We start from the raw sequence: 57,671 nt of genomic DNA, 5'->3' as shown, positions 1-57,671 counted from the left end.
GCGACAAACGCCACCGCAATGCCGGAACCCAGCTCGGCGGGGTCGTCGAGATTGCTCATTACGTGAATCAGGCCCATGACCGCGCCGATAATACCAATCGTGGGTGCATAACCGCCCATGCTGTCATAAAAGCGCACCGCATCGAGGTCACGCTGCTCCTCGAGAATCAACTCGTTTTCCATAATGCGTCGAATCACTTCCGGCTCACTGCCATCGACCATCAGTTGCAGCCCTTTGCGCGCAAAAACATCCGGTTCGGTCTCGGCATTGTGTTCCAGGCCCAGCAGTCCCTTTTGCCGAGTCAAGATCGACCAGCGCACCAGTGTGTCGATGCCTGTCTTGAAGGCATTCGCGGGCGGCCGAAATATCCAGACAAACAGGCTCAACGCCCGGCGCAGGCTGGTCATCGGTGTTTGCAACATCGCCGCACCCAAAGTACCGCCAATAACAATCAGCGCCGCCGGGCCATTGAGCAACGAATAGATCGACCCGCCCTCGAGAAAATTGCCACCCAAGAGCGCGCCAAAACCAATAATGACCCCGAGTATGCTGAGCTTGTCCACTACATGACCTCGCGCGTGAGCATCGGTCCGATATCAGGCAGAGCCAGGACCTGATCAGTCAGGTTTGCCCGTGCCACCGCCATCGGCATACCGTAGATGATGCTGGTGGCCTCATCCTGGGACCAGATCACCGAACCGGCCTTTTTCAGCATCTCGGCACCCTTACAGCCATCAGAACCCATGCCTGTCAGCACCACACCCAGCACCTTGTCGGCGTAGGCATTCGCGGCCGAACCAAAGGTGATATCAAGGCTGGGTTTGTAATTGACCCGGGCATCATCGGGCAGCACCTTGACCACGCCCTGGGCACGACGCTCGACCATCAACTGTTTGCCCCCGGGCGCCAAAAGCGCCAACCCGGGTTCAAGCCGATCGCCATCCACAGCCTCGCGCACCTGAATCTCGGATTGGCGATTCAGACGTTCGGCAAAGGCCTTGGTGAAGTTCTCAGGCATGTGCTGCACCAGCACAATGGGCAGCGGAAAGTTGCGTGGGAGCTTGGTGAGCACCTCAGTCAGTGCCACTGGACCACCGGTAGATGCACCGATGACCAACAGCTGAAAACGTCGACGCAAGGCGCCCGGGCGATCGCTCGCCGCGGGGCGAGGACTCGCTGTCGGCGCAGGCCGAGCGGGGGTGGCAGATGTTGACGGTGCGGCGCTGCTCACGCGCGAGGCCGAGGCGCGAGCGCCCCTGCCCAGGGTCAACAAGCGGTCGTGCAATTTGGCTGACAGCGAATTCGCACTGCGGGATATTTCGGCAAAATCCTTGGCCATAAAATCGGTGGCGCCGGCGGCCAGCGCATCCAGCGTTACCCGTGCCCCCTCATAGGTGAGCGAGGACAACATCAGAATGGGTGTGGGCCGGTCGCGCATAATGTGGCGCACGGCGGTGACGCCGTCCATCACCGGCATCTCGAAGTCCATAGTGATGATATCGGGTTTGAGGCGAGTCGCCATCTCTACCGCGTCGCGCCCATTGCTGGCAACGCCGATAACCTCAAGTTCCGGGTGCTGATTGATAATTTCCTTCAGGCGTTGCTGAAAAAAATTGGAATCATCGACAACTAACACCCTAAATGGCATTGAACCTTTCTCCAAAGTTACATCGGTAGCATGCCCGCATGGGCGTCAGAACTCAGACGGTCGGCTAGCGGTGTCCCCAGGAACTGCCTGCACCGCGGGCATAGCGCTTGAGCAGCCCGGGCACATCCAGAATCAGCGCAATGGTGCCGTCACCGGTAATGGTAGCACCCGCCATGCCCGGTGTCCCCTGCAGCATTTTGCCCAGAGGTTTGATGACCACCTCTTCCTGACCAACGAGCTGATCGACCACAAAGCCGATCGTCAGCGTGCCCACAGCCACAATCACAATGTGCGCTTCCTCTTGCCGGTCGGCTCGGGTGGCCGGGGTCAGCCATTCCTTGAGGTGAAAAACAGGAATCGCGCGATCGCGAATGGTGACGCACTCCTGGCCGTCAACTACATGGGTTTTGCGCAGGTCCATGTAGAAGATTTCGTTGACGCTCGACAGCGGTAGCGCGAATGCCTGATCGGCAAGCATGATCATCAGCGTCGGCATGATCGCGAGCGTCAGGGGCACCTTGATATTCAGGCGCGAACCTTCGCCGAGGGTCGATTGAATTTCCAGGGTGCCATTGAGCTGAGTGATTTTGGTCTTCACCACATCCATACCGACACCGCGACCGGAGACATCGGAAATCTCTTTTTTGGTGGAAAAGCCCGGGGCAAAAATCAGGTTGTAGGCCTCACTGTCGCTCAGACGCGCCGCCGCATCCGCATCCATCAACCCCTTTTCAACGGCAATTGCGCGCAGTTTGTGCGCATCCATTCCCGCGCCGTCATCGGTGATCGACAGGAGAATATGGTCCCCTTCCTGCTCGGCCGCAAGCACCACCCGGCCGGTGCGTGGCTTGCCTTTGGCTTCGCGCTCTTCCGGAGTTTCGATACCGTGGTCAACCGCATTGCGCACCAAGTGGACCAAAGGGTCGGCCAGCGCCTCGACCAGATTTTTATCCAGGTCGGTCTCTTCACCCACCAGTTCCAGATTGATCTCTTTGTTGAGCTTGCGCGCCAGGTCGCGCACCACACGCGGAAAGCGACCAAACACTTTCTTGATGGGCTGCATACGGGTCTTCATCACCGACGTCTGAAGATCTCCCGTCACCACATCCAGGTTGGCCACGGCTTTGGAAAGCGCTTCATCCTGCGAATCCAGACCCAGGCGCACCAGGCGGTTGCGCACCAGTACCAGCTCGCCCACCATATTCATAATGTCGTCGAGACGCTGGGTGTCGACACGCACGGTGGTTTCAACCGGTGCTTCGCGCTCGGGCGCCTTCGCGGGCGCAGCTTTGGGCGCAGGCACAGGCGCAGAGGCCGGCTCGGGCTTGGCGGCCTGGGGCTCCGCCGCCGGCGCCTTGGGCGCCTCGGGTTCAACCGCCCCGCCTTCGGGCGCCGATGAGGCACTCGGGCCTTTGCCCTTGCCGTGCAGCTGATCCAGCAAGTGTTCGAACTCGTCGTCGCTGATCCCATCACCGGCGCTACTCGATGAACTCTCGGCTTTTGTGTTCGCTACACCTGGCGCCTTGCCTTTGCCGTGCAGCTCGTCCAGCAGTGCCTCAAACTCATCGTCGGAAATATCTCCGCTGGTACTGTCAGTATCGGCAGCCGCCGACGGAGTCGATGCACCTGGGCCTTTGCCCTTGCCGTGCAGCTCGTCGAGCAGTGCTTCAAACTCATCGTCACTGATATCATCGCCACTGCTGCCGGCAGGGGGCTGAGCCGGCTTGTTGGGCGCGGGGGAGGACTGCGGGTCGGCATCGACGCCGATCGCATCGAGCAGTTGCTCAAATTCATCGTCGGTAATGTCACCGCCACCGATAGTACCCCCTCCGGCGCTGGAGGGGGGGGAGGCGCTCGGCCCTGGCGCTTGCTCGGCCACAGGGGTCACCGAACCGCCCGCCACCAGGCGCTCGAGGCTGGCAATCAACTCGGGATCGGCGGGTTCCGGCTCAACGCGCTGGGACAGGGCGTCAAATTGCTGGTTTACCGCGTCGAGCGCGCTGAGGACCACGTCCGTCATCGCCGGGGAGACTTTCAGCTCCCCATTGCGCAACTTGTCGAACAGGTTCTCGGTGACATGGCAACATTCCACCATAGGCGTGACCTGGAGAAAACCAGCGCCGCCTTTAACGGTGTGAAACCCCCGGAAAATCGCATTCAACAGGTCGGCGTCATCCGGGCGCTGCTCGAGGTCGACCAGCTGCTCAGAGAGCTTTTCGAGAATCTCCCCCGCTTCAACCAGAAAATCCTGGAGGATGTCTTCGTCGTCACCGAAACCCATTCACGCTACCCCTAAAACCCGAGACTCGACAGCAAGTCGTCCACTTCATCCTGGCCAGAGACCACATCGGAACGCGCTTCAGCGTTCATCAACGGGCCTTCCGCCTCTGTTTTTCTGCGCTCGTTCAGCGCCTCAGTGTCTTTATCGGCACCGCTGCTCAAACCTGTAATCTCTTCCACCTGGCTGGCAATGCGTACCAGGCTTACCAGGTCCTCCTCAACATCGCTGATCAGGCCGATCACCCGCTTGAGAACCTGGCCGGTCAAATCCTGAAAACCCTGCTCGAGAATGATGCCCTGCAGGTTTTGATTGAGCTGCTCGGTGCCGGTGACCATCTGACCCAAAAAGTCATCCATACGGTCATAGAGTCCACGAAACTCGTCGGCGCTCATTTCCCGGCGCTTGAGCCTGCCCCACTCCTCGTGCAGGGACGCGGCCTCCTGGCCCAGGTTCATGGCGATCGGCGCCGACTCGTCCACCATATCCATGGTCTTTTCGGCGGCTTGCTGGGTGAGATCAATGACGTAGTTGAGGCGATTGGAGGCGTCACGGATGCCGGAATCGTTGATTTGAGGCGGATTTCCATTCAAATCGCCATCGACGTGAAAATTGACGATGGCATTGTGTAGCCCGCGTGTCAGACGCCCGACAGACTGGAAAATATGGTTATTGCGCGCTTCGATCATCGCGTTGATAAGCTGGGAGGCTTCTTCGTAGTGATCGCCCTGCAGCTTGTCGACCAGGACCTGGGCAACCTCTTTGAGTTCTTCGACAAACTCATGGTTGTGCAAGCGCTGAGTTTCTGAAGTCATTGCCATGCCTTGTGTGCTGTAGCGGATCGGCACCTGTCAACAACAGATGACGCGCCGGTTTGTTATTCAGACCCGCTCGAAAATCTTTTCGATTTTTTCCTTGAGCGCCTGGGCGGTGAAGGGCTTGACCACATAACCGTTGACCCCGGCCTGAGCCGCTTCGATAATCTGGTCACGCTTGGCCTCGGCGGTGACCATCAAAACCGGCAGCGTCGCCAGCTTTTCGTCGGCCCGCACGGCGCGGAGCAGATCAATCCCGGTCATCCCCGGCATGTTCCAGTCGGTAATCAGAAAATCGAAATTACCGCTTTTGAGCATCGGCATTGCCGTCACGCCATCGTCGGCCTCATGGGTATTGGAAAAGCCCAAGTCGCGCAACAGGTTTTTGATAATCCGTCGCATTGTCGAGAAATCATCGACAATGAGGATCTTCATGTTCTTATCCAATGCAACCTCCGTCTACCCTAGGCGGGCATTCTCTAACGTGTCTTAGTAATCGTCTCAATCGATGCCAACCCGGGTTGGCCAGCCCCGCAAAGTACCACAATTGCGCGCCGCGTCAATCCTGCTGACGCCCCTGGAGGGGCTTTTGAGGTTATTGGTTGCCGCGCCAATCGGCGAGCCGGGTGCGCAGGCGTGCGGCCGCCTGGCTGTGAATCTGGCTGACGCGGGACTCACTGACCCCCAGAACCTGTCCGATTTCCTTGAGGTTGAGCTCTTCGTCGTAGTAGAGGGCCAACACCAAGCGCTCCCGCTCCGGTAATTGGGTTATCGCCTGCGCGAGCGATTGCTTTAGGGCATCGCGCTGGATTCCCTCAAAAGGGTTGGCGTGCTGCGTGAGAGTTTCGCCACGGTCGACGTGGCTGGCATCGTCGCCGAAGGTTTCTTCATAGCTGAACAGGCGGCTGGCATTGGCATCCTGAATCATGGAGAAATACTCGTCCAGCGCCACACCCAGCTCGTCAGCCACCTCGGCATCCTGGGCGTCGCGCCCCGAGCGGGCCTCGACCGTATTGATGGCCTTGGCAATACGCCGGGCGTTGCGATGCACTGAACGCGGGGCCCAATCTCCCCGACGCATCTCATCGACGATGGCGCCGCGAATACGGATACCGGCGTAAGTCTCAAAGCTGGCGCCGCGGGAGGCATCGTACTTTTGAGCGGCTTCCAGCAGGCCGATCATCCCGGCCTGGATCAGGTCATCGACCTGCACACAGGCCGGCATACGCAACATCATGTGGTGAGCGATACGCTTCACCAGCGGTGCGTAGTCCTCGACCCGAATACCCGGGCTTGACTGTTGTGTTTTGTCGTACATGGCTAACCTATCTGCTGCGGCCATTGTCAACACACCTGCCTGTTATTGCTGTCAGTATAGACGCTCCCCAAAACCGATCAGGCCTTGGGGGCGTTGGCCACATCCAGTAGGCGCTCGACAAAAAATTCCAATCGTCCCGAGGGCCCTGCCGGCAGTGGCCAACGCACCACCTCTTCGGCCAGCGCACGCATGGCCTGTGCGGCCTTGCTCTGGGGGGCATAATCAATCAGCGCTCGCTGGCGCTGTACAGCTTTGCGCACATTCTCGTCAAAGGGCACACCGCCGACGTACTGCAGGGTCACATCCAGAAAACGGTCACAGACACTGCTCAACTTGTTAAACAGCGCCTGGCCTTCATTTTTCGTGCGGGTCATGTTGGCCACGACGCGAAAGCGCTGCATACCGTGCTCAGTGCTGAGCACCTTGATCAGGGCGTAGGCATCGGTAATGGAGGAGGGTTCGTCGCACACCACTACAATCACTTCGTTGGAGGCGCGCACAAAGCTGATGACGGTCTCGGATATCCCGGCGGCCGTATCGATGACCAGCACATCCATCTGGTCGCTCAGGTCATTGAAGGCGTTGATCAGCCCCGCATGCTCACGGTTGCTCAGGGCCGATAGCCGCTGCACACCGGAGGCCGCCGGGACAATCCGAATGCCACCTGGGCCGGGGACCAGAATCTCACTCAGGCTCATCCCGTGCTCAAGGACGTCCATGATATTATGGCGCGCCTTGACCCCCAGAAGAACATCAACATTGGCCAAGCCCAAGTCGGCGTCCATCAGTACAACCCGACGGCGTAGTCCCGCCAGAGCAATGCTGAGGTTGACCGAAATGTTGCTTTTTCCCACACCGCCCTTGCCACCGGACACGGCTATTACTTGTATCGGACGTACTTGGCTCATTGATGGTTATACTCCACTGCCAATAAATGCCGTTAGCGGACCAGACCGCGCTCGGCGCCCGCCTCTCGGAGCGGTACCTGCTGCTGACTGAGCAGCGCTGCAGCGCGTGCCACCAGGGTGTGCGCACGCGCCACTTCAATATCTTGCGGGATGTCCTGCCCGTCGGTGGTATAAGCGATCGGCAGGTCACTGTGCATGACCACACCGAGCGCCTCACCCAGACTGGCGGTTTCATCCAGCTTGGTCAGAATACAGCCACGCAGGCTGGCACTGGCGTAAGCGTGAATCGCCGCCTTGAGCATCTGGGCCTGACTGTTACTGGCCATCACCAGGTAACTGCGTACCTGAGTCTGTTCCGCCAGCTCACTCAACTGTGCCTTGAGCTTGGGGTCACCGTGGCGAAAGCCCGCCGTGTCGATGAGTACCAATTCGCACCGGCGCAGGCTGTGCAACACCCCGGCCAGACTGTTGTGTTCGTCGACCACCCGCACCGGCACTTTCAGAATACGTGCCATGGAGCGCAGCTGATCATGACCGGCGATACGGTAGTTGTCCATGGTCACCAACGCGACTTTGTCAGCACCGTGTTCCAGGACATAGCGAGCCGCCAGTTTCCCAATAGTAGTAGTTTTACCGGCGCCTGTCGCCCCGACAAAGGCGAAAACGCCGCCATTGGCGGTAACATCCCGGCCGGCCACCGGCAGCTCGCGCGACCACTGCGCGAGCGCCTCTGGCCAGGCTGATGCCAGCGTACGACTGGGTTTGCAGCCACCCAAAACCGCGGCAATCGCCTCGGTTGGCAGGCCGACCCGCTCGAGCCGACGGCCAACGCTGTCCAGCACCGGCGAGCCAGTCAGCTTGCGGTCACCGGCCAAATGGTGCAATTGTTGCTCGAGCAGCAGGCGCATGTCCGCCAACTCGGCCTGCAGCTCATTCAGCTGTGCGTTGTTCTGATTCGCAGGCTCCGCCGCGTAGCGTACCGGCGTCGGGTCCACAGGCGCCCTGCGCGCAGGTTCAGCGCGCCCGGGGCCCTGCCCCAGCAAATGCTCGCGCGCTGACGCTTCCGCAGCGCGCGTCGCGGCCAGGCGCTGACTCGCCTGTTCAATATCGTCGGCTATTTGACGCCCGGTTTTGCCACCAGGCAAACCCGTGCCAGACCCAGCGCGGGGCTCGGCCTCAGGAACCGGCGCGCGCGCGCCAATACCCAGGGGATCATGGTCGGTGTCGGCCGCCAAAGTGGTGACCAACTCGACCCCCTCGGGCGTGCGTTTGCTCGACAGGATAATGGCGTCTGAGCCCAGTTCCTGACGCACCAGTTCCAGGGCCCGGCGCATATCGGCAGCGACAAAACGTTTAACCTGCATAGTCATTCTCCTCAAGGCCCGGCCTCTGGGGCCTCTCAGCTGTTATCAGCGCCCACAGTGGCGTCGATGGTGATCTGTTTGCTATCCGGAATTTCGTTGTATCCCAGCACCCGCATATCCGGTGCGCTGTGGCGGGCAAAGCGCGCGAGCATCATGCGCAGTGGGCCCGCGACCAAGAGCACCTGGGGCTTGCCCGCCAATTCCTGTTTCTGGGCCGCTTCCGCCAGGGATTTCTGCAGGCGTTCGGCCAAACCGGGCTCGATAAAGGCGCTGTCTTCCGCGCCAGATTTTTGTGCCTGCTGAACACTACCCAGCAATATCTGTTCCAGTTTCGGATCCAGGGTGATCACGGGGATATTCGGGTCGGAACCCACGATGTTCTGGACAATTTGGCGAGCCAACCCCTGGCGCGCCAGGGCCGTGAGAGTGGCAATATCTTGACTCTTGCCAGCGCCGGCCGCCAAGGCTTCCGCGATCGAGCGCATATCGCGCACCGGCACCTGCTCTTGCAGAAGATTCTGCAATACCTTGAGAAGCTGGTTCAGAGTCAGCGTATTGGGCACCAGCTCTTCGACCAGTTTGGGGGAGTTCTTGGCCAACATATCCAGCAACTTTTGAACATCCTCATGACCGAGCAACTCGTGCGTATGCTGCTGGAGTATCTGGTTCAGGTGCGTGGCCACCACGGTGCTGGGGTCGACCACGGTGTAACCAAGGGTCTGCGCCTGCTCTTTGTCACCCGCCGTGATCCAGACCGCGTCCAGGCCAAATGCCGGGTCTTTGGTTTTGATGCCATCGAGCTCGCCAAACACCTGCCCCGGGTTAATGGCCAGATCCCGGTCCGGGTAGACCTCAGCTTCGCCCACGGCAACACCCATCAGGCTGATCCGGTAACCGTTGGGCAGCAATTCCAGGTTGTCCCGAATATGGACCGAGGGCACCAGAAAACCCATCTCCTGAGACAGCTTCTTGCGCACACCTTTGATCCGCCCCAACAACTCCCCACCTTGAGACCGGTCCACCATCGGTATCAGGCGGTATCCCACTTCCAGCCCGATCACATCCACTGGCTGAACATCGTCCCAACCCAGCTCCCGACTCTCTTCGGCCGGGGGCAACGACGGGCGCGGTCGGCTCGGCGGTGGGCTGTCGCCACCGGCCGTTGGTGCTGGCTCCGGGGCTACGCCTGAGGACCGCCCACTCGAGGGGATATAGTCGCGCTCATCGTCCACCAGCAAGGGCTGCTGCTTGCGCCAATAAATGTAGTAAGCCAAAGCACCGCACAAAGCGCCGAGCCCCAGGAACGCCAAGTGTGGCATTCCGGGAATGGTGCCCGTGACGAAGAGGATGCCCGCGGCCACAGCCAGGGCCCGGGGGGAATCAAACATCTGGGTCATGACCTGCTGGCGCATGTCCTGCTTGGTATTGACCCGGGTAACCAGAATCGCGGCCGAGGTCGACAACAGCAGTGATGGCACCTGCGCTACCAAGCCGTCACCGATAGTCAGCAGAATATAGTTTTGCATGGCGACCGCAAATTCCAGATCGTGCTGGATCATGCCGATCCCGAGCCCGCCGAGAATATTGATGGCGAGAATCAGGATCCCGGCCACTGCATCGCCGCGCACAAATTTACTGGCACCGTCCATCGCCCCGTAAAAATCCGCCTCACTGGCCACGTCCTTGCGCCGAGTACGCGCTTCGTCCTGGTCGATCAGGCCGGCATTGAGGTCGGCATCAATGGCCATCTGTTTACCGGGCATGGCGTCCAGGGTAAAGCGCGCACTGACTTCAGCAATACGCCCGGCGCCCTTGGTAACCACCACGAAGTTGATGATCATCAGAATCAGAAAGACGATAAAACCCACGGCGTAGTTGCCGCCGATGACCACCTCGCCAAAAGCCTGAATCACCTTCCCGGCTGCCGCCCCCCCCTCATGGCCATTGAGCAATACCACCCGGGTCGAAGCGACGTTGAGCGCCAGGCGCAAAAGGGTCGCAATCAACAGGATGGTCGGAAAGGACGCGAAGTCCAGGGGGCGCATGGAGTAGACGCCCACCAGCAGCACGACAATGGCGAGTGCGATGTTGAAGGTGAAAAAGACATCAAGCAGAAACGGCGGGATGGGCAGAATCACCATCGCCAGCAACATCAGCAGCAGCGCCGGAATACCCAGGTTGCCACGCCCCGCATTGCGGAGTTTGAGCCACACCATCTTGGGATCGGTCGAGGCCAGGCTGCTGAAGGACGGTAGTGGCATAGTCGATTCTTTGTCGGTACAGTTTTTTTGACGGTTTCAGGGTCTTTTGCCTGATATCGCAAAAACCGTACCTACTTGCCTTCTGACACCCGGTTATTTTTTCGAGCCGCGGAATCATTAGCAGTACGTCGAGGTCGAGCCTTCTGAGTTTGGGTGCCAGTAAGTTAGTCGGCCAGTGAAGTCAGGAGCGTCTTTGGCAAACGCGGTAAATACTTCCCTGTAGCTCCCACGCGTCATCCCTGACGCGAGGGTTGCCAAAGACGCTCCCGACTCCCCTGTCCTAGCGGCTGACCAAACCTTCGCACTCTGTTCTCAGAGGAGGTTCTAATAAAATTAGATATTTTGAGGCTCAAATGTCCAAGAGTGGCACAAGTCGAGTCTGGGTATCCCTTTCCGGGACCGTCTGCCGCCCGGACGGCGGCAGTCGAGCCCCCATGGACGACCCACAGGGATGTGGGAAGTGTCCCGAAGCGCCGGGAGCGCGTAGGGACCGGGTTCACGGCGTGTCCCGGAAAGGGATACCCAGACTCGACGCCTACAATAGGCCGCCGGAGAATGCTGCTCGATAACGTCAATCGAGGTGTTAGGGGTCGAATTGCATATCCCGGGGGACGTTGAGGTTGCGGGGGTAATTGGGCTTGTCGCCGCGGCCGCGGCGGAAGTTGCGTAGCTGGAAGACGTAGGCCAGCACCTGCGCCACAGCCATATAGAGCGCCGACGGAATAGGCTGATCCACCTCGGTGGTGTGGTAGATCGCCCGCGCCAGCACCGGCGACTCAACCCGCTCGATATTGTGCTCGCGCGCAATCTCCCGAATCTTCATGGCCATGTGGTCGCCCCCCTTGGCAAGCAGAATCGGCGTTTCCATGGTGTCCGGATCATACTTCAGCGCGACCGCGTAGTGAGTCGGGTTGGTAATAACCACATCCGCCTCGGGTACTTTGGCCATCATCTGACGCTGGGCAATCTCGCGCTGCAACTGGCGAATACGGCTTTTGACCTCCGGCTTGCCCTCGGTGTTCTTCATCTCATCCTTGACTTCCTGCCGGGTCATGCGCAGCTTCTTCTTGTTGTCCCATATCTGAAAAGGGACATCGATGATAGCGATCAAGACCGTAACAGCGGCAAGCGCAATGGCACCGACAATCCCCAGGTACAGGGAGTGAATCACGGCGACATCGGTTTCCTGGTCAGACAACCGGTACATGTCCTGCTGCTGCACCATCAGGACAACAATGGCCGCCCCCAGAATCACCAGCACTTTGCCGAGCGACTTGCCCAACTCGACCAGCGCTTTGAGGGAAAACATCCGCTTGAGGCCGGAGATGGGGTTCAGGCGACTGGCCTTGGGAGCCATGGCCTTGGCGCTGAGCATCCAGCCTCCAAGCGCAATGGGGCCGACAATCGAGGCCACAAACAACAAGCCAAACAGCGGCAGAATACTGAGCACGCCGTGGTACAGAGAAATCGAGAAGTGTTGCAACATCGTGGTGGTATCGAAGATCACTTCGCGCTCGAGGATAAAGTTATAGCGCACAATGGCGATCATTTTCTGGCCCATGTAACTGCCAAAAATCAGAAAACCCAGAGTCCCCGCAAGCAGAATGAACGTGGTGGTCAAATCCCGGGATCGGGGAATCTGCCCATCCTCCTTGGCCTTCTCAAGCTTTCGGGTCGTGGGCTCTTCTGTCTTTTCCTGACTGCTGTCGTTCTCTTCTGCCATCAGGGAGCTCCAATCAGCACACGCAGGTAGCGCACGCCCTCTTGCATAAACAGATCAAAGTTCGGCAGTATCGCCGCCAGCCCCACCCACATCAAAAACAGCCCGAAGATCAACGTAAGCGGGAAGCCCACCGTGAAGACGTTCATCTGCGGCGCTGAACGGTTCATGGCCCCAAAGGCCATATTGACCACCAGGAGCGAAGTGAACAGCGGCAAGGCAATCACCAGGGCACAGGTGAACATCCACGAGCCCATACTCGCCACCAACAGAAAGCCGTCCGGCCCCAGGCCACCGCCCCCCACCGGCAGCGTGGTGAAGCTGGTCACCATCAGCTCAATCACGATGATATGACCATTGACTGCCAGAAACAGCAGGGTCGCCAGCAGCAAATAGAACTGTGAAAGCACGGTGACGCTGACCCCGCTGGGATCGTTCATGGCCGCAAAGCCGAGCCCCATTTTCATGGCGATAAATTGTCCTGCCAGGATGAACACGTGCAGGAAGACCTGGAGCACAAAGCCCATCGCCATCCCGATCAGAACCTCGCGCATGATCATCAGCATCGCCGACAGGGATACCAGGTCGACAGCCGGCGGCGCCGGCAGTACCGGCGCCACGACCAGGGTGGTGACAAAAGCCAGCGCGACCCGGGTGCGGGCCGGAACGGTGGCGGCGCCGATTACCGGCATGGCAAAAAAGAAGGCGCCGATACGCACAAAAGGCCACAGGTACTGGCCGATAAACTGGACCAGCAGCGCGTCGCTGACAACTAGGGCTTCGGCACCGTTCACATTGACCTCACGTGTCGGCCCTACCCTATGAGGTAGGGTACGCCGGTAAACAGACGATTGAACAGATCCATCAGCTCCGACACCAGCCAAGGCCCGGCAATCATGATGGTCACCAGAGTCACGATCAGGCGCGGCAGAAAACTCAGCGTCTGTTCGTTAATCTGGGTCGCGGCCTGGAACATGCTCACAACCAGGCCCACAAGCAGAGCCGGGCCCACAATGATCATCACCATCACGACCGTGAGCCAAAGCGCATCGGCAAAAAGGCCCTGTGCAATTTCCGGAGTCATGGCTTTCCTCCGCTAAACACCAAAACTGGCCGCGAGCGTCCCGACAATCATCGCCCAGCCATCGACCAGCACGAACAGCATGATCTTGAAGGGCAACGAAATAATCAGGGGCGAAAGCATCATCATACCCATGGCCATCAATACACTGGCGACCACAATATCGATGACAAGAAAGGGAATGAAAATGATAAAACCGATCTGGAAGGCGGTCTTCAGCTCACTGATGATGAATGCCGGCACCAGAATGGAAAAAGGCGTGTCCTGAGCCGTCGCGATTTCGGTATTGCCGGCAATGCCCGCAAACAACGCGATATCCGATTCCCGGGTCTGCGCCAGCATAAACCCGTGTACCGGCTCGGAGGTGCGCACCAGTGCTTCCTGCGCGCCGATTTCTTCATTGATGTAGGGCTGCAAAGCATTCTCGTTGATGGCACTGAACACCGGCTGCATGATAAAGATCGTCAAGAATAGGGCCAAGCCCAAGAGTATCTGATTGGACGGTGACTGCTGCAAACCCAGGGCCTGGCGCAATATCGAGAATACAATGATGATACGGGTAAAGGAGGTCATCATTAACAGCAACGACGGCAACAACGTCAGCGCCGTCATGATCGCCAAAATTTGTAAGGTAACCGTGTACTCTTGGGTGCCGTCAGGGCCGGTGGTGACGGTCAGTGCCGGCAACCCCGGAATGGCCGGCAGGGCTCCGCCGGCCTGTTCATTGGTGGTCTGCGCAGGTGTCAGCTCCTCTTCTTGAGCAAACCCTTGAGGTGCCAGCACCAGCAGGAAAAGCAGTGTCAAAAGATAGCGTTTGAACACGAGTGGCCTCAGCGGGGTTGAGAGTCGTCTGATGACGAGCTGGTTTTTTGCTGGAGCAAGGCTTTGAGCTTGCGTCCAAATTCGGAACTGTAAGCGGACTCGCCCGGTGCTATTACCGGTTCATCGAAGGTGTGCAGTAAGGTAATTTGCGTAGCCGTCACGCCCAACAACAATTGCTGACCCGCTACATCCACCACCATCAAACGCTCGCGGGTGCCCATTGGCATGGTCGCCAGCACCTTCATATGGGGGTTGTGCATCAAGCCGCCCTGCCCCAGGCGGCGCACCAGCCAGGCCAGCCCCAAAATCAGCAGTACGATCGCACCGAGCCCGAGCGTGACATTGAGCAAGTGCGTACCGCTGCCGATGGCGACGGTGTCGGCACGTGTGCCTTCCGCCACCAGAAGCGGTGCCCAGGCCCCGGCGATCAGCGTCGACACCCCGACAATGGCTTTGCGGACCATCATCAGCGCAGCTTTTTGATACGTTCGGAGGGACTGATCACGTCGGTCATGCGGATACCGAACTTTTCGTTCACCACGACCACTTCACCGTGGGCGATCAAGGTCCCATTCACCAGCACATCGAGCGGTTCACCGGCGAGCCGATCAAGCTCAATGACCGAGCCCTGGTTGAGTTGCAACAGGTTACGGATGGTAATTGAGGTGCGGCCCACCTCCATGGAGATGGACACTGGGATGTCCAGAATGACATCCAGCTCTGGGCTCGTATTGGGCTGCTCAGTGCCGCGAGTAAACTCGTCAAGCTCGACTGTGCCGAGATCATCAGTGAGGTCACTGGCAGGCGCAGCGTCGTCCTGCTCCTGCATGGCCGCCGCCCACTCTTCAGCCATCGCGTCCTGATCGACATCGTCTTCGGGCGGGTTGTTATTGTCATCATTTGCCACGGGGGCCTCCTTCAATCAAGGTCGCGTTGTGGGCGTTGCTGTGGTCGATAAATTCAAGAATCTTGAGCGCCAGATTTTTCCGGTGCTGGCCGAGCTTGGTGCGGAAAATCGGTACCCCGTTGGCGGTCACTACATGCTGATCCGGCATTTCTACCGGTATGATATCGCCTTCTTTCAGGTTGACGATGTCGCGCAGGGTAATATCCCGGCGTACCACATCACACTCCAGGTCGACTTTGGCCATGAGCACGTCTTCCTTCAGCGCGCGCTCCCAACGTTCGTCGTGTTCGTCGCTGTCGCTCTGAAAGCCCGCATCCAGCACCTCACGGATCGGTTCGATCATCGAGTAAGGCAGCGTGATGTGCATCTCGCCTCCGCCACCGTCGAGCTCGATGTGGAAGGTACTGACCACCACCACTTCACTGGGGCTGACAATATTGGCCAGTGAGGGGTTAACTTCGGAATTGATATATTCAAAGGTGATGGGTATGACCGCTTTCCAGGCTTCTGCCAAATCGATAAAGGCCTGGTCGAGCACCATCTGCACCACGCGTAACTCGGTGGGGGTAAACTCCCGCCCCTCAATTTTTGCGTGGCGACCATCACCGCCAAAGAAATTATCCACCAACTTGAACACCAGCCGGGCGTCGAGAATCACCAGAGCAGTACCTCGCAGCGGGCGGAACTTGACCATATTCAGACTGGTGGGCACGTACAGGGTGTGTACATATTCGCCGAACTTCTGGATTTGCATGCCGCCCACAGACACATCGGCGGTACGCCGCAGCATGTTGAACATACTGATGCGGGTGTAACGGGCGAAGCGTTCGTTGATCATCTCCAGGGTGGGCATACGCCCGCGCACGATACGATCTTGCGTGGTCAGGTCGTAGGCTTTAATACCGCTGGGTTCAAGATCGGTTTCGGTTTCGATATCGCCGTCATCAACGCCGTGAAGAAGCGCATCGATTTCATCTTGTGAGAGTAAGTCCTGCACCTAGATCTTCCCCACCGCTATTGCATCACAAACCCGGTGAACAATACTTGCTCCACCACCGGTTCACCCAATTCTCGTGTCAGAATGTCGCGAATTTCCTGCAACAACTCCTGGCGCAACAACTCCTTGCCCTCCGGGGTACGCAGCTCCTCGTAGACTTGCCCGGACAGTACCATCAAGACATTATTGCGTAAGCTCGGCATGTGCTGCTCGATTCGAGCGATCTTGCTCTCATCACGCAGCATAAGTGCCAGCTCCACTTGCAACTGACGCTGACGCCCACGGATCTGGTAACTGCTGACAAACGCGGGCCGCAGGGTATAGTAAACGGCAGCATACCCGGTCTCCTCGCGCGCCGAAAGCTCGGCATCAGGGTCATCCTCAAGCATTTTCAACAGTGCCAAAGTGCCGCCAATGGACGCAACTATCAATACCGACAGCGCTGCCGCAAGCGCGATCAGGCGCTTGCGCTTGCGTGCCTGGGCGATCTCCTTGCGCTGCTCCAGCTCTTCGGGAGTCAGCTCATCGTCATCTTGTTCTGCCATGTCAAAAGTCCGTCAATTCGCAGGTCTGTCAGGGTACAGGCAATCGCCGTGCCATATGCACCGTCATTGTAGCAGCAGAATCCCATCGGGCGGCACAATTGACCGTCGAACGATCAAACGTAATAGTCCACCAGTGACAACGAACCCCGCACCCAGGACTCGGGCTCTCCATCATCATTGGCCGAGTCGCCGCCTGCACCCGCCTGGCCGCCGCCAGCCTGCCCGGCATCCCCTTCCCCGGCCCCCTGATCGGCGATATCGACATTGACCAGATCCAGGCCCTGCTCTTCAAACATTTCCCGCAGGCGCGCCGCACCCTGATCCAACGCTTCGCGCACACCGACATGAGGACTGGTAAAGGTAATATTGGCTTGGTCCTGGTTAATGGCGATACGTACATGCACGGGCCCCAGGTCTGGCGGGTCCAGACGCAGTTCGGCACTGGAGACCCGCTGTGAAGCCAACCACAGAATTCGATCGCCGACCGCCTGGTTCCAGTTGTTTTGGCCCACGGGGACCCGCACCTCGGTTTGTACGACAAACCCGCGTTCGCCGGGCAGAAGCGCCCGCTCGGCGCGCTCGCCTTCCTGCCCGGCAGGTCCATGGACGCCGCCGCGTTCAAGTGTGACACTCGCATCAGACGTATTTTGTGCTTGCAGTACCTGCTGAAAAAGGCCTCGCGCCGGCGGGTTTGCGTCCGCCTTTGCCAATTCCGTCAACCTGGCCAGAGTGTCTGAGGGCGCTTCCGGTACCCATTGAGTCACAGCCGCACCACTCTCGGCCGCACCGGTCGTCGTCAGTCGAAAAGCCGGCGGCGGTGCCAGAGCCAAGGATTTGAGTAATTGCTGGCGCTGCTCGCCCTCGGCCCGCGTCACTTGCCAACCCTGCTCCGGGTGCCACTGAGCGATCAGCAACTCGCCCGCATCCGACAGAAGCACCAGGGCCTCCGGGTCGTCTTCAGTGCCTTCAAATAGTCGCCACTGATCGAGTCCTTCCAGGTCTTCCAGTCCCTCGATACCCTCCAGCGCCTCAAGATCAATACCCAGAATCGCCAGCAGCGCCTCCAGGCGGGTCTCGCTGCCCTCCGACTCGATGGGGGCCAGCGCCGTCTCGTCGCCCGTTACCGAGGCGGGAGCGGGAGTCCGGGACTCGGTTCGAGCCCTGGCTGCAGTGTCCGCGCGCTCCGCCGTCCCCGGCCTCCCGCCCGTTTTCTCTGCCGGGGCCTCCGTTTTTGAGCGCGGGTCCGGAGACGAAGTCCCATTCGGCGAACGACGGCTGGCTTGGGCACGATCAAGTTGGGCGCCAAACGCTTGACCGCTGTCGTTTTGTTGCCGTCCGGCAGGCTTGACCAGCTCATCGGAGCGAGCGCGACCGCCGGACGAAGACAGCAACTGGAACAAAGAGGATTGACCGTTCATTGCGAGGAATCTCCTGACTTGGAAGCGGCAAACCCTTGCCGCTTCCGGGGCTAAAACATCTCAGTACAGGAGGTATTGCAAAAACAGCGCCAACTGACGCGCGGAGAAGAAAAAAGGACGCGGGTTTATACCAGGGCTTGCAGGAGCAGCTTGACCTGCGAAAATTCCTGTTGGATATCCACCAGGGTATTCTCCTGCCCATTGAGTTGGCCTTGCGCGCTCTGGTGTTCCATCCCCTGGCAAAGATCGGCCAGTCGAATAGCACCCAGGTTGCGACAACTGCCTTTGAAACTGTGCGCTGCCCGGCGCACGGCCTCGGCATCACGACTGGCCAAGGCCTTCTGCAGGGCGGCGATACGCTCCGCGGAATCCCTGATAAAGGTATCAATCAGAGTAGCGAACTCCCCCTCCATAACCTCTTCCAACTCTTCCAGTAGTTGCCGATCCAGATGCTCGGAGCTCATGGGCCCACCCTTGTCAAACAGCTGGCAGCGCAGCCGGTGTTAGTCATCGTCGTGATTCCAAGTGTATACCGCTTCCACCTGATTGCCTTTTCCCAAGTAATGAACAGCATCGCACATCCGCTCTACCAGGGCGAGCCCCCGACCGTGATAGGCGCGGACATTGGGCACCTGCCGCGGGGGCTGCGCATCAAAGCCAGAGCCGCTGTCCTCGACCCGGATACGCAGCTTGCCACCCTCACCCTGCCCAGTGTGACAAACATGAATACGAATAAAACCCTCGTCAACGTCATCCAGGCGCTGGTCGCGTTGCTCGTAATAGTCGGCGAAACCCTCAGCGGTATTTTTCAGCGTCGAGTCCAGCTTGAGTACGCCGTGCTCCAGGGCATTGCTGTATAGCTCTGCCAAAATGCCATAAAGCGTATTGCTATGGCTGCGCAACCCAGGCACCTCAGCCAGGACATTGAGCACCAGTGGCAAAGGATCGAAACTGCGGAAGCTGCGTGATTGCACCTCAAAGCTCATCGCCCACTCGCCCGTGCGCGACGGTGTCTGCAATGTGCGCACCGGCGCGCCGGCCGTCTCTGTGGGCAGCTGCGGCGGCTCCATTCGGATTTCTACCAAAGATAGATCGTCGTGCTTCTCTTCCTCACCCACGAAGGACTGAACGTTCCCCAAGATCGAGTTGAACAACTGCTCCGGGTCATCGTTGGCCCGGAACACATCGCGCAAGCGCTCCTCACCGTACATCTCGCCGTCGCTGTTGCGCGCTTCGTGAATACCGTCAGACCACATATAAAACCGGTCATCAGAGGCTAGCTCATACACCAGGCAGTCGTCTTTGAAGGCTTTACTTTTAAGCACCCCAAGGGGTAAATGAATCGATTGTACGGCCTCGATTTGCTGGGTACTGCGGCGGAAGATAAAGCTTTCCGGGAGGCCGCCATTCCAAACTTTGATTCGCTGCTTTCGAAAACTGATATCCACCATGGTGGCGCAGCAGAAAATACCCACGGGCAAGATCGTGTTGAGCTTGGCATTGATCTCACGCAGGATATCGGTCATGGAGAAACCCTTGTATACCATGCCGTAAAAGGTCGAAGCGAGCGGGATACCGCCAATGGCTGCAGGTAAACCATGGCCAGTGAAATCCCCAAGCAATACCATCATATTGCCGTTGGGACGCATACCGGCAACCAGAACATCGCCGTTAAAGGCCGCCAGCGAAGACAAAAAATAACGGATATTGCTGGCACCGAGGCAACCGCTGTGAGCAATATTGTCAAAAACCTGCTTCGCCACCGCCTGCTCTTGCAGGAGATGCTCGTTGTGGTGAGCAATCTCATCGCGCTGGCTCAGCATTGTGGCGTGCATATGCCGCATGCGATTAAAAGCCCTGATCTTGGCCTGAATCACAACCCGGTTATAAGGCTTGGACAGAAAGTCATCGCCCCCGGCTTCAAGGCAGCGCACCAACGATTCGGTATCGGTCAAAGACGTGAGGAAAATAATCGGCACCAATCGCTCACCGGCAATGGCCTTAATCTGCCGCGCGGCATCGAAACCATCCTGCTCAGGCATCAGCACATCGAGCAAGACCAGGTCAGGCTGCTCGCGCTCGAACAACGTCACCGCCTCTACGCCGTCGCCAGCACAGACAACCCGGTGCCCCTCCGCGCGCACGATGCGCTCCAGGATCAAGCGATCCGTCGGGGTATCGTCGGCAACCAATATCGTCAGTGACGCCATATCCTGTGCTACCGGTTAGTGGGGTCTGATGGCAAACAGCTGATCGAAATTAGAGATGGTCAGCACTTTCCGTACATCATCGGTACAGTTCACAATTTCGATATCAGCCCGGTCACCACCGGCATGATCGCGCAGCAACAGCAGCATACCCAGCGCTGAGCTGTCGAGGTAGGTTGTGCCCTCAAGATCGATACAATAATGCTCCGGACGGTCGGGAAGCGTTTCATAGGCGGCTCTGAAGGCCTGATGCGCGCTAAAATCAAAGCGCCCGTCAATCACGATGTTGAGCGTGCTGCCATCCGCAGTCAGATGTGAAGTTATAGCCATGTTATCTCTCTCAATCTCGCTCTGGGGCAAGTGTATATTCCCTTTAGCATATCGTTTGATCGCCGCAGCGCCAAGCGCACGGACCCGTCCAAGACTTGAATCATCCCAAGAATAGCTGATTTCAGGCAGCTTGCCAGCATTCAGCCCGGTTGGCGCCCACAATCGCCCGAGTACCGGTCAGTCCCGGCGGCGTATCTGCTGGGCCGAGAACTCATCCAGCTCCTTCTGCAGCCGGCGCTCATCGGCCTGATTCTCTTCCTTGAGCAGGCGCTCTATCAGCCGGGCGACCGATTGGCGGTGCTGATACTTCTCCTGCCAATCGGTCTGCAACCGGGCAAGGGTCTGGGCCATGGCGTCAAGTTTACGCCGCTGCTCGTCCTGGGCCTCCATCAAGCGACGGATGAACCCGCTGTAAGCGATCATATCCGCACCGCGTAACCCGGTCCGTCGCTGACCGTAGTCATCCAGGTAACCTTCCGCATACTGTTGCAGCTGTTCAAGCTGGGCCTGCTCGCCAGTGACCTGGGCGCGATAATCCGCCAAGCGCTGGGCCGAGGCCTGCTCCTGTTGCTCGGCCAGGCGCAGTACCACTGCCAACCGCTTCGATCGCCGCTCAGCCATGACTTACCGCCTAACCGGGGGGGTGCTGAGCCGCGAGAGGACTGGCCCCGGTACTGCCCTCCACCGGCTTGAGCAGCGCTTCCAGGTTGGCCAGGCTCTCGGCGAAGTGGACGGACTGATTGAGGCCCTGCTGAATGAACGCGCGCAACATCGGGTAGCGCTCAATGGCGGTATCCGTGTCCGGGTCGCTGCCTTTGCTATAGGCACCGATACTGATCAGGTCCCGATTTTGCTGATAGCGCGCCAGCAGCTGCTTGAAGCGCTGCATCCGCTTGAGGTGGCGGTCATCGACGATGTTGGCCATTGCCCGGCTGATTGACGACTCCACATCAATGGCCGGGTAGATCCCCTCTTCCGCCAGACGCCGGGACAGTACAATGTGACCATCGAGAATGGCGCGGGCCGCATCGGCAATGGGATCTTGCAAATCATCGCCCTCGGTCAGCACCGTGTAGAAGGCGGTAATGGAGCCCTCGCCCTCGGCGGCATTGCCCGCGCGTTCGACCAGCTCCGGTACTTTGGCGAATACCGATGGCGGGTAGCCCTTGGTGGCTGGCGGCTCGCCCACGGCCAAGGCGATCTCCCGCTGAGCCTGGGCAAAGCGGGTGAGCGAGTCCATCAGCAGCAGTACATTCTTGCCCTGATCCCGGTAGTACTCAGCAATGCGACTGGCGAGCTGAGAAGCACGCAGGCGCATCAGCGGCGCATCGTCGGCCGGTGACGCTACCACCACGGCGCGCCTGAGCCCTTCGTCTCCGAGAATATGGTCAATAAACTCTTTGACCTCGCGTCCGCGCTCCCCCACCAGCCCCACCACCACCACATCCGCGGTGGTGAACTTGGTCATCATTCCCATGAGCACACTTTTACCGACGCCACTGCCGGCAAACAACCCCAAACGCTGGCCGCGCCCGACGGTGATCAACGCATTGATCGCACGAATCCCGACGTCCAGCGGCTCGCTGATCGGGTGGCGTTTCAATGGGTTAATTTCATGGGGGGCAAAATCCAGAAACTCATCGCCCGCCAGCGGGCCGTGGCCATCGATGGGCTGGCCCAGGCCGTTGACAACACGCCCGAGCAACTGCGGGCCAATACGCATACCGGCGGCGTGTGCCAAAGGAACGACCCGCGCGCCAGGCTGAAGGCCCTCCACCCGCTTGACCGGCATCAGGTAGACGGTATCACCGGAGAAACCGACCACTTCCGCCTCGATCCGGCGCCGCTCGTCGGTAATGATTTCGCACTGGCGTCCGACCGACACATTGAGGCCCACAGCCTCGATGGTCAGGCCCACCGAACGGGTGATACGCCCCTCGGCGAGCGCCTCGATACGCACCGGATGTTCGGGTGCGTAGGCCTTCAGGCGCTCAGATAGAGGCCGCCGGTTCACGGGTTCTCCTCGGCATCCGATTCAGCGTCCTGCGTATCCGACTCGGGCAGGGAAAACTGTTTGTTGGCAAACTGCTCCAGGACTTCCGCCAGGCGTCGCTCGGCCGAGTAATCCACCCGGCTGATCGCACTGCGTACCTCGCAGCCACCGGGAAGCATGTCCGCATTGGCACTGAAGCGCCACTCGAGCTTGTGCTCCTCGGCATAATCTTCCACCGAGGCCAGATCATCCGGGTTAAGGGTAATCTGCAGGTTGTCTGCTCCCGCGGGCAAGGCGTCAATCGCGTGACGCACGAGGCTGACAATCTCACCGGAATCGGTTTGCAGTTCACGTTGAACCACTGAGCGGGTCAAAGTGCAAAGAGTATCGACGAGCACTTTCTCCAGGTCGTCATCCTGTTCTTGCAGGGGTTTAAGGAGCGCCTCCGCAAGTTGGGCAAAGCGCTGTTGCTCGGCCACCAACTGCTGACGCATTTCCATCAGGCCCTGTTGCTGGCCCGCTTCGTAGCCCTCGGCCTGGCCTTTCTCAAACCCGGCCTCTCGGCCCTGTTCAAAACCTTCCTTCTCGGCCTGCTCGACAATCGCCCCCAGCTCCTGAGCAGAGATACCGGCTGAGGAGCCCTGATCCAGCTCCGCTTCTTCCACTTTTTCTGCCTGTTGGCGGACCTTGGCTTGGGCGCGGTCGCGCGCTTCTTTCTCGGCGCTGGAGAGCACCTTGCCGTTGTCGTCGATCAACGGCAAATGCCAGGACCGGTAGTCGGCGGCATCCTCGGCGGGAATGCGATTGGCGGGTTTGTAGTCGGTCATCAATGGCGATCCTCAGGCTGACAGGCCCATTAAACCATCTTCTCGCCACTGCCGCCCAACACGATCTCGCCGGCGTCGGCCATACGCCGGGCGATGGTGAGAATTTCCTTCTGCGCCGACTCGACTTCGGACAGGCGTACCGGCCCCTTGACTTCGAGATCGTCACGCAGCAGCTCGGCGGCGCGCTTGGACATATTCTTGAAGATTTTCTCCTGCAGCTCTTCGTCGGCGCCTTTGAGCGCAACGATAAGCACTTCCGAAGACACCTCGCGCAGCAGCATCTGAATGCCGCGATCGTCCACTTCCTTGAGATTGTCGAACACGAACATGAGGTCCTGAATCTGGTTGCCCATCTCTTCGTCGATATCCTTGATCGAGTCCATCAGCTCGGCCTCGATCATGCCATCGAGTTGGTTCATGATTTCTGCTGCGACCTTGTAGCCGCCCATAGCCTTGGTTTGCGAACCGGCGCTGCCCGAGAACTGCTTCTCAAGAATGGTATTGAGCTCCTGCAAGGCGCTGGGCTGTACAGTATCGAGCGAAGCCACTCGCATCATCACGTCCAGGCGGGTCTTTTCGGTAAAATAGCTCAGAATTTCAGACGCCTGATCCGGATCCAGATAGGCAATGACAATGGCTTGAATTTGCGGATGCTCGTTGCGAATCACATCGGCCACCGAGCGTGGCTCCATCCACTTGAGTGTATCCAGGCCGGTGGTATTACCGCCGAGCAGAATCCGGTCGATCAAACCGCCCGCCTTTTCTTCGCCCAGGGCGGTGACCAGCATATTGCGGATATAGCTGTCCGAGCCCATACCGAGACCGGTCAGGGTACGGACCTCCTCGAGAAAATTAGACAATACCGCCTGTACTTCCTGCTGCTGCACATTGGTAACATGAGACATGGCGGCACCCAGCCGCTGAACCTCCTTGGGGCCCATGTGCTTGAGCACCTCTGCTGCGTCTCCCTCACCGAGCGACATCAGCAGTACCGCCGCCTGATTCAGGCGGTTCATCTTCAACTCCGGCTTTTCGGCACCGGGGTTTTGGGCGGCAGGCTTGTTTGTGGCCATAGCTATCAGTTATCCGTTGCGCTTAGTCTTCGCGGTTGACCCAGCTTTTTACCACCTGGGCAACCCGCGCGGGGTCATCAGCGATCAAACCTTTAATCGCGTTGAGTTGCTGCTCGTAACTCTCTTCCGGTCCCGGCAGTGCCAACGCGCCGCCGGTGAGAGTGACAGTTTCATCACTCATGCCATCGTAACCGTCCAGGCCCGCCGCTTCCAGTGCTGCCAGCTCGCGCGCCTCATCGTCGTCGGACGAACTTTTACCCGCACTCGCCAGACTGCGCATCACCGGACGCAACAGCCCGAAGATCAACGCGGCAATCACCAACACGGCGGCGGCCTGCTTGATGTAGCCCTGAATCCAGTCCTGCTGCCACCAGGGCACTTCGAGATCCTCGACGGCCCAATCATCACGGGCCACAAAGGCCGAGTTGATCACATTAACGCTGTCACCACGGAGTGCGGAAAAGCCCACGGCGTCGCGCACAAGCACCGCCAGGCGCTCCAGTTCGTTCTCGGTCCAGGGTTCCCGTACCTCGGCGCCGTCGGGCCCGCGCACGCGCTTATCATCAACCACCACGGCCACCGACACCCGGTTGATCTTACCCTGCTGGTGACGGGTATAACTGATGGTGCGGTCGAGCTCGTAGTTGCGGGTGGCCTGCTCGCGGCGGTTTTGAGGCTGCGCGGCGACCGGTTCACCGGTCTCCGGGTCAATCTGTTCAGGAGCCTGCGCAGCCCCCGGGGGCTGATTGGTCAATGCACCGGGAATACCGCCGAGAAAGTCATTTCCCAGGCGCAGCTCGTTCAAGGTCTGCTCGCTACGCACGGCAGCCAAATCCGGGTTGAAGGTTTCCGCGGCCTGTTCGATGGCGGTAAAATCAATATCGGCACTGACCTCGGCGCGATAACGGCCGTCGCCCACAACCGGCTCCAGTATGCGCTGAACACGCCGCGACAGGTCGTCTTCCACCCGGCGAGCGTAGTCGTGCTGGCGCGTCGCCATCGTCAACTCTTCGTTGTCCCGGCCCATATCCGACAGCAGGTTGCCCCGCTGATCGACTACAGTAACGTTTTCCGGACGCAACTCGGAAATACTGGAGGCCACCAGATTGATAATCGCTTTGACCTGGGCCGGCTCAACGGTGCGGCCGGGGAACACATCGAGGAATACCGAGCCGGTGGGATCGCGGGCTTCGCGCACAAACACCGAGCGCTTGGGAATAGCCAGATGTACGCGCGTATGGCGCACACTGTTGATGCTGGAAATGGTGCGTGCCAGCTCACCCTCAAGGCTCCGGTGATAACGGGTGCTCTCCATAAACTGGCTGGTGCCCAGGGGCTGTTCCTGATCGAGCAATTCGAAGCCGACGGTGTCCTGCCCAGGCACACCCACTTCGGCCAGTTTCAGGCGCGCGGTATGGATGTCACGACTGGATACCAGAAGTACCCCACTGCTCGGCTCTACGCGGTAGCTAATCCCGTTCTGCTCAAGAATGCCTACCACTTCGCGGGTATCGACCCGGTCGAGACTGCTATAGAGGGGCCGGTACTCCTCGCCCTGACTCCACAGAACAATCGCAAACCCAATGGCCACGCTCGCGGCCAGCCCGACCATAAGGCCGCCCTGGCGCAGTAGATTGAGGCTGCTGAAGCCTTCGATCAAGTCGCTGGGCGAGCGCTTTTTAGCACTGCCTCCAGAAAGATCGCTGGTGTTGGTGTCTGTTGCCGCCATAGCCCTGTTTACCTGTGGGGGTCAGCTGCCATTAAATCGGCATATTCATTACGTCGCGATAGGCTTCCACGAGCTTGTTACGTACCTGCACAGCCGCCTGGAAAGACACACTGGCTTTTTGCGAGGCGACCATCACATCAGTGATATCGACCCCTGGCTCGCCCCGCTCGTAGGCAGCTGCCAGCGCGCCGGAGGCCCGTTGGGTATCGTTAACCTTGTTGACGGCTTGGGCCATCACGTCACCAAAACCCGGGACTTTCTGGCTGCCATCAACCTTCAGGCCCTCGCCGGTGCCGACGCGACCCACGCGATTGACATCCTGGGGGCCCAGCCCTTCCGGGCGCTGAAAGGTCTGCACCTGACTTTTCAGTGAGCGCATATCGGTCAGTAGTCGATTGATATCCACGCGATCAGTCATGGGGTCTTCTCTCGCTGCTTGGTCGTTGGCGGACGGGCCACCGACAAGAATTTGTCACTGCGGCGGCTTTTTGCCGGTTGCGGCGTTATCTTGCAGGAAACAGGCCAACAATTTCCGCCGGGTGGCGAGGCCCCATTCAGTTTTTGGTAGGTGTCGTGGCGAGCGCTTTTTCCACCCGTGCCACCAGGGTTTTACGGTCAAAAGGTTTGAGCATAAAACTGCTGGCACCGGCGGCCATGCAGTCCTCGACCGCGTTTTTGACGTTGGCCCCGGAGACAATAACCACGGGCGTGTGTCGGAATGCCGACGTTCCGCGCAACCGACGCAGAACCTCCAGGCCACTGACCTCGGGCATGTCCAAGTCCATCAGGATGACGTGTGGGCGCAGGCTGCGCAACAGCTGCAGCGCCTCCCGGCCATTGCCGGCGGTGACGGCGTGGTAACCTTCGTCACGCAAAATCCGGCTCTGTACCTTGCGCTGAAAGTCATTGTCCTCAACCACCAGTACGGTCGCCTTGGCGCCGCCGGGGGCCTTGGACGCACCCGGGCTTTCGAGCTCAGGAGGCATCAACTCGCGGCGCACACGCTGGTGCCAGCTGTCGGCCCAGGCGACGACCTCCTCCGCAAGCATGGGCTTGGCGATAAAGTAGCCCTGGGCCCAGTCACAGGGGCTGGCACGGACAAAGTCCCAGTCCTCCCGATGCTCCACTCCCTCGGCAACCACAACCATGTCCATCTGTTTGGCCAGACTGAGGCTGGTGTCGAACATGGCTTTGACATCCCGCTCGAACCAGCCGCGATGGACAAAGCTGCGGTCGAGCTTAAATTGGTCAAAGGGAATGTCGCGCAATTGCGCCAGTGACGCATGCCCGGTGCCAAAGTCGTCAATGGCCAGCGGAAAACGCTTCAGGCGCAGCCGCGTCAGGGTATCGAGCACCCGCGCAGGTTCGGTCATGGGGCGGGTTTCGGTGACTTCGAGGGTCACATCCTTGGGCAGAAAGCCACGCTCGAGCACCGCCTGCTCAAAACGGTCAGGCAGCTCGATGGTGACCAGGTTCTGCATGGAAAGATTGACTGCCAGAGCCACCCTCAGGTCCGCCTCGCGCCACTGGGCCGCGGCGTCCAGCGCCCGGGTCAGCACATCGTAAGCAAGGGCATCAATCAAATAGCTGTCTTCAAGGTCAGGCACAAAGGTGTCGGGCATGACCAGGCCGTCCTCAGGATGCTGCCAACGAGCCAGCACTTCAAACTTGAGCAACGCCCCGGTACGCAAGTCCACAATCGGCTGATACACATTCACCAGTTCGCCCTGGGCCAGCGCCTGCTCCAGGCGAGCCCCCGAATAGCGCTTGATTCCCGCTGGGCGCGGCTGAAACTCCGTAGAGGCTTTCATCAATTTGACCAGGAGCAGGGCAAGCTCCTTCGGGACGATCGGCTTCTGCAACCGACCGAGCAAATTGAGTCCGTGCGCCAGCACCAGCTTTTCCGCACTGCGCAAGGCGCGCTCATCGACCCCGCTGATCAGTATCAACTGTCCCCGATAGTCCTGTTCGGTGAGCTTGCGGATAAATTCCACGCCATCCATGCGCGGCATACTCAAATCGAGAATGATCAAATCCGGCGCGCTTGAAGCGCGCGCCATCAGTGCGAGCGCCTGCTCACCATCACCACTGGCCGCGAAGCGACTGAAACCCAGGCGTTTCAATGCCTGCTGCAACAATTTGATGATAAAGGTATCATCATCAACGGCGAGAATACTCACCTCACTTTTTACCAATCCCATGCACTCTGCCCCGGATCTCAATGGTCGCTATCGGTGTTTAGCGTCGCCTGCACCCATTGCTCGACGCGCTGACACTCTGTCATTACATTCTTCACTGCTATTGCTCTGTCATCTTCACTTGTCTCTGCGGCTACCTGTTCCAGGCGCGCACAGTAATCCCCCAAAACACGGGCCCCCACTGAACGCGCCGAGGATTTGAGTGAATGACAGGCCCACTCTACACCGGCCCAATCGCATTCACGCACCGCCTCCGCTATCTGCTTTTCGAGCGCTGCCAGATTGTCCCCAAAGCTTTGCAAGAATTCCTGAACCACGCCAGGCTCATCGCCGACAATGTCACGCAAAGTGTCCAGGTCGACCGGCACAGGTGCCTGGCTTGCGCCCACGCCCAGGGCGCGAAACACGCGCTCCAGCTCAACCAGGGTGACCGGCTTTACCAGGAAACCGTCGAACCCTTTCTCGCGGTAGTCCCCGCGCGCCTGCGCTCGTTGATCGGCGCTAAAGGCAATGATCGGCACCTTGAGGCCTGTGAGGTCCCTCTGTGCCTGCAGGCGCTCCACCAATTCAAAACCATCCATCTCGGGCATGTGGATGTCGGTCAACAGCGCGGCGTACTTGCCTTCGCGCCACAAACTCAACGCCTCTCGGCCGCTGGGCGCCAAATCCGCTGAAAAACCCAGCAGCGCCAACTGATGGGCAATCACTTTACGGTTGGTCGCATTGTCCTCGGCAACCAGCACGCGCCCCTCAAATTCCCGTGCCTCAGCTTTGGCCGGGAGGCTCCCCGATACCGCCGGCGTCCGTTCCCGCTCGGGCGCCGGAAGCTCCTGCGCGGCAATCGCCACCGCTTCAATCAAGGCATGCGGGTCGAGGCCGTCGGCATCCAGAGACACCCGGCCCCGGTCATCAAGCCGCGGCTGCCGGCGACGCCCCCGACCAATCAGGACCCAACGCGGCGCAGCGACACGGGCACTCAGCTGGGCCAGGGTCTCCTCTGACCAGGGGCCCCAGCTCTCGTCCACGACCCATACCTCCTCAGACACCGATAGTCGAAGGGGTTCTGGGTCATCTTTGTCGATGGTTACCAGCTCTGCCGTGATTCCTGCGGCACGCAAGTAAGCCAGCCAATCCTGACCTCGGGACGGAGCACCCGAGGATACTGCCGGCAAGAGTAAACGGCACACCGGCGCGCTGCGCCAGACCGGCGCCACAATAAACGGACGCTGAGCCTCTACCAAAAAAGGCAAGGTTACGCGAAACTCTGTGCCCTCGTCGATAGCGCTGGAGACTTTTATATCGCCCCCCATCAACTCAACCAGGTTACGGGTTATGGTCAAGCCCAAACCCGTGCCGCCGTAGCGACGAGTCGTTGACACGTCGGCCTGAACAAACGGACTGAACAGGGTGGATAGGGTTTTTTCCGTCATTCCTATACCGTTGTCCCGCACCTGTAAAATCACACGCATGGCTTTGCCATCGGCGGCTTCAACGAAAAGTGCGACACGCACTTCGGCATGCCGATTGATCCCGCCAGTGAACTTGATCGCATTGCTCAAAAGGTTGATCACGACCTGCCGCACCCGCAACTCATCACCCAGCACCAACTCGGGTATCGCCGGGTCAATAAACAGGTTTATGAATACGCCTTTGGTGCGCGCCATCTCACTGAGCAATCGGCAAACATTGTGCAACGCACCGGCGGGCGCGAACGGCCGCTGTTCGAGCCGCAACTTGCCCGCCTCCAACTTGGAAAAATCGAGAATATCGTCGACAACCCCCAGAAGCGTTTGAGCCGAATCACTGATGACACTGAGCATCTCCTGCTGCCCCGGATCACGCAGGCTTTGCTGCAGAACATCGGTCATCCCGATGACCCCGTTGATGGGCGTTCTGATCTCGTGACTCATGGTTACCAAGAATTCCGACTTGGTTTTGTTGGCCACTTCTGCCAACTTATGCGCAGTCTCCAAAGCCGTGACCCGCTCGCGCTCAACCTCCATTTTTTTGCGCTCGGTGATATCCCGTTCGACCGCCAACCAATGGCTGTACCAACCACTGCTGTCGACAATGGGGACGAGCTCGATTTCAAGCCAGAAGGGCTCGCCTGCTTTGGTGTAATTGATCAGTTCGGCGCGCACCGGCTGCCAGCGGCGCATCGCCTTGCGGATACGATCGAGCTCGCTTCGCTGAGTTTCTTCACCTTGCAAAAACCGCGGCGATCGTCCAATGACTTCGTCGCGCCGGTAACCCGTTCGACGCTCAAAGGCAGGGTTCACAAAAACGATACGCGGCCCGGGCTCGTCCTGGGGCAAGGCTTCGGTAATCACCACCAAATCATTCATGTGCGTCACGCAGGCATCTAACAGGCGCAACTGTTCTTCCATGCGATGACGCTGGGTGACGTCCTGAAAATAAACCGCCAGACCTTCGTAGGAGGGATAAGCGTTGACCGAAAACCATTTGTGCAGCGGCGGGTAATAGGCTTCAAAGGTCACTTTGTGCCCTTCACTGACCGCTCGGCGATAGTAAGTCTCAAAATCCGTGCCGAGGATATCGGGGAATACCTGCCACAACTCGCGCTGCAGCAACTCCTGGCGCTTGCGCGTCAGGACGCGCTCGGCCTCGCTATTGACATAGGTGAATCGCCACTGCTTGTCGAGGGTAAAAAAACTATCGGTAATACTCTCCAGAGTTCCCGCCAGGCGTTCAGACAAGTCCCGCGCCCGGTCCTCGCTCACCTTGCGGTCATGAATGTCCACGGCACTGCCGATCCAGCGCTGGATGTTTTTATTGCGGTCGCGAAGAGGCACGGCGCGGGCCAGGTGCCAACGGTAGGCGCCGTCAAAACGGCGCAAGCGGTACTCTTTGAGGAACAGACTGCCGCGCTCAACACTGTGACGCCACGCATGGGCGCAGTGATCGGCATCGCTGGGATGCAGGGCCTTTAGCCAATCGGAGACTTCTGTGGCCGCCTCGTGATCTCCCCCCACGTAGTGCGCGAAGAAGGGGTTGATATAGTCAACCCGACCCTCAGAGCTGGCTGTCCAAATGCCCATGGGCAGGGATCCGGCGAGCTGATCGAACTGTCGGTGAGAATACCCCGGCAGAGACGAACGACCGCCTCGCACGCGCCCCGGACGAAAGAGGTACCAGCAGCACACGAGCAGCGCGATCGACACCAGCGCGACGCCCGCAAGCCAGCGCCAGCCATCCAGTGCCATCAGCAGTCCGGCCAGCAGGCCCAGCGCAAACAAACCGGCCGCTGACAGCGGCCGATAAAAGTACAACAACTTGCGCGCCCACTGGCGCGGCCGATCACGCAATAGCGAACCCTTCATCACGCAGCCTTGCAATTTTGTAGCGCAGCGTCCGCGGGCTGATCCCGAGTCGCTGGGCGGTGTTTTTCTTGCTGCCGTTTTCTTCTCGCAGTGTCTTGACGATGATCTCATATTCGCGCTGTTTGAGGTCATTGTCCAGCGCTGTGGCATCCACCGGCTCCGGCGCCCCACCGGCCGGCGTATTCGCAACCAGGGACAGATGCTGCGCAGCACTGACCGGATCCGGTTTCTGCCGGTAGAGACCGTCGCCTTCAAGCCCCAGATCCGCGGCGCGGATGTCCTGCCCCATCTGCAGAATCAGGGCTCGCTGCATGATGTTATCCAACTCCCGGACATTGCCCGGCCAGGGGTAGGCCTGCATCTGGGCAATCGCGCAGGGCGCCAGACGCACACCCGAACGATTCTGCTTCTGCGCATGTTTGTGCAACAGTTTTTGCGCAAGCGGGACGATATCTTCTACGCGCTCACGCAGTGGTGCCCATTGCAGCGGCAGCACACTCAAACGGTAATAGAGATCCTCCCGAAATTTGCCCGTAGCCACTTGCTCACGCATATCCCGGTTGGACGTGGCAATTACCCGCACATCCAGCTTGATGGTTTTGCGCCCGCCGAGGCGCTCAACTTCACGCTCCTGCAGTACGCGCAACAACTTGGCCTGCAAGCCAATATCCATCTCGGAAATTTCGTCAAGCAGCAAGGTGCCACCATTGGCCTGCTCGAACTTACCCGGAGCACTGCTGTGAGCGCCGGTGTAAGCGCCCTTCTCATGACCGAAAAGCATGGCTTCGAGCATGTTTTCCGGAATCGCGGCACAGTTGATAGCGATAAACGGCTGATCGCGGCGAGGTGAATGATCGTGGATGTAGCGCGAAAGCACTTCTTTACCGGTCCCCGACTCCCCCAGAATCAGCACTGTGGACTCCGACTGGGCCACCCGTTGCGAGAGCTGCAGCAGCTGTTTGCTTGAGGCGGCCTCTGCCACCGGTTGGTCGCCTGCCAGCTGCGCCACCCCCACATGCCGGGAAACGGTCTGCACCAGCGCCTCAGGCTTGAAAGGCTTGACCAGGTAATCCACCGCGCCGCGCTTCATTGCTTCGACCGAATCACTGATGCTTGCATAGGCGGTAATCAGCATCATGGGAATCTGCGGATAGCTCTGACGCACCTCCTCGAGCAGGTCATGACCACTCATACCGCCCATATTGACGTCGGATACGATCATGCGGATATCACACTCTGCAAGGAGGCAGCGCAGCGCCTCTTCGGCACTGGTCGCCAGTAGTACGCGGTAACCGGCAAGCTCCAGAGTGTCGGACAGCGCTTCGCGCAGATCCCGATCATCCTCAACCACCAGAACGGTCAAGGCATCAGCGCTTCGGGCATTATCTGTGTGTGCTGTTGCAGCCATGATCTATCGACCTCCGCAAAGGTTGCTATCGGTTTGAATAAGGGGAATCAGGACCCGGCCCGTGGTACCAAAACCAGGCTTGGACTCAAGCAAAAAACGCCCGCCGTGAGCTCTGGCGACGGCCTGCACGACCATCAACCCCAGCCCGGTGCCCTGGGACTTGGTGGTCACAAAGACCTCCTCCACATTGGGCAACAACTTGGCATCGATGCCCGGCCCCTCGTCGCGCAGACTGATGATCAACCAGGGCTGCCCCGCCAGGCGCTCAGCCACAAATGACAGATGCAATACCGCGCCCTGCCCCACGGCCTGAATGGCGTTGTTGACCAGGTTCATCAGCGCACCCACCAATGCTTCACGATTGCAGTGCAGGTACTCCTTGCGACTGTCGTTCTGCCAATGGCAGATCGACTCGGAGGTCATCAAGGGCGCTTCCATCGCCTCTTCCAGCGCCAGCTGCAGTTCGGCCACACTCAGGGTGTCATTCAACGGCAACTCGCCTTTGACGAACAACAGCATGTCCTGTACCTGGCGCTCAATGTTGGTCAAACGGTTGAGCACCTTGTCGGCAAATTGCGCCCGTTTGGGTGGATCCAACTGATCGCCGCACAGGTGCCCGGCGTAGAGCATGGCCGCCGACAGGGGCGTGCGAATCTGGTGGGCCAGAGCCGACATCATCTGGCCCATGGCCGACAGACGTTCATGGCGACTGAGTTCACTTTGCAGACGGCGGGTTTCGGTCTGGTCGGTGAGCAGGATAATCTGGCCATCATCTTCCAGGTTGCGCGTAGCGATGCTGATCCGGCGTCCGTCGTGCAGCGAGACCTCGTGACCGTCGTCCTGGCGCGGTGCAAAGCTGCGTGCGATCACGTCCCGCCAGACGGCGCCGCGCAACGGTTCACCCAGCAAGTCGATGGCGGACGGATTGCATTCAGATACCCGACCGGCGGGATCGAGCACAATGACCCCCCCGGGCAGAAAGTTGAGCAGGTTTTCCAGACGGCATGCCAGTCGCTCTTTCTCGGCCAGTTCTTCCATTCGCTGACGAGTAACACTGGTGAGTTCCTGATTGAGTTCGGCAACCCGGTTTTCAAGTAACTGGTAGGAAGACATCAATTGCTCTGAAATGTCATTGAACATTTCAAAAGCGGATTGCAGATCGCGCTGGCGCTCATCCACCGGTGCTTCCACGGTGCGGGCAGCCGATACTCCGGACATGCAGTGTCTCCTCTGTGACGGTCTTCACGCCCTCTCAGGCGTCAAATAACATCGGGCGAAACGCCCTTTTGAGGAGTCACTGCAATTCAAGTGCCAACAAAAAAACTCTCTATTTTTCAGCGGGTTATATTGGGAGGGATAGGGGCGCAGTCAAAAGACCGGCGCCCCGGGAGGACCTAGCGCTGGAGTTCGTACTTGCGCATTTTTTCCACCAATGTGGTGCGCCGGATACACAACTTGTCCGCTGCACGCGCCACCACGCCATTGCAGTCATTGAGCGCCTGCTGAATCAGATCACGCTCCATGCCGGCGATAAACTCGCGTAAATCGATACCTTGCTCGGGCAGCAGCGGCGTATCATTGACACTGACAAACCCGGCGTGACCATTGACCTTGTCGGTGTCCGGCGCAAAATCTTCTTCGCTGGCATCCACGTGCCGGTAACGCGGCGGCAGATCCTTTACGCCCACCACACCGTAGGGATTCATGATCGCCATGCGCTCAACCAAGTTCGCCAGTTCGCGCACGTTACCCGACCAGTCATGCTGACACAGAGACATGATTGCCGCCGAATTGAAACGTACCGATCCACGCTGCTCGCTCTCCATGCGCGACACCAGCTCATTCACCAGCAGCGGAATATCTTCCACCCGATCCTTGAGTGCAGGTAGCTCAATGGGAAAAACGTTCAACCGGTAGTAGAGGTCTTCCCGAAAGCTGCCATCAGCAATCATCTGTTCCAGATTGCGGTGGGTCGCGGCGATGATACGGACATCGGTTTCAACGGGCTTGCTATTGCCGACGCGTTCGAAACAGCGCTCCTGCAACACGCGCAAAATTTTGACCTGCATATTCAGAGGCATGTCGCCGATTTCATCGAGAAACAGCGTACCGCCTTCAGCCAATTCAAACCGCCCGGCCCGAGCACTCACAGCGCCAGTAAAGGCACCCTTCTCGTGACCAAAAAGCTCACTCTCCAACAGATCCGCCGGAATCGCGCCGCAATTGACCGGCACAAAGGGTTTGTCGCGCCGGGGCGAACTGTAGTGCAGGTTGCGAGCGACCACCTCCTTGCCCGTACCCGACTCTCCGGTAATCAAAACCGAGACGTCTTTATCCGCCACCTGGCCCATCATCTCGCGCACCTGCTGAATTTTACGGCTGGTGCCAACGAGACTGCGAAACAGGTGCACCGGCCGGCGCATGGGAGGCTTCTTACTCACCACCTGCGCCTCTTGGTACAGCTGGGCCCGGTGCAGGGTGTCGAGCATAGCGGTATAGCTCAAAGGCATGGTCAGGCTGGAGATCACCATGCGCCGCCAGGGTTGATCCCAACGATCGTCGATATCCAGGCCCTCGCCCAGGAGCATCACCGCCACCTCGTCGTGCCAGCCATAGACTTCCTTGAGCAATCCCAGGAGCTCCGCCTGAGGCACGCCACTGTCACCGATGATGACGCCGAAAACGTCACCCGGCTGACTGCTGACGCAGTCGCGCCACGTATTTTTGCAGGCCTCCAGAGCTTCTATCCCCAAGAACTCCAGAACCACTGATAATTGATAACGACGACCCTGATCACCGTCAATCACCACGATCTTGTTATTGCGCCACATGGTGCTTCAACCCTGATAACTGCATGTAATAGTTGTTGGTATTCAGGTGTCCCTGTCTGGATTGCCACCTGAGTACTCCGAGTGTAGACATTTTTAACGTCGCTGTGCGCCAAATTTTGGTCACTCCCCCAATTTTCCAGCCAGCAGCGGACGGGCTCGACAATGAATCGTCGAGACTTCAACATCAAATCGGGTGATCAAGCGAGAACATGATGCAGCTCACACAATCAGTGTGAGCTGCATCACAAGGGGCATTTTCCCAGTCTTTGAGGAGACAGGCAATCCCATTGACACAAAAAGCAGGGTTTGCGTCAAAAAGCCATCAGAATAATGGCCGGGTACGCCGTCAAACGCGGCGCTAAAAACCTACAACGTGCTTACATTGTCTGAAAACGTGTCTCAACTTCTTCCCCGCAACGAAAGATCAGATTGGCGTAGACACCCTTGAGCTCTTCCAGAGCGGCCACCAACAGCGCCCCGTCTGAGGCGTTTTCACGCACCAGACGATCCACGAGCCCAGCACAGGCACGATCCAGTCGACGAACCGCAAGCCAGTCACCAGTTTGCAAGGCTCCAGCCATGTCCCGTTGAAAATCGCGCAACAGGGCGATGCCCTCGGGACCGGCATAATCCGGTGAGGGCACGGCCTGAAGCCGCTCCCGGGCCGGGCTCAGCGTCGCACTCGCGCTCTTCACGCCCGATCTCCAATCCCGTCCCAGGCACCTTTGAGCTCGCCCAGCAACCGGCCGCACTCGTCGAGCATGGCCGGGTCATTCTCGTAGTTAGCCTGGGTCAGACGCCGAATAATGTAGTCATAGAGGCTATCCAAATCGGCCCCCAGCTCCCCGCCCTGCTTGTCATCCAGGCTGCCCTGCAAACCGGCAACGATATTGATCGCCTTGCTCAGCAACTCGCCTTTGCGTGCAATCTGATTCTGCTGCATGGCGCCCTTGGCCTGGGCAATACGCTCCAGCGCCCCTTCAAACAGCATCTGAATGAGTCGGTGCGGTGAGGCGTCCACAACACTGGATTGGACCTTGACGGAAGAGTAATGGCTCGCGGCGCGGTAAGTGTTCATCTCTGTGGGGTCCTCGGTTATTCACCATGCTTGGGTCTAACCGGGGTAACGGCCATGCCGGGGAAAACTTTAGCCCTCTTTCCCGATTTGAGACCCGCCGCAACCGTGAATCGGCGGGCCTGACGTGATATCATTGGCGCCTTTGATGACGCCCCTTACAGGCCCGAATATGCTGCTATTTGTCGACAACCTCACCAATGTGGACTTCAGTTTCCTGGACCCGGAACGCGGTCTGCTGGGTGAAACCTGGCTCGCCAATATTCGCCTGCACGGCGAACTGGACGATCAGGGCATGGTGTGCGACTTCGGCCTGGTAAAAAAACGCGTTCGCCAATGGCTGGACACTGAACTGGATCATCGTCTCGCCATCCCGGTGCACGCCCCCAACCTGCACATCCGCGAAGACGGCGATCTGCTCGATATCACCTGGACCTTTGGCCGCGACGAGCAACAGTTGCATACCCGCAGCCCCCGCTCCGCCATTGCCCTGGTGGATGCCGATGTACTGACCCCGGAAAGCGTTGCCCGCTGGGCGGTAAGCAATCTCAAAGCGCTGTTCCCAGACAGCGTGGCACGACTTGAGTTGGACTTTGTCAGCGAAGTCATCGACGGCGCCAGCTATCACTACAGCCACGGCCTGAAGAAACACGCAGGCAATTGCCAACGCATCGCCCACGGTCACCGCTCGCGCCTGCACATATGGGCCGACGGGGAGCGCTCACAAATGCTGGAACAGCTGTGGGCAGAGCGCTGGCGGGATATTTATATTGGCAGCCTGGATGACCTGGTCGAGCAGACCCAGGTGGCGGGCGTCGACGTGTGCCGGTTTGCGTATCAGGCATCGCAGGGGGACTTCGAGTTGACGCTGCCAGCGCGCTGCTGTTATCTGATTGAAACCGACAGCACCGTGGAGCTACTGGCCTGGCATATCGCCCAGCGCAGTCGCGCCGAGCACCCGGAACACAGCGTTAGGGTGCAGGCCTTCGAAGGCGTCAACAAAGGCGCTGTCGCCGAAGCCTAGCGGGGAGCTAGAGCCCCGCCAACTTGCGCTTGTGCGGATAGAGCGGCTCGGCACCCGGCGGGCGGGTTTTGAAGCGCGGCTGCGCCCAAAAATACTGCTCTGGGCACTTGATTATCTCCCGCTCCATAAACTGATTCACCCGCAGCGTGTCCTGATAGCCATCCCCCGAGGGATAAGCCTCGAAAGGGGGATGAATCACCAGCTCGTAACCCCGCCCGCTGGGCAACCGCCGCTGGGTAAAGGGAATCACCTTGGCCCGGCCCATCCGGGCAATGCTACCGGTCGCGGTGACAGTCGCCGCCGGAACACCAAAAAACGGCACAAAGATGCTCACTTTCGGCCCCAGATCACGATCCGGTGCATACCAGACAAACTTGCCCTGACGCAGTCGACTCACCATCGTGCGCACGCTGTTGCGCGGAATCGCCTGGGTCGACTCTTTGCTGTAACGCTCCCGCCCCTTGCGCTGAACCCAATCAAACACGGGATTGCGATGAGGCGTGTACATGCCGTCGAAGGCGTAGTGCTGAGACAACATGGCACACCCCAGATCCAGGGTGGTGAAGTGCAGACTGAGCAGTAACGCGCCCTGACCATCACGCCGAGCCTGCTCCAGGTGCTGCAGCCCCTTGACCCGATACAGCCGACGCAGACGCCACTTGGGCCAGAACCAGGCCATGCCGCTCTCCATCATGGCCATGGCGGTAGAAAACAGATTTTCGCTCAACGCGCGCCGGCGCTGCTGCTCGCTCCACTCCGGAAAACACAGGCGCAAGTTGGTTTCGGCAATACCCAGGCGCTTTTTGTTGAGGCGCAGCAGGGGGCTCAGGACCCGAGCCAACCACCACTGGAACCGATAAGGCGTCTGAGCCAGCAGGTACCAGAGCGCCAGCAACAGCCAGGAGGGCCAGTAGCGGGGAGAAATCAGTGATAAAAATTGACGCGTGGCAGACATAATCATCCAGAAGTTGGCGGGGCTGTTCATTGGGGCCGCATTATAGGCTCAAAGCTTGCCCGGGGACACCCTGACTTGACCTTCGGGCTGTTCGAGTAGCTGTGTCAGACGTCGGTCTTTCTCTTCCCAGAGGCTGTTGAGCCAAGCCTGAAAATGGGCCTTGAAGCGCTCATCGTTATTGTAGTCCCCCAGTAGGCTGGTATCGATATCGCGCAGGCGCACATCGACCTTGACCCGCCCGACCTTACCGCAGACATACTCCCAATAGCTCGGGCGCCCCTCTGGATACGCGATGGTCACATCGAGCAAGGTGTGCAATTGGCCATTCATGGCACTCAGGGTAAAGGCGAGCCCCCCCGCCCTGGGGATCAGCAGGTGCCGATAGGGGCTCTGTTGACGAGCGTGTTTGGCGGGGGTAAATCGGGTGCCCTCCACATAGCTGACGATGGTCACCGGGTTGTCCCGATATCTCTCGCACGCCACGCGGGTTTCTTCGATATCCTTGCCTGCCAGTGAGGGATTGCGCTCTATCTCTGCCCGGGTGTAGCGGCGCATAAAGGGAAAGTCCAGAGCCCAGCAGCCCACGCCCAGCACCGGCAGCCAGATCAGGCTCTTTTTCAGGAAGAACTTCACGTAGGGAATACGCCCGTGCAACGCACGCAGCATTACCAGAATATCCACCCAGGACTGGTGATTGGCGATCAGCATGTACCACTGATCCCGGCTCAGCGCCAAATCGCCGCTCAGCTCCACCCGGGTACCGGTACTCCAGCGCTGCTGCCAACAATTAAAACCGATCCAGGCACTGGCGATCCGGTCCAGTGCCGGCATCAACCAGTGGCGCGAGCGTGGCGGCAACATTATCTTCACCAGCGCCAAGGTCAGCAAAGGAATCACCGCCAGCACCATGCTTACCCCTAAAAGCAGGGTCACGAATGCGCCACGCAGCTGTCGGACAATCACCATGGTTACGCTTCCATCCCGGTTCGGTCCCGGCTGTAATAGCCGGGACGCGGAATCGATTAAAGCCGGAAGGCGCTAGAAGGATTTGATCATCGGATTGACGTCGGCGTCATAATCGACCCCTTTGACGCCAAAACCAAACAATTTGAGAAAATCGTCGTTGTAACCCTTGTAGTCGGTCAGCTCGAACAGATTGTCCTCGGTCACCTGGGGCCAGATTTCCTCAACCTTGGCCTGTACCGCGGGGTTCAGCTCTTTGTCATCAACCCGAAAGCGGCCCGCGTCGTCCAGGCGCGGCTGGCCGGTGTACAGCCCCTCGGTGAACAGGCGCTGGATCTGCTCAATGCACCCTTCATGACTGCCCTCGGCTTTCATCACCTTGAACAGTATAGACATGTACAGCGGCATGACCGGAATGGCCGAGCTGGCCTGAGTTACCAGGGCCTTGAGCACCGCCACCCGGGCACCGCCATCGATACCGGCGAGCTTCTCGGTCAGCGCCTTGGCCGCACGGTCCAGGTCTTCCTTGGCCTTGCCGATGGTGGCGTGGCCGTAAATGGGCCAGGTGAGTTTATCGCCCAGGTAAGTATAGGCCACGGTCTGACAGCCTTTGGCCAGCAGCCCTTCCTGTTGCAGGGCTTCGATCCACAGCTCCCAGTCTTCGCCGCCCATGACTTTGACGGTGTTCTCGATTTCTTCGTCCGTGGCCGGCTCAACGGTGATGTCGGTAATTTTCAAGGTGTCAGTGTTGAGGTTCTTGGCCGTATAGCCCTCGCCAATGGGCTTGAGCACCGAGGAGAAGACCTCACCGGTCTTCGGGTCCTTGCGCCGGGGCGAAGCCAGGCTGTACACCACCAGGTCCACCTGACCCATATCGTTTTTCAGTTTGTCGATCACTTCGGCCTTGATCTCGTCGGAGAAGGCATCGCCATTGATGGTTTCGGCGTAGAGACCGGCTTTTTCCGCTTCTTCGTGGAAGGCGGCGGTGTTGTAGTAGCCAGCGGAGGCGGTTTTCTTTTCGGTGGGCGGCTTTTCAAAGCACACGCCCAGAGTGTCGGCGCCGGAGCCAAACGCGGCTGTAATGCGCGAGGCCAGGCCATAGCCGGTGGAGCTACCGATCACGAGGACCTTCTTGGGGCCGCCCTCGACGGGGCCTTGCTCTCGGGTGTAGTCGATCTGCTCGCGCACGTTGGCGGCGCAGCCTTCGGGGTGGGCGTTGGTGCAGATGAATCCACGTACTTTGGGTTTGATAATCATGTCAGGTCCTGTTGATCGGTTGGCCTAAGGTGTCTCTAAGTGCCCGCATTATAGAGGGGAGCTGTTCTTCATCACAACTTTCTGGTTTTTGCCTGCCGCCCTAGCCCGGCCGGCCGAGGGGGTGGGGGCTTGATCCAGCCGGAGGCGGGTAGGCCTTTCGTGGACACGCCGTAAACCCATCCCTGGGGGCTCGACTGCCGCCATCCAGGCGGCAGACGGTCCACGAAAGGCCTACCCGCCTCCGGCTTCAGCTCGACGCCAACCCCACCAAAGCCCCCCTCGACCGATCTCCTCCTAGCGCGGCAGGCAAAAACCAGAAAGTTGTGATGGAGAAGAAGCAGGTGATGGTGAGGAGAGGCAGCACCGCTCCGGACCTCATCACCCCTCCCCCTCCACCCAACCCTACACTTTTGAGCTGAGTAACAAACGGGATCACTGCGGCGAAGGTAGGTCGTTGGCTGGGAGGGGGTATTCGGGACTGTAGGAGGCAGGAAGCCGACTTCAAGCGTACAGGGACGTATTCACAGCGTGTCCCGAATACCCCCTCCCAGCCAACGACCGGATTCCCCCCCCAAAGCTAATCAAGCTACACTCAGACACAATCAGCTCGAAAAAGGACACCCCACCTGATGATTTATCCGATGATCACCCTAATCGCCCTCACCTGCGCCATCGCCTTCTATCTATTGGCCCTGCGCATCACCGCCGTGCGCCAGGGCAAAATCTCCATCGGCTACTTCCGGGTCTACAGCGGCGACACGCCCCCCATCCGCCAGGAACAGGCCGCGCGCCACTACAGCAACCTGTTCGAAGTACCCCTACTGTTCTACATCACCTGCGTCACCGCCATGACCCTCGGCATCCACAGCGGGCCGCTGCTCGCGCTCGCCTGGGCCTTCGTCGCCGCGCGCCTGGTGCACAGCGCCATCCACCTCACCTACAACAACGTCATCCACCGCCTTTTCGCCTTCCTGACCGGCAACCTCATCCTGCTCACCATGTGGGTGCTACTCGCCCTCCATTACGGAGGAAGGTGACCCAGCTCAGATCGGTGGCACCGAGCCGAGGCGGGGGATAGCCTTCGCGGACCGTCTGCCGCCCGGATGGCGGCAGTCGAGCCCCCAGGGATGGGTTCACGGCGTGTCCGCGAAGGCTATCCCTCGCCTCGGCGCCCCAGCTGCAGCGAGTCCGGAAGCGAACTCCTCCCACCCGGCCGGATTAAAACCTTATAGAGTCCGTCTCCCGGCCCGGGTAACCGGCGCTTTGCTGTCAAGGTGAGATAACCGTGACGAAAAACACCACATCCAGCAGGCGAATCACCACGTAAATTCACTGGAGCCTAAACCACCAAACGCGTAGAATAGCGCCCCAATTCCATCCAGCAGTAGACCGAGTCGCGATGATCCCGAGCATACGCCACACCTCCCCCGTCCAGGCCCAGTACCTGGCCTTTATCGACGCCCTGAAGGCCACCGGCTTCGAGGGGGATCTGAACCCCGACTACGCCAACCGCACCGTGCTGGCGACGGACAACTCCATCTATCAGGTGCTGCCCCAGGGGGTGCTCTACCCCAAAAGCACCCGGGACCTGGTGCGCATTGCCGAGCTGAGCCAGTTGAGCGAGTTCCGCAGCATTGTCCTGAGCGCCCGGGGCGGCGGCACCGGCACCAACGGCCAGTCGCTCACCGACGGTCTGGTGGTGGACACCTCCAAACACATGAACCAGATCCTGGAAATCAACGTCGAAGAACGCTGGGCTCGGGTGCAATGCGGGGTGGTCAAAGATCAGCTGAACGCGGCACTCAAGCCCCACGGGCTGTTTTTCGCGCCGGACCTGTCCACCAGCAACCGCGCCACCATCGGCGGCATGATCAACACCGATGCCTCGGGTCAGGGCTCCTGCCGCTACGGCAAGACTCGCGATCACGTCCTTGAATTGCGCACCGTGCTGGTCGACGGCACCGATTGGGTGTCCAGCCCCCTGACTCAGGAGCAACTCGATGCCACCCGTGAGCGCCGGGACCGGGTCGGGCACATCCACCGGGTAGTCGATGACCTGCAGCGCGACAACGCCGAGCTGATCGACGCCAAGTTCCCCAAGCTCAACCGCTGCCTGACCGGCTACGACCTGGCCCATATCCGCACCCCCGACGGGCGCTTTGACCTCAACAGCCTGCTCTGTGGCAGCGAGGGCACCCTGGGTTTTATTGCCGAGGCCAAGCTCAACCTGCTGCCCATCCCCAAGGTCTCGGCCCTGGTAAACGTCAACTACCGGGACTTTAACGCGGCTCTGCGCGACGCCACCGAGCTGATGAAGGCCGAGCCCACGTCCATCGAGACCGTGGACTCCAAAGTCCTCAACCTGGCCATGAACGACATCGTCTGGCACAGCGTGTCCGAGTTTTTTCCGCCCTCGGACACCGGCGAGGCCATTCAGGGTATCAACCTGGTAGAGTACACCGCCGACAGCGAGGACGACCTCAAGGCCGCCATCAGCCGCCTGACGGACCAACTCGACGCCGCCGGCGATGACGGCAGCGGCCGGATCGGCTACAGCCTGGCCTGGGGCTCGGCCTCGGTCAGCAAGATCTGGGCGATGCGTAAAAAGGCCGTGGGCCTGCTGGGCAACGCCAAGGGCGAGGCCCGCCCCATTCCCTTTGTGGAGGACACGGCGGTGCCACCGGAGCACCTGGCGGACTTCATCGTGGAATTCCGGGCCCTGCTCGACGAAGAAGGGCTGAGCTACGGCATGTTCGGCCACGTCGACGCCGGGGTGCTGCATGTCCGCCCCGCCATCGATATGAAGGACCCGCAACAGGAGCCGCTGATCCGCCGGGTCACCGACAAAGTCGCGGCACTCACGCAAAAGTACGGCGGTCTGCTCTGGGGCGAACACGGCAAAGGCGTGCGCTCCGAATACGCGCCGGCGTTTTTTGGCGAGCTGTACCCGCAACTACAGCGCATCAAGGCCGAATTTGATCCGTATAATCAGTTGAATCCGGGCAAGATTGCCACCCCGAGCACCGACACCCAACTGCTCAAAATCGACGGTGTGGTCACCCGCGGCCAGGAAGACCGGAAAATCCCCGTGCAGGTATGGGAAGGTTACAGCGAAGGCATGCACTGCAACGGCAACGGCCTGTGCTACAACTGGAATCCCAACGACGCCATGTGTCCTTCCTGGAAGGCCACCCGCGAGCGCGTGCACTCTCCCAAGGGCCGTGCGTCACTGATGCGCGAGTGGCTCAAACAGTTGAGTGAACGCGACGTCAACCCGCTGGAAGAAACCGCCAACCTGCGTCAGCGCAACTTTCTGCTGAGTCTGCCTACGCGCCTCAAAAACACGCTGAGTAAAAGACGCGGCGACTACGACTTCTCCCACGAAGTCCACGACGCCATGAGTGGCTGCCTGGCCTGTAAATCCTGTGTTGGCCAATGCCCGATCAAGGTGGACGTGCCCGAGTTTCGCAGCAAGTTTCTGGAGCTCTACTACGGCCGTTACCTGCGCCCGCTCAAGGACTACTTTATCGGTGGACTGGAGTATGTGATGCCCACGCTGGCGCGGGTGCCGTGGCTCTATAACGGCCTCATGAAACCCGCTTTCATGCAGCGCTTTATTGCCAGAACCGCCGGCATGGTGGACAGCCCGCTTCTCACCGGAGTCAACCTGGACAAAGCGCTCCAAGACATGGGGGTACGTTATGCCGACCTGGCCAACATTGACGCGCTGAGCCAGGCCCAAAAAGAAAAGGCGGTAATTCTGGTACAGGACGCCTTTACCAGCTTCTTTGAAACGCAACTGCTGCTGGACACCCTGACTCTGTTGCAAAAGCTGGGGTACACGCCTTTGGTGGCCCCCTTCAAGCCCAACGGCAAGCCCCTGCATGTGCACGGTTTCCTTAAAGGATTTGCTCGGGCCGCGCGCACCAATGCCACGCTGCTGAACAAGTTGACCACTTCGGGGATTCCCCTGGTGGGTCTGGAACCGTCCATGACTCTCGCCTACCGGGCCGAATACACCAAAGTGCTGGGTGGCGAAGCGCCCAAGGTAGAACTCTTGCAGGAATGGCTGGTCGGTGAGCGGGACCACCTGGCGCCTCAGGCGTCGCAATTCCAAGCGGGCGACTACGCCCTGCTGGCCCATTGCACCGAAAAAACCAATGCCCCAGCGGCTGTCAGTGACTGGCAAACCCTGTTCAGCACCTTGGGCCAGAAACTGGAAGTGCTCAACAGCGGCTGCTGTGGCATGGCCGGCACCTACGGACATGAGGCCGCCAACCGTGAGACCTCGCGCCAGATCTACCAGCTGTCCTGGGCTGAGATCGTCACTGACCCCGCTAATCAGGGCCGACTGACTGCCACCGGCTACTCCTGTCGCAGTCAGGTCAAGCGTGAGGACCAGCGGCAGTTGCCCCACCCGGCGCAGCTCCTGCTCAGAGCACTCGATAGCCGCTAGACTTCGGCCCAAAATTCGCACCATTTCTCATCAACGAGCTATCGGTCATTGACATGACCGATAGCTCGGCTACTCTATGTCACCTCTCCCAACCCACGACAGGACATAGACAAGCACCATGTTGGGCACAATAAAAAAATACGCACCCTGGCTGATTCCCGCGCTGCTGCTGATCATTTCACTTTTAGTCTATATGACTAACTACAATTCGCCCCGGGCTCTTTTCTGGGACGAGAACTACCATATCGCCGCCGCGCAGAAACATATCGACGGTGTCATGTATATGGAGCCGCACCCCCCTCTGGGCAAAATGCTGATGGCCGCGAGCGAGGCCTTGCTGGGTGTGAACAGCGGCAAGGACAAATCCGCACTCAACGGCAAAACCTACATCACCCACGACGACCTGCCCAGCGGTTTCAGCTACGCTGGCATGCGCCTGCCATCGACCCTGATGATGGCCCTGTCGGTATTGTTTTTTTACGGCATTGTCCGGCGCATCACCGGACACCGGTTGGTGGCGGCGGCCTTCAGTTGCCTGCTGATTTTCGACAATGCACTGGTGGTCCACTCGCGCGCCGCCATGCTCGAGGGTATTCAGCTGTTTTTCATCCTCGCGGCGCTCTATTACCTGGTGCGCAGTGCTACTCAAAACCAGCCCATTCGCTTACATCACTACGCGATCCTCGGAATCCTGGTCGGGCTGGGCGTTGCCGTCAAAGTCAATGGCGCCGTACTGCTGCTGTTGATGGTGGTGCTGTTCTTTATTGATCAGTGGGACAACGTCAAACACTGGCGCCTGCTCGCCGTGTTCAAGCGCCTGTGCACCAGCGTGCCCAGTGCCGTGCTGCCCTTGCTGGCGGTATTCTTCGGGGTGTTTTATCTGCACATTGCCATGGGCACCAGCATTGCCAACAACATGCACTACAAAGCCTCCCCGGAATACCTGAGCGTCATCCGCGAGGGTCGCACCCATACGCCGAGCGGTTTTATCACCGGCATGAAAGATCACTGGCGCTTTATGGCCGAGTACGCCGACGGCGTGCCGCGCCTGGATGTGTGCAAGCCCGGTGAAAACGGCAGCGCTGCCGTTGGCTGGCCGCTGGGCACCAAATCCATCAGCTATCGCTGGGATAAAAATGTCATCCAGGGACAAAGCTGGGTGCGCCACATTTACCTGGTCGCCAACCCGGTGGTCTGGTTCTCGGTGGTGTTCGGGCTGGTGCTTTCTATCAGCCTGATCGTCAGCCGTTTTGTGTACCGCCAACCGGTCAAGGATAAGCCTCTGTTCGGCTGGATTTGTGTGTTTACCGGCTTGTACCTGAGCTACATGATCGCGGTGATGCAGATTGAAAGGGTCATGTACCTGTACCACTACCTGGTGGCGCTGATATTCGGCATGATCAACCTGGCCTTGATGTTCCAGTATCTCTTCCGCGATGACCTGCTCGCCAACAACCGCCACACTCTGATAAACCTCGGTCTGTTCGTGGCCCTGGTGATCGCCGTGTTCGCCTTTTTCGCACCGCTTACCTACGGCATTGCGATCACCCCGGAACAGTTTGAGCTGCGCGAGTGGTTCAACTTCTGGCAACTGAACAACGTGAGGTGAGCACCGTGATCAACACTGACCAACTGCAACGCTGGTGCAACCCCAACACCTTTTTGAGCGCCCTGCTGATTGTCCTGCTGATCCTGGCGATAAACGCCATGATCCCGGCGCGTGTGGATGCCAACCTGCGCCTGGATATCCAGAAGAACCGCAGTGCCATCAACAGCCTGAATCAGCGGCGGGATATCGAGACCCGCCAAAGCCGCTGGGTCGATCATCTGGACCTGGCCAACAACGGCCGGTTTGCGCACCCGCGTTTGGGGAAACTGGGTTTTGATGAGCACTTTTTTGTGGATATTGAGACCACATTTGTCGTCCATCAAGCGGGCAATTACGAGTTTGAGGTGGCCAGCGACGACGGCTTTGCCCTGAATATCAACGGTCGCAATATATGCAGCTTTCCGCGCCCGCGAGCCCTCAGCAGTCAGCGCTGCCGGATTCGCTTGGATGAAGGCGAGCAACGCTTTACACTAAACTACTTTCAGGCGGGAGGTCAGGCCGGGTTGAGTGTGCGTTACGGCCTGCAGAACCAGCGCCAACGCTACTGGTTCGGTGAAGACTCCGAACTGCTGTCCATCCAACGATGACCCCCTGGGTCAAAGGTCAGAGCCATGAGTTTACTCAAGCGCTTGCGCAATAAAGCCAAACCCGAGCCGCCCCCGGAGGCCCCTACCCCTGCCCCGGCCGCGCCCAAACCTGAGCCGGCACCGGTAGACGTAAGCCAGATCAGCGATCCCGACCAGCTGCTGGAGTTGGCGATTCAGGGTGCCACTGCCGACACCCGTTTGCAGGCAGCCGAACGCATTACCGAGCGCGATCAGGTAGAAAAGCTGGTCAAACTCGCACAAGGCAAAGACAAAGGTGTCTACAAACTGGCCAAGGCCCGTCTGAATGCTTTCAAAGCGGAAACGGCCCAGCGGCAAGCGCTGCTGGACAAAGCCAGCGCCATTGGCGACAAACTGGACAAGCTCGGCGCGCCGGAAAACGACCCCCTGTTCGAGGCCAAACTGACCAACCTGAGCACCGAGTGGCAGGCACTGAACACCCACCCGCTGGCCTTGCCTCAGGCCCTGGTGGAACGCAACGAACGCCTGCTGCAAAACCACAATGCGCAACTGGCAGTGCTCAGGGATACCGAGCGTCAAGAGGCCGAGCGGCAGGCACAAGCCCGCGCCGATGCCGAGGCTGCGGAGGCCGAGCGCGCCGAACAGGCCCGGCAGGCTGCTGAATCCAGAGCAGAGGAAAAGGCCCAGGCGTCGGAACAGACTGAAACACAGGCGACCGAAGAAAGTTCTGAACAGCAGGCAGCACAGGCCGAACATAAAGCCCGCAAACAGGCGCTGCGCAAGCTCACCGAGACTCTGCACCGCGGCCTCGGTGCGGCCCGGCGCGGCGAAGTGCGCAAGGCGCGCGGCATCCATCGGGAAGTTCACGAAAAGCAGGGAAAACTGGGCAAGCTGCCCGAGCACATCAAAGCCAAACTCGATACCCTGGATGCGGCCATTGAGGAGCTCAGTGACTGGCACGACTTTGCCGTCACCCCCAAAAAACACGAGCTGATCGAGATCATGCGCGGGCTGATCGGTTCGCCCATGTCAGCGCCGGATCTGGCCGAGAAAATTCACAAACTTCAGGACGAATGGAAGCTGATCAGCAAGGGCGTACAACAGCACGATGAAGCCCTGTGGCAGGCCTTCCACGAGGCTTCAGAATCCGCCTACGCGCCCTGCCGGGCATACTTCGAAGCCCAGGCCGCCGAGCGCGAACTGAACCAGCGCCGGCGTCAGGAGTTGATCGAGCAGGTACAGACCTACCTTGACGATTACCATTGGGACACCCCCGTCTGGAAAGACGTGGAAAAGACTCTGAAGGTAGCGCGCCAGGAGTGGAAGAGTTACTGGCCGGTGCCGCGCAAAGCCAATAGCAGACTGCAGAAGACCTTCGACACCCTCATGGATGCGATTCATGCCCGGCTGGCGGAAGCCTATCAGGCCGCCAAAACCGAGAAGCAACGTCTGGTGGACGAAGCCCAGGCATTGGCGGAAAGCGACGACAAGTCCGCCGCCGCCAATGGCGCCAAGCACCTGCAACAACAGTGGAAACACAGCGGCCGCACCTGGGTACGGGACGAGCAAACCCTGTGGAAGCGGTTTCGCAAAGCCTGCGACGATATTTTTGGCGAGATAAAAGCCGAGGAAGCGGCGGAGCGCGAGCAGCAGCAAGCGCGCCAATCGGCCAAAGCCCAAGGCTGGCAATCAATGCTCGATGCCAGTGAGACAGTGCGTCAGGCTGAACTGGCAACACTCGCGGGCAAGACCGATGCGGCGGCCCAGGCCGAGCCCGCCTTCAGCAACGCGGAACACTGGCCCAACGGCGCCGAGCACACCCTGCGCGCACGCCTGGACAACGCCCCCAACCTGACCCCGGCAGACCAGGCCAAAGGCGTCGAGCAACTGGGCGAACTGTGTATTCGCGCGGAAATCCTGAGCGATACAGAGACCCCGGAGGCACACAAAGCCGCGCGCATGACCTACCAGGTCGCTCAACTGCAGCAAGGTTTGGGCAGCCAGCGCGACACGTCCATGAAAGCACTGGTGCAGGAATGGATCAGCGTACCCGGCGTCGGTGACAAGGATTACGCCCCGCTCTGGCAGCGCTTTGAGCACTGCCTCAAGCAGGGCTTGTAACGGCTACTCCGTCACCTGAAAAGCCGAGGTGAGCTGATGCAGCTTCGAGGAGGTGTTCCGCAGGTGATCGGAGCGTGTGTGTAGCGCCCGGATAACCCCGTTGAGCGCCTCGGTCGCCTCCGTGACCTCGCGCGCCTGACCACCGTGGCGCTGACTGTTGTTTTGCAGGTGCAGAATCACCTCAAACATACGCGCCACCACCGACTGCAACTCGCTGTTGTCCGTGCTCGCGGACTCCGCCAGACGCAAGCCCCGATCGACATCCTCGACACTGGTTTCCATATAGCGGGCCGCCTCGCCGACCTCTTTCTGAATGGCGTCCACCTTGGCGGTGATATCGTCGGCCGCTTTGGCGGTGCGCGCGGCCAGACTGCGCACCTCGTCGGCCACCACCGAAAACCCCCGCCCGTGCTCGCCGGCGCGCGCCGCCTCAATCGCAGCGTTGAGTGCGAGCAGGTTGGTCTGGCTGGTGATGTCGGTGATCAGTGAAACCATACCGCTGATCTCCCCGGTTTGGGCATTCAGCGCTTCGATGGTGCGCGCCGAGGTGTCCACCACATCGCGGATGCTGCGGGTACCTTCGCGGACACTGGAAAACTGGGTCTGCGCCTGAGCCACGACATCGTCCATCAGGCGCTGAAGATTGTTGGCCGTGTCCGAGGCGCTGTCAATTTCCCGCAATTGCTGCTCGACCAGCGTCAACATCTGCTCCATCGCCGCTGCGACCTGTACGGACGTCGCATTGGCATCGGCATTGCGGTCAAGCATGGTTTCGCTGTTGACCTTGACCTCGTCCGCCGCCCGCTTCACCTCCCCCACAATAGTATCGAGCTGATCGATAAAACTGTTGGTCCAGCGCCCCAGGTCGCCGCTCTCATCCGCCGCCAGGCGCTGGGTATCAATACGTTGGCGCAGGTTGCCGCCGCCCTCGGTCAGGGCGTGAATGATTTCCGTCATCTTGCCCAGCCGCCGCGCCAGGCGCCGGGGCACCAGGCGCTGGTAGAGCCCGACCGCGGCCAGGGCCGCCACCAGCGTCGTACTCTGGACCGCCCACAAAGGCAGCGTCGTCCAGCCGTGGAGAGCGCCGTTGATACCCGCTACCACGACCAGCAACCCAAGCAGCCAGGAGAGGCTGGTTTGGGTCATGGAGCGGAACCGGTAAACCTCTTCCAGATCGGCTTCGCACATCATGCCCCAGCGGTCCGGCGAACCGGTAAGCGCAAAAGTCACGCCCTTGCCAATCACGGGAATATGACGGTAATCCGAGTAGCCGGGGTAAGTGACAAACAGGTTGCTGCCATTGCGGATGGTTTCCCGCACCCCGGGATGCAGTCGGCCAGTGGCCGGATCGGTAAAGCGGATCTCAAACTCGGTATGATCGCGCACACTCACCGTACCCCAGTCGGTGTGAATACCGCTCTTGAGGTTTTCGCCGTGGGCGAAGGTGCTGTCTTCAAAACGCGAGCGCGACAGAGCGGTGCCCTGGGCAATACTCGGGTCAAACCGGGATTCCGCCATGAACAGGTAGTTGTCACCCGACTCGGAAAAGATATGCCCGGCTTCGCGCTGAATCAGATCGCTCATCACGTCGTTGGGGATCCGCGCGCACAGGCATCCGCGAGTACCGTCGGACAGTGTCAGTGGCTGATAGAACATCAGGGTCACCGCATCGTGAAAGCGCGAGCTCGAGGGCCCCAGTGCCAGCGTGCGCGGGTCGACATAGGGCCCGTGGAGAAACGGAGCCGACAGACCCGCCGCCAGGGCCTTGCGGTCGGGCACCGACTGGCCCACAAAATCTTCACGGGAACCGTAAAGCACGCGCCCATCCGCATCGACGCAGAACAACTCTGAACAATCACCCAGACGCTTGAGGCTCGCGCTCAGGTAACGATTGGCATTCTCGCCCTGGCCATCCAGCTGCGTTGCCACACCGGCAATCAGACTCCACTGGGCATCCACCCATTGTTGCAACAATTTGGTCCGGGTGGCGGCAATACTTTCGAAGGCCAACTCCATCAGCGGGTAGCGCTGCCGATTGAGCCAGCACGACCAGCCCATGGCCAGCTTGCCGGTGCCACCAAACCACTTCAACCAGCGTCGCTCTTCGCGCGACAACTGCATTCTTTCACTGGATAGCGCCATAGGGGTCCCTTGGGTGAGTCATGGAAGGCTTTAGCAAAGCAGAAATTAGGCCAATTTTAACGCCAAATACACGTCTTGTCTGGGGCCAGCGCAGGATTGGCGCCAAGACAGGTACCAACCAAAAGCAAAACCGCCTGAACAATGAGCCTGTGCACACTATTCTGCACTTTTTCAGTGCGCACCCAATTTAAATGATCGTCCTTTGCGACCCCGGAATCTGAATCTGAAACGGGCGCTAATCGCAAGCATGCCAATGGGTTAACGCCAAAACGGGATTCACCTGAAAATCATGTCGGTTGCCCAAAGGCTGCCGGCGTGAGTGAGATCAGGTTTTAATACGTTGACAGGTCTCGCCTGCAGGGCTAGGGTGAATGGTCGCCTAGTTATTAAGTGTGTAACGCGAAGCGAAGATAAAGGCATCCCCGACCGAAAGGCGGGTGCGCAAAGTTACCGGTCTACGGAGCCTATGCTCTATGACAGCGGGACCGCCGACACTGAGTGTTATGCATTGTGGTTCGCCACATGAAGTCTGCCTGACTTTTACTTGTCCTCGGTTCTTCTGCCCCCGACCGGTTGTTCAGTGAGCTTATCGTAGCGTGTATCGATACGAAGCCATTCTCAATTGGGGACAGATACAATGAAAAAGACATTAACGCAACTCGCTATCGCAACTGCTCTGATAACGGCGCCGGCATGGGCTAATGCTCAAGTGGGTGCGGAAACAGACTCAGATACAATTGCTGTTTCAGCGGCAGTCGCCAACAGCTGCATCATTTCGACCAACCCCCTCGACTTCGGAAACGTCGACGTTACCGTCGCCGCCAATGTCGATCAGACCACTCTCATCGAAGTCACGTGCACCAATGACGCGACCTACCATATCGGTCTAAACGCGGGGATCAATGAAGATGTGGGACAACGCCGGATGGCGCTCGACGCGACAAACTTCCTGATCTACGAGCTCTATAAAGACCTTGGCCACACCGAAGTTTGGGGCAATGATACCGGTGTCGAAACCACACTGGTAGCCGAAATAGGTACCGGCAGCGCTCAGCCGCACTCGGTTTACGGACGCATTGTCACTGACACTCAGAACGGCTTACCCGCGGGCAGTTATACCGATACCGTAACCGCCACCGTCTACTATTAAAACTGGCTGCTATGAAACGCATAAACCCACCTGTGATTGTCTGGCTGTATGGCCTGATGCTCACGTTATTGACTCTGACCCCGGCTTCGGCCGGGGTTCATATCAGCCCTGTGGGCGCCAGCCTGACAGAAGACCAACCCGTTGCCCTGTTGACCCTGAGCAATCAGGGAAACCGGGTCAGGCAGTTCCAGGCACAACTCATGTCCTGGCACCAGGTGGATGGCCAGGATCAACTGGAACCTACCCGCGAGCTACTGCTTTCTCCCCCCATTTTTCGACTCGAACCCGGTAGCCAACAACGGGTTCGCGTCGCCTTGCGTCGAGCTTTTCCAGAGCATACGGAAACCAGTTACCGTATTCTGTTTCGGGAAATCCCCCCGAGCACACCCCAGGGACCGCACATTGGGCTTCAGCTGGCACTGGAGCTGAGTGTTCCCTTGTTCCTTACTCCGACCGACGCCCCCGAAGGCCGCCTTGCCTGGCAGGCACAGGTCGACCCTACAACGCATAAGCTGCATGTGCGTGCCACCAACACCGGCGGCCGCCATATAAAACTTAACCGGATAACCCTGGAAGATGCCGCCGGCAAACCCTTGTCCGGCCCCCTAGATCGCCTGACCTACCTGTTGCCCGGCTCCAGCCAGACATGGCAATTCGACATGCTCCACCGCGTGCAGGCAGGCAGCGATATCACCGTCCGCGCACAGGCGGGCCGAAAGAGTTTGAGTGCCAATGTGTCCCTGGAGCTCGTGGATTAGGCGTATCAACCCTGCCTTTCCACTGCTAGCGCTTTTGAGTCTGTCGCTTGCCCAGCCAGTAGCGGCCGACCCGGGTTCGCTGGTGTACTTGAGCGATCCCGAGTTGCGCGCGCACTGGCTGCCCGCGCTACTGGGGGAGTGCGCGGCACCGCCGTATTTTTTTCTGCAAAGTGATTCATCAGAACATTTTTTTATTCGGCAGCTGGATGTCCGGCTGCTGGGAATTCCCACAACGGACTATGTCGGATATCGATTCCAGGGCGATATTTATCACGCGCTTATCGATATCCCCTACCTGCGCCTCGACCGGCGACTCAACGCCGTCCGGATCGATCAGACGCTGACGGAAAACCTGTGCGTGAGCGACCTGGACATCGGTGACACCGAGGAGTTGCTGCTGGTCGCGACCGTCAACCAACAAGTTCAGGGTACTGTGCTGCTGGCACTGATCACCGAAACCGATCAACTGCTCCTGCCGGTCGACGCCCTCCGGCAGTGGCGAATCAAACTGCCGCCCCCGCCCTATTACCGCTACGACAATGAATTCTACCTGCCCGCTAGCCAACTCACGGGCACCCGTCACCGGTTGCAGCGGCAGCAACTGACACTCGCGCTCGATATCCCAGCGCACTGGTTTGTCGGCTCCCGGCCGCAACTGAGACAACAGCAACCCAGTGTTCAGGTACGCTCCGATACCGGCGCATTCTTCAATTACGACCTGAACCTGGAACACCACAAACCGATCGCCATGGACAGCTACACGCACCGGGGTGGGCTTTTCGAACTGGGCCTGTTCAACGCAGGGGCGCTACTCACTCAAACCGGGCTCTATCGGGAGACCTACGGCGACGGGCAATGGTTGCGCCTGGAGACGACACTGCGCCATGACAACACTGAGCGCATGACCACCCTGGTTGTCGGCGACGATGTAGCGGAAACCGGCAGCTGGGGTAATCGGGTGCGCTATGGCGGTGTTAGCTGGGGCACCAACTTTTCCACCCGCCCCGATTTGGTCACCTTTCCGCAACCGTCAATGTCCGGAGAAGCGATCACCGCCTCCACGGTGGATGTGTACATCGACAATACCCGCAGGGCCCGCATTGAGGTTCCCGCAGGCCCCTTCGTCATCGACGACCTGCCGGTGATTACCGGTGCGGGCAATGTTCAATTGATCACCCGGGATCTGCTGGGACGCGAGACCGTCACCTCCCAGCCCTTCTACGGGAGCAGCGCTCTGCTGCGACCGGGGCTTTACGATTACAACCTGACCGCCGGCAAACTGCGCTCGGCCTACGGTCAGGAAAGCCATCAATATGAGCAGTCCTTCGCCAGTACCACACATCGCCTGGGACTGACCCCCTGGTTGACCGGTGAACTCCGGGCCGAACTGAGTGAATCACTGGACGTCTACGGGTTGGCAACCAGTATCTCTCTGGCCGGGTACGGTATGCTGCACTGGTCTGCAGCCCAAAGCCGCACGGCGGCGGGTACCGGTACCCTTCAAGACCTCCGGCTGGAACATTCCCGCCGGCACGGCGCTCTCGGTGTCCGTGGACGTATCACCAGCGACAATTTTCAGCAGCTCGGACACACTCTCGCCCCCCAGGACCGAACGCATACATACCAGGCCTACGCCAGTATCCGGCTGGGTAACTGGGGCGCATTGTCAGGCAACTACCTGGAGCGTCAACAGCAGGGCCGGCGCGATGAAATCGTGGCCCTGGGATACAGCACGCGTATTGCCGGCGCCGCGCTGAACGTCCACGTTTCACAGGCCGTAAATCAATCCCGGGACACTCAATTCCGGGCCTCGCTGATGGTCCCTTTGGGTCGCCGGATCTCAGCCACCAGCAGCCTGCGGGCGAGCAACAATCAGCAGGTCGCCAGTATCGGGGGTCGTCGCAGCCCCGACGCCAACGGCGGATTCGGCTTTCGTGCCAACCGCTACCTGGGAGACCGGCGAGATCAAGAGCTGCATACCCAGTGGCGGACATCCGTTGGCAGTTACCGGGCGGCCATGGTGCAACGCCAGAGCAGTGAGGCCTACCGCGCCAATGCCCGCGGCGGTTTAGCCTTACTCGACCGGCGGGTATTTGCCTCCGATTGGATTTACGGCAGTTTCGCCGTAGTCACAACGCCCGGCCTGCAGGGCCTGCCGGTCTACCGGGAGAATCTCCATGTGGCAGACACCCGGCGCGACGGCACCACCTTGGTCACCGGCTTGCGCGCCTTCGAAGACAATCGCATCAGGCTGGATGAGCGCGATATTCCCCTGAATATCCAGTTGGAAAACCGTGAGCGCACTCCCCTGGTACCAGGATTTCGGCGGGGTCTGGTGATCAACTTTGACCTGCACAAACGTCGCGCTGCGGTACTGACTCTGATCGATGCCCAAGGGCAGTATCTGCCCACGGGGGCGCAGGTGATCGCTGACCACAGCGGCGCTGCTTTTACAGTGGGCTGGGATGGGTTGACCTACATTGCCGACATGGAAGAGCGCGAAAGCTTTACCGTCCACTGGCATTCGGGACGCTGCCGGTTTACGCTGGAGCACCCGACCGAGAGCGAAGATCCACTACCGGAGCTGGGCACTCATGTATGCACTGACTAAATGGCCGCCGCTCGCGCTGAGCCTGACACTCTTGTTCGCCGCCGCTCCCGGCTACAGCTGCACGGTGACGACGTCCGCCATTGCGTTCGGAAGCTATGACCCACTGAATAGTCAAGCGGTCGATACAGTCGGCGACATTGAAATCAGCTGTGAACAGGAAACCGGCTACAACCTGAGCCTGAGCCAGGGCACATCCATGAGTTATGACCCCCGAACGCTGATCAGCAACACCGACACACTGGCCTATAATCTCTATACTGGCGCCACCCATCAGATTATCTGGGGTGACGGCGCCGAGGGGACCGTAACGATCAGCGGCACCGCTGACCCTACGGCTGTCGAGCATATTTATGGTCTTATTCCCGGCGGTCAGAATGCGCCGGCGGGTATCTATCAAGATACTCTTATCCTGACCATTGAATATTGAGTTCTCAATAAACTGCACCCCTGATCCAGGGCAGAATCGTATAACCTGACACAAAGACAATAAAAAAACTGACGGCTGAGTTTATATGACACCGAGAGACACAGAACTCGTGAATTTGATCGCCCGGTGCGCGATCCGCGACCAAGCGGCGTTGGGCGCTCTGTTTGAGCGCCTGGGGGGCTACCTGAACGCCATTGCCTACCGGATTCTGCAGTCTGACGAGCTGTGCGAGGAAGTGTTGCAGGACGCCTTTGTTCAGATCTGGCAAAACGCCCATCGCTATCGCCCCGATCAGGCCGCCCCTCTCACCTGGATCACCAGTATCTTGCGCTATCGGGCGCTGGATCGCCGCGACAAGGAACAGCGCCTGCAGCGTCATCTGTCCTCCGCTGAGGTTGATCCCCCGAGCACGGAGGCACCGCTTGAGCAGCAGGTCGAGAGGCATCAAACCCGTGCGCGCATCGAGCACTGCCTCGCGGCCTTGAACCCCCGCACCCGGGACTGCATACGCCTGGCCTATCTGGAAGGCTACACCCGG

The 57,671-nt window shown here is 59.4% G+C and carries 49 protein-coding genes and 1 riboswitch (2 of these 50 only partly in view); of the genes, 11 read left to right on the top strand and 38 right to left on the bottom strand.

What is annotated here, in order from left to right:
• From DKW72_RS01600 to fliS, 34 genes are all read right to left on the bottom strand, one after another.
• Nucleotides 1-563: the 5' portion of a flagellar motor protein gene (locus tag DKW72_RS01600; protein WP_111640556.1), read on the bottom strand. 187 nt of this gene lie to the left of the window's left edge; only the first 563 of its 750 coding nucleotides appear in the window; the start codon lies at nt 561-563; the stop codon falls past the left edge of the window.
• Nucleotides 563-1,648 (bottom strand): protein-glutamate methylesterase/protein-glutamine glutaminase, encoded by a 1,086-nt coding sequence (locus tag DKW72_RS01595; protein ID WP_111640555.1) that lies wholly within the window; start codon nt 1,646-1,648, stop codon nt 563-565. The genes DKW72_RS01600 and DKW72_RS01595 overlap by 1 nt, the downstream gene beginning before the upstream one ends.
• Nucleotides 1,649-1,712: 64 nt before the next feature.
• Nucleotides 1,713-3,929: a chemotaxis protein CheA gene (locus DKW72_RS01590; protein ID WP_111640554.1), complete on the bottom strand. Its 2,217-nt coding sequence runs from the start codon at nt 3,927-3,929 to the stop codon at nt 1,713-1,715.
• 11 nt (nt 3,930-3,940) lie between these two features.
• Nucleotides 3,941-4,741 carry a protein phosphatase CheZ gene (locus DKW72_RS01585; RefSeq protein WP_111640553.1) on the bottom strand — a complete coding sequence of 267 codons (801 nt, stop codon included), beginning with the start codon at nt 4,739-4,741 and terminating at the stop codon, nt 3,941-3,943.
• Nucleotides 4,742-4,807: 66 nt separating this feature from the next.
• Nucleotides 4,808-5,188, bottom strand: coding sequence for a chemotaxis response regulator CheY (gene cheY / locus DKW72_RS01580; protein WP_111640552.1), 381 nt, complete (start codon nt 5,186-5,188; stop codon nt 4,808-4,810).
• A 148-nt stretch (nt 5,189-5,336) separates the two neighbouring features.
• Nucleotides 5,337-6,059, bottom strand: a complete 723-nt coding sequence (locus tag DKW72_RS01575) for an RNA polymerase sigma factor FliA (protein WP_269777867.1) — start codon at nt 6,057-6,059, stop codon at nt 5,337-5,339.
• Nucleotides 6,060-6,136: 77 nt separating this feature from the next.
• The gene (locus DKW72_RS01570; protein ID WP_111640550.1) at nt 6,137-6,967 is read right to left on the bottom strand and encodes a MinD/ParA family protein; all 831 of its coding nucleotides are present in this window, start codon (nt 6,965-6,967) and stop codon (nt 6,137-6,139) included.
• Nucleotides 6,968-6,999: 32 nt separating this feature from the next.
• Entirely contained in the window at nt 7,000-8,331 is a 1,332-nt protein-coding gene (flhF, locus tag DKW72_RS01565; RefSeq protein WP_111640549.1) for a flagellar biosynthesis protein FlhF, read from the bottom strand.
• A gap of 35 nt (nt 8,332-8,366) precedes the next feature.
• Nucleotides 8,367-10,592 carry a flagellar biosynthesis protein FlhA gene (gene flhA, locus DKW72_RS01560; protein ID WP_111640548.1) on the bottom strand — a complete coding sequence of 742 codons (2,226 nt, stop codon included), beginning with the start codon at nt 10,590-10,592 and terminating at the stop codon, nt 8,367-8,369.
• A gap of 583 nt (nt 10,593-11,175) precedes the next feature.
• Nucleotides 11,176-12,315, bottom strand: a complete 1,140-nt coding sequence (gene flhB, locus DKW72_RS01555; protein ID WP_111640547.1) for a flagellar biosynthesis protein FlhB — start codon at nt 12,313-12,315, stop codon at nt 11,176-11,178.
• Nucleotides 12,315-13,106: a flagellar biosynthetic protein FliR gene (fliR, locus tag DKW72_RS01550; RefSeq protein WP_232522276.1), complete on the bottom strand. Its 792-nt coding sequence runs from the start codon at nt 13,104-13,106 to the stop codon at nt 12,315-12,317. Before fliR ends, flhB begins: the two co-directional genes overlap by 1 nt.
• A 20-nt stretch (nt 13,107-13,126) precedes the next feature.
• Nucleotides 13,127-13,396: a flagellar biosynthesis protein FliQ gene (gene fliQ, locus DKW72_RS01545; protein WP_111640546.1), complete on the bottom strand. Its 270-nt coding sequence runs from the start codon at nt 13,394-13,396 to the stop codon at nt 13,127-13,129.
• Between the two features lie 12 nt (nt 13,397-13,408).
• The gene (gene fliP / locus DKW72_RS01540; protein ID WP_408631100.1) at nt 13,409-14,140 is read right to left on the bottom strand and encodes a flagellar type III secretion system pore protein FliP; all 732 of its coding nucleotides are present in this window, start codon (nt 14,138-14,140) and stop codon (nt 13,409-13,411) included.
• 83 nt (nt 14,141-14,223) lie between these two features.
• Complete coding sequence (gene fliO, locus DKW72_RS01535; protein WP_111640545.1) at nt 14,224-14,682, bottom strand: flagellar biosynthetic protein FliO; 459 nt, start codon at nt 14,680-14,682, stop codon at nt 14,224-14,226.
• On the bottom strand, nt 14,682-15,122 hold the full coding sequence (gene fliN / locus DKW72_RS01530) for a flagellar motor switch protein FliN (RefSeq protein WP_408631096.1): 441 nt from the start codon (nt 15,120-15,122) through the stop codon (nt 14,682-14,684). Before fliN ends, fliO begins: the two co-directional genes overlap by 1 nt.
• Nucleotides 15,112-16,119 carry a flagellar motor switch protein FliM gene (gene fliM, locus DKW72_RS01525; RefSeq protein WP_111640544.1) on the bottom strand — a complete coding sequence of 336 codons (1,008 nt, stop codon included), beginning with the start codon at nt 16,117-16,119 and terminating at the stop codon, nt 15,112-15,114. The genes fliN and fliM overlap by 11 nt, the downstream gene beginning before the upstream one ends.
• A gap of 17 nt (nt 16,120-16,136) precedes the next feature.
• A complete protein-coding gene (locus tag DKW72_RS01520) occupies nt 16,137-16,664 on the bottom strand; it encodes a flagellar basal body-associated FliL family protein (protein WP_111640543.1) in 528 nt (175 codons plus the stop codon).
• A 113-nt stretch (nt 16,665-16,777) separates the two neighbouring features.
• Nucleotides 16,778-18,082: a flagellar hook-length control protein FliK gene (locus DKW72_RS01515; protein ID WP_111640542.1), complete on the bottom strand. Its 1,305-nt coding sequence runs from the start codon at nt 18,080-18,082 to the stop codon at nt 16,778-16,780.
• Nucleotides 18,083-18,207: 125 nt separating this feature from the next.
• Nucleotides 18,208-18,546 (bottom strand): Hpt domain-containing protein, encoded by a 339-nt coding sequence (locus DKW72_RS01510; RefSeq protein WP_111640541.1) that lies wholly within the window; start codon nt 18,544-18,546, stop codon nt 18,208-18,210.
• A 39-nt stretch (nt 18,547-18,585) separates the two neighbouring features.
• A complete protein-coding gene (locus tag DKW72_RS01505) occupies nt 18,586-20,292 on the bottom strand; it encodes an ATP-binding SpoIIE family protein phosphatase (RefSeq protein ID WP_111640540.1) in 1,707 nt (568 codons plus the stop codon).
• 15 nt (nt 20,293-20,307) lie between these two features.
• Nucleotides 20,308-20,619, bottom strand: a complete 312-nt coding sequence (locus DKW72_RS01500; RefSeq protein ID WP_111640539.1) for an STAS domain-containing protein — start codon at nt 20,617-20,619, stop codon at nt 20,308-20,310.
• 177 nt (nt 20,620-20,796) lie between these two features.
• The gene (gene fliJ, locus DKW72_RS01495) at nt 20,797-21,240 is read right to left on the bottom strand and encodes a flagellar export protein FliJ (RefSeq protein WP_111640538.1); all 444 of its coding nucleotides are present in this window, start codon (nt 21,238-21,240) and stop codon (nt 20,797-20,799) included.
• 10 nt (nt 21,241-21,250) lie between these two features.
• Entirely contained in the window at nt 21,251-22,633 is a 1,383-nt protein-coding gene (fliI, locus tag DKW72_RS01490) for a flagellar protein export ATPase FliI (RefSeq protein WP_111640537.1), read from the bottom strand.
• Nucleotides 22,630-23,439 (bottom strand): flagellar assembly protein FliH, encoded by an 810-nt coding sequence (locus DKW72_RS01485; protein WP_111640536.1) that lies wholly within the window; start codon nt 23,437-23,439, stop codon nt 22,630-22,632. Before DKW72_RS01485 ends, fliI begins: the two co-directional genes overlap by 4 nt.
• Nucleotides 23,440-23,468: 29 nt before the next feature.
• Nucleotides 23,469-24,455 (bottom strand): flagellar motor switch protein FliG, encoded by a 987-nt coding sequence (gene fliG / locus DKW72_RS01480; RefSeq protein WP_232522274.1) that lies wholly within the window; start codon nt 24,453-24,455, stop codon nt 23,469-23,471.
• Between the two features lie 79 nt (nt 24,456-24,534).
• On the bottom strand, nt 24,535-26,241 hold the full coding sequence (gene fliF / locus DKW72_RS01475; protein ID WP_111640534.1) for a flagellar basal-body MS-ring/collar protein FliF: 1,707 nt from the start codon (nt 26,239-26,241) through the stop codon (nt 24,535-24,537).
• A gap of 31 nt (nt 26,242-26,272) precedes the next feature.
• On the bottom strand, nt 26,273-26,659 hold the full coding sequence (gene fliE, locus DKW72_RS01470) for a flagellar hook-basal body complex protein FliE (RefSeq protein ID WP_111640533.1): 387 nt from the start codon (nt 26,657-26,659) through the stop codon (nt 26,273-26,275).
• Nucleotides 26,660-26,795: 136 nt separating this feature from the next.
• The gene (locus DKW72_RS01465) at nt 26,796-28,442 is read right to left on the bottom strand and encodes an EAL domain-containing protein (protein WP_232522273.1); all 1,647 of its coding nucleotides are present in this window, start codon (nt 28,440-28,442) and stop codon (nt 26,796-26,798) included.
• Between the two features lie 17 nt (nt 28,443-28,459).
• Nucleotides 28,460-31,780, bottom strand: a complete 3,321-nt coding sequence (locus tag DKW72_RS01460; RefSeq protein WP_111640532.1) for a PAS domain-containing protein — start codon at nt 31,778-31,780, stop codon at nt 28,460-28,462.
• Entirely contained in the window at nt 31,758-33,188 is a 1,431-nt protein-coding gene (locus DKW72_RS01455; protein ID WP_111640531.1) for a sigma-54-dependent transcriptional regulator, read from the bottom strand. Before DKW72_RS01455 ends, DKW72_RS01460 begins: the two co-directional genes overlap by 23 nt.
• 3 nt (nt 33,189-33,191) lie before the next feature.
• Nucleotides 33,192-34,406 carry a sensor histidine kinase gene (locus DKW72_RS01450; RefSeq protein ID WP_111640530.1) on the bottom strand — a complete coding sequence of 405 codons (1,215 nt, stop codon included), beginning with the start codon at nt 34,404-34,406 and terminating at the stop codon, nt 33,192-33,194.
• A 176-nt stretch (nt 34,407-34,582) separates the two neighbouring features.
• Nucleotides 34,583-36,019 (bottom strand): sigma-54 dependent transcriptional regulator, encoded by a 1,437-nt coding sequence (locus tag DKW72_RS01445; RefSeq protein ID WP_111640529.1) that lies wholly within the window; start codon nt 36,017-36,019, stop codon nt 34,583-34,585.
• A gap of 377 nt (nt 36,020-36,396) precedes the next feature.
• Complete coding sequence (locus DKW72_RS01440) at nt 36,397-36,714, bottom strand: hypothetical protein (protein WP_111640528.1); 318 nt, start codon at nt 36,712-36,714, stop codon at nt 36,397-36,399.
• The gene (gene fliS, locus DKW72_RS01435; protein ID WP_111640527.1) at nt 36,711-37,097 is read right to left on the bottom strand and encodes a flagellar export chaperone FliS; all 387 of its coding nucleotides are present in this window, start codon (nt 37,095-37,097) and stop codon (nt 36,711-36,713) included. Before fliS ends, DKW72_RS01440 begins: the two co-directional genes overlap by 4 nt.
• A 169-nt stretch (nt 37,098-37,266) precedes the next feature.
• On the opposite strand from fliS, the gene DKW72_RS01430 reads away from it, so the two are divergent.
• The gene (locus tag DKW72_RS01430) at nt 37,267-38,118 is read left to right on the top strand and encodes a 6-carboxytetrahydropterin synthase (protein WP_111640526.1); all 852 of its coding nucleotides are present in this window, start codon (nt 37,267-37,269) and stop codon (nt 38,116-38,118) included.
• A 7-nt stretch (nt 38,119-38,125) separates the two neighbouring features.
• On the opposite strand, the gene lpxL is transcribed toward DKW72_RS01430, so the two are convergent.
• The 3 genes from lpxL to fabV all read right to left on the bottom strand — a co-directional run bounded on the left by lpxL (nt 38,126) and on the right by fabV (nt 41,293).
• A complete protein-coding gene (gene lpxL, locus DKW72_RS01425) occupies nt 38,126-39,103 on the bottom strand; it encodes an LpxL/LpxP family Kdo(2)-lipid IV(A) lauroyl/palmitoleoyl acyltransferase (RefSeq protein ID WP_232522272.1) in 978 nt (325 codons plus the stop codon).
• 18 nt (nt 39,104-39,121) lie between these two features.
• Entirely contained in the window at nt 39,122-40,039 is a 918-nt protein-coding gene (locus DKW72_RS01420; protein WP_111640525.1) for an acyltransferase, read from the bottom strand.
• Nucleotides 40,040-40,111: 72 nt separating this feature from the next.
• Nucleotides 40,112-41,293 (bottom strand): enoyl-ACP reductase FabV, encoded by a 1,182-nt coding sequence (gene fabV / locus DKW72_RS01415; protein ID WP_111640524.1) that lies wholly within the window; start codon nt 41,291-41,293, stop codon nt 40,112-40,114.
• Between the two features lie 629 nt (nt 41,294-41,922).
• Here fabV and DKW72_RS01410 point away from each other — a divergent pair.
• The 5 genes from DKW72_RS01410 to DKW72_RS01390 all read left to right on the top strand — a co-directional run bounded on the left by DKW72_RS01410 (nt 41,923) and on the right by DKW72_RS01390 (nt 50,045).
• Entirely contained in the window at nt 41,923-42,330 is a 408-nt protein-coding gene (locus DKW72_RS01410) for an MAPEG family protein (RefSeq protein ID WP_111640523.1), read from the top strand.
• A gap of 362 nt (nt 42,331-42,692) precedes the next feature.
• On the top strand, nt 42,693-45,749 hold the full coding sequence (gene ydiJ, locus DKW72_RS01405; RefSeq protein WP_111640522.1) for a D-2-hydroxyglutarate dehydrogenase YdiJ: 3,057 nt from the start codon (nt 42,693-42,695) through the stop codon (nt 45,747-45,749).
• Nucleotides 45,750-45,867: 118 nt separating this feature from the next.
• Nucleotides 45,868-47,358, top strand: a complete 1,491-nt coding sequence (locus tag DKW72_RS01400; RefSeq protein ID WP_111640521.1) for a phospholipid carrier-dependent glycosyltransferase — start codon at nt 45,868-45,870, stop codon at nt 47,356-47,358.
• Between the two features lie 5 nt (nt 47,359-47,363).
• Entirely contained in the window at nt 47,364-47,945 is a 582-nt protein-coding gene (locus tag DKW72_RS01395) for a PA14 domain-containing protein (RefSeq protein WP_157960361.1), read from the top strand.
• 24 nt (nt 47,946-47,969) lie between these two features.
• The gene (locus tag DKW72_RS01390) at nt 47,970-50,045 is read left to right on the top strand and encodes a DUF349 domain-containing protein (protein WP_111640519.1); all 2,076 of its coding nucleotides are present in this window, start codon (nt 47,970-47,972) and stop codon (nt 50,043-50,045) included.
• A 3-nt stretch (nt 50,046-50,048) separates the two neighbouring features.
• Here the strand turns inward: DKW72_RS01390 and DKW72_RS01385 are convergent, their stop codons facing one another.
• On the bottom strand, nt 50,049-52,187 hold the full coding sequence (locus tag DKW72_RS01385) for a methyl-accepting chemotaxis protein (RefSeq protein ID WP_111640518.1): 2,139 nt from the start codon (nt 52,185-52,187) through the stop codon (nt 50,049-50,051).
• A gap of 405 nt (nt 52,188-52,592) precedes the next feature.
• Nucleotides 52,593-52,680: riboswitch (cyclic di-GMP riboswitch) on the top strand.
• Between the two features lie 144 nt (nt 52,681-52,824).
• On the opposite strand from DKW72_RS01385, the gene DKW72_RS01380 reads away from it, so the two are divergent.
• The 5 genes from DKW72_RS01380 to DKW72_RS01360 form a co-directional block, all read left to right on the top strand.
• The gene (locus DKW72_RS01380) at nt 52,825-53,337 is read left to right on the top strand and encodes a Csu type fimbrial protein (RefSeq protein WP_111640517.1); all 513 of its coding nucleotides are present in this window, start codon (nt 52,825-52,827) and stop codon (nt 53,335-53,337) included.
• A gap of 11 nt (nt 53,338-53,348) precedes the next feature.
• The gene (locus DKW72_RS01375) at nt 53,349-54,095 is read left to right on the top strand and encodes a fimbrial biogenesis chaperone (protein ID WP_111640516.1); all 747 of its coding nucleotides are present in this window, start codon (nt 53,349-53,351) and stop codon (nt 54,093-54,095) included.
• Nucleotides 54,096-54,129: 34 nt separating this feature from the next.
• Nucleotides 54,130-56,706: a fimbria/pilus outer membrane usher protein gene (locus tag DKW72_RS01370; RefSeq protein WP_198411179.1), complete on the top strand. Its 2,577-nt coding sequence runs from the start codon at nt 54,130-54,132 to the stop codon at nt 56,704-56,706.
• The gene (locus DKW72_RS01365; protein ID WP_111640514.1) at nt 56,690-57,133 is read left to right on the top strand and encodes a Csu type fimbrial protein; all 444 of its coding nucleotides are present in this window, start codon (nt 56,690-56,692) and stop codon (nt 57,131-57,133) included. The genes DKW72_RS01370 and DKW72_RS01365 overlap by 17 nt, the downstream gene beginning before the upstream one ends.
• 85 nt (nt 57,134-57,218) lie before the next feature.
• A protein-coding gene (locus DKW72_RS01360; protein WP_111640513.1) for an RNA polymerase sigma factor crosses the window boundary here: on the top strand, nt 57,219-57,671 show its 5' portion. Its footprint extends 111 nt past the window's final position; the window shows 453 of its 564 coding nt (coding positions 1-453); its start codon is at nt 57,219-57,221; its stop codon lies beyond the right edge, outside the window.

It is taken from the genome of Marinimicrobium alkaliphilum (assembly GCF_003259155.1).
Lineage (GTDB): Bacteria > Pseudomonadota > Gammaproteobacteria > Pseudomonadales > Cellvibrionaceae > Marinimicrobium_A > Marinimicrobium_A alkaliphilum.
Note: the sequence above shows the minus strand (reverse complement) of the source record. Positions and strands in the feature narration are given on the sequence as shown.

Excerpts from the sequence above, each read along its gene's own strand:
- DKW72_RS01595 (WP_111640555.1), bottom strand. The coding sequence starts at position 1,648 with ATGCCATTTAGGGTGTTAGTTGTCGATGATTCCAATTTTTTTCAGCAA.
- DKW72_RS01590 (WP_111640554.1), bottom strand. The coding sequence starts at position 3,929 with ATGGGTTTCGGTGACGACGAAGACATCCTCCAGGATTTTCTGGTTGAA.
- DKW72_RS01585 (WP_111640553.1), bottom strand. The coding sequence starts at position 4,741 with ATGACTTCAGAAACTCAGCGCTTGCACAACCATGAGTTTGTCGAAGAA.
- DKW72_RS01575 (WP_269777867.1), bottom strand. The coding sequence starts at position 6,059 with ATGTACGACAAAACACAACAGTCAAGCCCGGGTATTCGGGTCGAGGAC.
- DKW72_RS01570 (WP_111640550.1), bottom strand. The coding sequence starts at position 6,967 with ATGAGCCAAGTACGTCCGATACAAGTAATAGCCGTGTCCGGTGGCAAG.
- flhF (WP_111640549.1), bottom strand. The coding sequence starts at position 8,331 with ATGCAGGTTAAACGTTTTGTCGCTGCCGATATGCGCCGGGCCCTGGAA.
- flhA (WP_111640548.1), bottom strand. The coding sequence starts at position 10,592 with ATGCCACTACCGTCCTTCAGCAGCCTGGCCTCGACCGATCCCAAGATG.
- flhB (WP_111640547.1), bottom strand. The coding sequence starts at position 12,315 with ATGGCAGAAGAGAACGACAGCAGTCAGGAAAAGACAGAAGAGCCCACG.
- fliQ (WP_111640546.1), bottom strand. The coding sequence starts at position 13,396 with ATGACTCCGGAAATTGCACAGGGCCTTTTTGCCGATGCGCTTTGGCTC.
- fliO (WP_111640545.1), bottom strand. The coding sequence starts at position 14,682 with ATGATGGTCCGCAAAGCCATTGTCGGGGTGTCGACGCTGATCGCCGGG.
- DKW72_RS01520 (WP_111640543.1), bottom strand. The coding sequence starts at position 16,664 with ATGGCAGAACAAGATGACGATGAGCTGACTCCCGAAGAGCTGGAGCAG.
- DKW72_RS01515 (WP_111640542.1), bottom strand. The coding sequence starts at position 18,082 with ATGAACGGTCAATCCTCTTTGTTCCAGTTGCTGTCTTCGTCCGGCGGT.
- DKW72_RS01510 (WP_111640541.1), bottom strand. The coding sequence starts at position 18,546 with ATGAGCTCCGAGCATCTGGATCGGCAACTACTGGAAGAGTTGGAAGAG.
- DKW72_RS01505 (WP_111640540.1), bottom strand. The coding sequence starts at position 20,292 with ATGGCGTCACTGACGATATTGGTTGCCGACGATACCCCGACGGATCGC.
- DKW72_RS01500 (WP_111640539.1), bottom strand. The coding sequence starts at position 20,619 with ATGGCTATAACTTCACATCTGACTGCGGATGGCAGCACGCTCAACATC.
- fliJ (WP_111640538.1), bottom strand. The coding sequence starts at position 21,240 with ATGGCTGAGCGGCGATCGAAGCGGTTGGCAGTGGTACTGCGCCTGGCC.
- DKW72_RS01485 (WP_111640536.1), bottom strand. The coding sequence starts at position 23,439 with ATGACCGACTACAAACCCGCCAATCGCATTCCCGCCGAGGATGCCGCC.
- fliG (WP_232522274.1), bottom strand. The coding sequence starts at position 24,455 with ATGAACCGCCTGAATCAGGCGGCGGTACTGCTGATGTCGCTCGGTGAG.
- fliF (WP_111640534.1), bottom strand. The coding sequence starts at position 26,241 with ATGGCGGCAACAGACACCAACACCAGCGATCTTTCTGGAGGCAGTGCT.
- fliE (WP_111640533.1), bottom strand. The coding sequence starts at position 26,659 with ATGACTGATCGCGTGGATATCAATCGACTACTGACCGATATGCGCTCA.
- DKW72_RS01465 (WP_232522273.1), bottom strand. The coding sequence starts at position 28,442 with ATGGGATTGGTAAAAAGTGAGGTGAGTATTCTCGCCGTTGATGATGAT.
- DKW72_RS01460 (WP_111640532.1), bottom strand. The coding sequence starts at position 31,780 with ATGAAGGGTTCGCTATTGCGTGATCGGCCGCGCCAGTGGGCGCGCAAG.
- DKW72_RS01455 (WP_111640531.1), bottom strand. The coding sequence starts at position 33,188 with ATGGCTGCAACAGCACACACAGATAATGCCCGAAGCGCTGATGCCTTG.
- DKW72_RS01450 (WP_111640530.1), bottom strand. The coding sequence starts at position 34,406 with ATGTCCGGAGTATCGGCTGCCCGCACCGTGGAAGCACCGGTGGATGAG.
- DKW72_RS01445 (WP_111640529.1), bottom strand. The coding sequence starts at position 36,019 with ATGTGGCGCAATAACAAGATCGTGGTGATTGACGGTGATCAGGGTCGT.
- fliS (WP_111640527.1), bottom strand. The coding sequence starts at position 37,097 with ATGAACACTTACCGCGCCGCGAGCCATTACTCTTCCGTCAAGGTCCAA.
- DKW72_RS01430 (WP_111640526.1), top strand. The coding sequence starts at position 37,267 with ATGCTGCTATTTGTCGACAACCTCACCAATGTGGACTTCAGTTTCCTG.
- lpxL (WP_232522272.1), bottom strand. The coding sequence starts at position 39,103 with ATGAACAGCCCCGCCAACTTCTGGATGATTATGTCTGCCACGCGTCAA.
- DKW72_RS01420 (WP_111640525.1), bottom strand. The coding sequence starts at position 40,039 with ATGGTGATTGTCCGACAGCTGCGTGGCGCATTCGTGACCCTGCTTTTA.
- fabV (WP_111640524.1), bottom strand. The coding sequence starts at position 41,293 with ATGATTATCAAACCCAAAGTACGTGGATTCATCTGCACCAACGCCCAC.
- DKW72_RS01410 (WP_111640523.1), top strand. The coding sequence starts at position 41,923 with ATGATTTATCCGATGATCACCCTAATCGCCCTCACCTGCGCCATCGCC.
- ydiJ (WP_111640522.1), top strand. The coding sequence starts at position 42,693 with ATGATCCCGAGCATACGCCACACCTCCCCCGTCCAGGCCCAGTACCTG.
- DKW72_RS01400 (WP_111640521.1), top strand. The coding sequence starts at position 45,868 with ATGTTGGGCACAATAAAAAAATACGCACCCTGGCTGATTCCCGCGCTG.
- DKW72_RS01390 (WP_111640519.1), top strand. The coding sequence starts at position 47,970 with ATGAGTTTACTCAAGCGCTTGCGCAATAAAGCCAAACCCGAGCCGCCC.
- DKW72_RS01385 (WP_111640518.1), bottom strand. The coding sequence starts at position 52,187 with ATGGCGCTATCCAGTGAAAGAATGCAGTTGTCGCGCGAAGAGCGACGC.
- DKW72_RS01380 (WP_111640517.1), top strand. The coding sequence starts at position 52,825 with ATGAAAAAGACATTAACGCAACTCGCTATCGCAACTGCTCTGATAACG.
- DKW72_RS01375 (WP_111640516.1), top strand. The coding sequence starts at position 53,349 with ATGAAACGCATAAACCCACCTGTGATTGTCTGGCTGTATGGCCTGATG.
- DKW72_RS01365 (WP_111640514.1), top strand. The coding sequence starts at position 56,690 with ATGTATGCACTGACTAAATGGCCGCCGCTCGCGCTGAGCCTGACACTC.